Origin of the sequence: Salmonella sp. 32100201201700099SM (genome assembly GCF_017572645.1) — a bacterium.
GTDB classification, from domain to species: Bacteria; Pseudomonadota; Gammaproteobacteria; order Enterobacterales; family Enterobacteriaceae; genus Salmonella; species Salmonella enterica.
In genome coordinates this window covers 57,283-114,953 of sequence record NZ_JAGERQ010000007.1, presented here as the reverse complement: position 1 = coordinate 114,953, position 57,671 = coordinate 57,283, and the positions used below count along the sequence as shown (strand labels likewise).

Genomic DNA, 57,671 nt, shown 5'->3' with positions numbered 1-57,671 from the left:
GCTTCCTGTGGTCTACTTAGCCGCGCTGGTAGACTTTCTCACATCTGCGTTAGCCGCATATTTACCTGTTTGATTAAAGAATCGTTGTACAGGTCGTTTTTATCCCGATTCCCAGGGTTTGTTTGCATGAGATACATTAAATCGATGACGCAGCAGAAACTTAGTTTCTTGCTTGCGCTCTATATCGGTCTGTTTATGAATTGCGCCGTGTTTTACCGCCGTTTCGGCAGTTATGCACAAGAATTTACCATTTGGAAAGGCCTCTCCGCAGTTGTCGAACTGGGCGCCACGGTGCTGGTCACTTTCTTCTTACTTCGTCTTCTTTCACTGTTTGGCCGACGCGTCTGGCGTGTGTTGGCCACGCTGGTGGTGCTGTTTTCCGCTGGCGCCAGTTATTACATGACCTTCCTGAACGTGGTGATTGGCTACGGCATTATTGCGTCTGTTATGACCACCGATATCGATCTCTCGAAAGAGGTGGTGGGGCTGCACTTTGTATTGTGGTTGATTGCCGTGAGCGTGCTTCCGCTCATCTTTATCTGGAGTAACCACTGTCGCTACACGTTGTTGCGCCAGCTACGTACGCCGGGGCAGCGTTTTCGCAGCGCCGCTGTAGTGATACTCGCAGGTGTAATGGTGTGGGCGCCTATCCGCCTGCTGGATGTACAGCAGAAAAAGTTTGAACGGGCGACAGGCATCGACTTACCCAGCTATGGCGGCGTGGTGGCGAACTCCTACCTGCCCTCAAACTGGTTATCTGCGTTAGGGCTGTATGCCTGGGCGCAGGTAGATGAGTCGTCAGACAATAATTCGTTAATAAACCCGGCCAGGAAATTTACCTATGTTGCGCCGAAAGATGGGGATGACACCTACGTCGTTTTCATTATCGGTGAGACGACCCGTTGGGATCACATGGGGATTTTCGGCTACGAGCGTAATACCACGCCGAAGCTGGCGCAGGAAAAAAATCTGGCGGCATTCCGCGGCTATTCCTGCGATACCGCGACGAAGCTTTCTTTACGCTGTATGTTTGTACGGGAAGGTGGGGCGGATAATAACCCGCAGCGTACCTTAAAAGAGCAGAATGTTTTTGCCGTACTCAAACAGCTCGGATTCAGTTCCGATCTGTACGCCATGCAGAGCGAGATGTGGTTCTATAGCAATACCATGGCGGATAATATCTCTTACCGCGAGCAGATTGGCGCCGAGCCGCGTAACCGCGGTAAAACGGTGGATGACATGCTGTTGATTGATGAGATGCAGAACTCGCTTGCCCAGAATCCGGAGGGTAAGCATCTGATTATCCTGCATACCAAGGGATCGCATTTTAACTATACGCAGCGTTATCCGCGCAGCTACGCTCAATGGAAGCCCGAATGTATTGGGGTCGATAGCGGCTGCACGAAAGCGCAGATGATCAACTCTTACGATAACTCCGTGACCTATGTTGATCACTTTATTACCAGTGTGTTCGATCAGCTACGTGATAAAAAAGCGATTGTGTTCTACGCGGCTGACCACGGCGAGTCGATTAACGAACGCGAACATTTGCACGGTACGCCGCGCAATATGGCGCCGCCGGAGCAATTCCGTGTTCCGATGCTGGTATGGATGTCGGATAAATATCTTGCCAGTCCGCAACATGCGCAGATGTTCGCTCACCTGAAACAGCAGGCGGAGATCAAAGTGCCGCGTCGTCATGTGGAACTGTACGATACGATAATGGGCTGCCTGGGATATACATCGCCGAATGGCGGCATTAACCAGAACAACAACTGGTGCCATATTCCCGATGCGCAGAAAGTCGCCGCGAAGTAGGTTGTCTGCCGACTTTCTCGCCGATTGAATTGTATTTTGCGACTAAGGGATTGACGGGCGTGCGCCTGAGCAGTAAGATGCGCCCGCATTCGGTGATTGGCGCAGCCTGGTAGCGCACTTCGTTCGGGACGAAGGGGTCGGAGGTTCGAATCCTCTATCACCGACCAAATTCAGAAACCCTGCTCAATGAGCAGGGTTTCTTTGTATCTGAAGTCTGACGAGGATGAGAACCTCCGGGGGCAAGAGGTTCGACCCGAGCGAAGCGAGAGAACGTTGCGTCAGCAACGGCCCGCAGGGCGAGCCACGCAGTGGCGAGTCATCCTCTATCACCGGCAGGTTGACGCTCGCACCACCAGTTCAGGCATGATCCCGTCGCTGTGACTGACCTTCTTGCCCGCCAGCAAATCAAATAATAGTGTGATTGCCTGTTGCGCCACCTCATCAAGATGCATATTCACTGCCGTCAGCGGCGGCAGCGATTCGCGCGCGCGGGTGCCATCATAGCGGGTGACCACGCGCATCTGATCCGGGATAGCGACTGCCTGTTCCTGAAAAGCGCGTACCGCGCCGCTGGCAAAGGTGTCGATCAGCACCAGCACGCCGTCAACGTCGGGATGCGCCTGTAATAGCTGCTGCGCGGCCTGGTAGCCGGCATTTTCACCCTCGCTTTCATTGAGAGAGTAGACGACGGGGTCCTGGCGCCCTGCGCACCAGCGCTGGTAAGCCGCTTCGCTCTCCAGAACTGATGTTCGCCGTGTGTTACCGACAAATAACGCACATTTGCTGGCACCGGAGGCCTCCAGATGCGTTAGCAGAAGCTGTGCTGTTGCCGCCGAGTGCAGCTCAACCCACGGCACAGGCGTGTCGGTCCCCGGCGTGCGGCCAATGGTGACGCAGGGAATGCCCGCTTGCGCCAGCGCCTGGAGCTGCGGGTCGTTCTCCGCCGGTTCAATCAGGATCGCCGCGTCAAAGCTGACGGCATCCAGTGGATTTGCCCCCGGCGGCACCAGAATCAGCGCATGCTGTTTTTCCAGCGCCATCATCGCGGACGTTAACGCCACCTCCATCATAAATCCCAGTCGTGATGCGCCGGAGGCAATCGCCAGCGGCACCGAAGAGAGCAAAGCAATGGTATTGGTTTTGCCGGTTCGTAACTGGCGAGCGCGAATATTCGGCGTGTAGTTGAGCGCAACAATGGCCTCTTCAATACGCCGTCGCGTCTGCGGCTCGACAAAGCGGGTGTTGTGCAATGCATTGGATACCGTCCCTGGCGAGACGCCTGCATGGCGGGCAACATCAATCAACTTTGCGCGTTTTTTATTTTGAACAGCCATCTGCTTCCTGACCTGCGAAAATTTGCGCACAGGGTAGCATATTTACCAGACGGTAACGTTTGCTTTTTTTCAGTGAGGATCGTAAAAAACTCTTCATTAAAACGTTTTAATGGGGTATTTTGGCGCAAATTTATTCCTCAGGAGGCGATGTGGCACACTTAACTCAGGACTCGACTTTTACCCTTGGACGCCGTCCGGCGGGCCTTATCTACGCTGATAAGGCGAAGAGCTTTGGCGGCTATACGCTTTTTGCGCCGCAAACCGCCGAAGGGCGGGTTTACCTGGTGGACGAGCAGGGCGAAGTCGCGCATCAGTGGCAGCTTCCGGTTCGCGCCGGGCGTGATGCGGTGCTGCTGCCGAACGGTAATCTGGGTTATAACGGCAGCCACCGCACTTCAGCGAACCTCTATCCGGCGTGGGATCTCTGGCACGGCGGCGACTTCTACGAAGTGACGCCGGATAACGAAATCGTCTGGCACTATGAAGACATCTTCCATCACCATGATGCGCAATGGTTGGCGAACGGTAATCTGCTGTATACCGCCGCGTCGCCGTTACCTGCCGATATCGCCGCCCGTGTTACCGGCGGCGACCCGCGCCGCGATGCGCCGGACGGCGTGATTCAGAGCGACGTCGTCAAAGAGGTCAATCGCGACGGTGAAGTGGTCTGGGAATGGCGTGCCTGGGAGCATTTGAATCCGGAAGATTTCCCGATTCATGATATTTTCGACCGCCGCCACTGGCCGATGATTAACGGCCTGTCCGTCACCCGTAATGGCCTGGTACTGATGAGCCTGCGTACCACTTCCGGCGTCATTGCCGTGGATAAAGAGAGCGGGAAGGTTATCTGGCATGCAGGGCCGGAAGTGGTAGCGCAGCAGCACACGCCGGTTGAGATGGAGAACGGGTCGATTCTGGTTTTCGATAACGGCAACCTGCGTCCCGGCGTCACCTCGCCGCATTCCACGGTGCTGGAGTTCGATCCGCAGACCAAAGCGATTACCTGGCAGTATCGCGATATCTTCCCGCCGGCGTTTTTCTCGCCGTATATGGGGAGCGCGCAGCGGCTGGCGAACGGCAACACCTTTATCTGTGAATCGGCGTTTGGCCGCCTGTTTGAAGTTACCCCGGAAGGCGAAACGGTATGGGAATATATCATTCCGTTCTTTAATGAATATCCGGAGCACCTCAGTAAAGGCATTATTCCTGGAAAACAGAACAGCGCCTTCCGTGCGCATCGCTATGCCGCTGATGCCATTAGTTGGTTGAAATAATGCAGACCGCCAGCCCGCGCTGGCGGTTATTTTTTTGATGTTTTATGGGAGTTAATCATGCCGCAGCCTGGCCTTACTACGCCGGATAACGATGCATTACCCTGGCAAACCACCTTACTTTTGGCGCTTCAGCATGTGCTGGTCGTTGCCGCCACCCCCATTACCTCCGTCTTTCTGATCGCCAAAGCGCTCCACTTTACCGATACGGTGACCGCCTCGGTACTTAGCGCGACCTTTCTGATGTGCGGTCTGGGCGCTATTCTGCAAAGCCTGGGTGTGAAAGGGGTGGGCGCGCGTTTGCCGTTTATTATGGTACCGGGGGGCGCGCCGATTGCGATTTTCGTTGCGATCGCTTTACAGACCAATATCCAGACCGCGATTGGCGCCGTAATTCTGACCTCGCTGTTCTACTTTATCGCGTTGCCGATTTTCCGCCGCTGCCTGCACCATTTTCCCCCCTTTATCATTGGCATCATGCTGCTAATGGTGTCGATTAACCTTATTCGCCTGTACGGCGGGTTGATCATTGGCCAGCCAGGGAGCGCCGACTTCGCTCATCCAACCAGTATCATTTTATCGCTGGGGACTATCCTGATAACGCTGATTTTCGCGCTGGCGTTTAGCGGTATTTTGCGCCAGCTGGCGGTGATGTTCGGCCTTTTAGCGGGGACGCTGCTGGGAATGGCGCTGGGCAGCACCGATTTTAGCGGTGTTAGTCACGGGCCGCTGTTTAGTTTCCCACAGCTTTTGCCGTTCGGCTGGCCGATTTTTGATCTCTCCGCCTCGCTGCCTTTACTGATTTACGCGGTCATCTCTATGGCTGAAGCAACCGGGCAAACGATTGCGACCGCGGAAATAGTCAATTCCACGCAAAATGTGCAACAGGCGATTCCACGTACCATTCGTGGTGATGCGGTAATGTCGCTGCTGGGGGGGATTTTTGGCACCTCCTTAATTATCACCTCCGGCGAAAATATTGGGGTGGTACGCACCACTAACGTGAAATCGCGTTTCGTGACTGCGGCTGCCGGAGGATTGTTAATCCTGATTGCCATATTCGCGCCGCTGGTACGTCTGGCGACCTGTCTGCCAGGTTCGGTGGTGTGCGGTACGGCGGTGATTGTCTTCAGCATTATCGGGGTTATCGGCATTGATATGATTGCGCGTGAGCCACTGCATACGCCGGGTAAAACCTACGCGCTGGCGATGGGGCTGGCCATGGGAATGCTACCTATACTGGTACCCGGCCTGTATCAGAATTTCCCGGCGGGCGTACAGATGGTCTTTGGCAACGGCATGGCAGCGGGGACGTTGACGGCGATTCTGGTGAACTCGTTGTTTAACTGGAGCGAAAAGCGCACGCAGGCCAGGGCCAAAAGTTAGTTTTTGTGATCGCGGTAGGCCGCACGACGGCCTACTTATTTACAATTTTGTGACATATTCGATGGTGTTTTTCAATGTCCGGATCACTCTTCTTTGCACACGGCTTATGGATAACCTCAGCATTTTCGCCTGTGCGTTTTAGCGTTAGTGGTATTAATCGCTCAGATAATCAACATATCGAAAGAAATTTTTTCAATTAATGGCTAATTGTTAATCACTAACTGTTGCAAAATATTAAGTGAATAACTCTGCCTTTCTGCCTGTAGCACAAATTTCCCTGCTGAAAATACCCTTCTGAACTTTTTTTAATCTTTGTTTGTTAATTCTCACCGTTGTTGTAAAAGCTGGTTACCTGTATTGACGTTTTGACATTCTATTGACAGATTGTAGGGAATGAGGGGCATTTTATGGAGAATCCGCACTGCAACTCAGTCGATTATGCGAACGGAATCCCCACCTCTCACTACTGACCTGACCAGGTAAAAAACAAAAAAGGCCGGGCGGTAAAAGCCTTTGCAAAGGGCAAAACAACATACATCACAATTGGAGCAGAAGAATGAGTATTTCCTTGAAGAAGTCAGGGATGCTGAAGCTTGGTTTGAGCCTGGTGGCCATGACCGTTGCAGCAAGCGTGCAGGCCAAAACCCTGGTTTATTGTTCAGAAGGCTCGCCGGAAGGCTTTAACCCACAGCTCTTTACGTCTGGCACCACCTATGATGCCAGCTCCGTACCTATCTATAACCGTCTGGTTGAATTCAAAACCGGCACCACGGAAGTGATCCCGGGTCTTGCTGAGAAGTGGGATATCAGCGAAGACGGTAAAACCTATACGTTCCACCTACGTAAAGGGGTGAAATGGCAATCCAGCAAGGATTTCAAACCCACGCGCGAGCTGAACGCCGATGATGTCGTGTTCTCTTTTGACCGGCAGAAAAACGAGCAGAACCCGTACCATAAAGTGTCTGGCGACAGCTATGAATACTTTGAAGGCATGGGGCTGCCGGATCTGATTAGCGAAGTGAAGAAGGTAGACGATCACACGGTGCAGTTTGTGCTGACGCGTCCGGAAGCGCCGTTCCTTGCCGATTTAGCCATGGACTTCGCCTCTATTCTTTCCAAAGAATATGCTGACAACATGCTGAAAGCCGGTACGCCGGAAAAAGTGGATCTGAATCCGGTCGGCACTGGCCCATTCCAACTGGTGCAATATCAGAAAGATTCCCGCATTCTCTACAAAGCCTTTGACGGCTACTGGGGCACGAAGCCGAAAATTGACCGCCTGGTTTTCTCCATTACGCCTGACGCCTCTGTGCGTTACGCCAAACTGCAGAAGAACGAATGTCAGGTGATGCCGTATCCGAACCCGGCGGATATTGCGCGCATGAAAGAAGATAAAAACATCAACCTGATGGAGCAGGCCGGTCTGAACGTGGGTTATCTCTCCTATAACGTGCAGAAAAAACCGCTGGATGACGTCAAAGTTCGCCAGGCGTTGACCTATGCCGTGAATAAAGAGGCCATCATCAAAGCCGTTTATCAGGGCGCAGGCGTTGCGGCGAAAAACCTGATCCCGCCGACGATGTGGGGCTACAACGACGATATTAAAGACTACGGCTACGATCCGGAAAAAGCGAAGGCGCTGCTGAAAGAAGCCGGTCTGGAAAAAGGCTTCACCATCGATCTATGGGCGATGCCGGTACAGCGTCCCTATAACCCGAATGCGCGTCGTATGGCGGAAATGATCCAGGCGGACTGGGCGAAGATTGGCGTTCAGGCCAAAATTGTCACCTATGAATGGGGCGAATACCTCAAGCGCGCTAAAGATGGCGAGCACCAGACGGTGATGATGGGCTGGACCGGCGATAATGGCGATCCGGATAACTTCTTCGCCACGCTGTTCAGCTGCGATGCCGCCCAGCAAGGCTCCAACTATTCAAAATGGTGCTACAAGCCGTTTGAAGACCTGATTCAGCCTGCGCGTGCGACCGATGACCACAACAAGCGTATTGAGCTCTATAAACAGGCCCAGGTTGTGATGCATGACCAGGCGCCAGCGCTGATCATCGCTCACTCCACGGTTTATGAGCCAGTGCGTAAAGAAGTTAAAGGCTATGTGGTTGATCCATTAGGCAAACATCACTTCGAAAACGTCTCTGTCGAATAATTAAAAGAGCGCTGCGCCCCGGTGTTGTGTAGGCCGGATAAGCGCAGCGCCATCCGGCGTAATGCTTTATCCGCGATGCAGTTTGCGTGGGATAAGATTTGTGAGCAATACAGACTCACGGTTCCAGGCCGTGGGTCATGAGAGAGAATTCGGGTTATGTTGCAGTTCATTCTCCGACGTTTGGGACTCGTCATCCCCACGTTTATCGGTATTACCCTTCTCACCTTTGCCTTTGTCCACATGATCCCCGGCGATCCGGTGATGATCATGGCGGGTGAGCGAGGTATTTCCCCTGAGCGTCATGCTCAACTGCTGGCTGAACTCGGTCTTGATAAACCGATGTGGCAGCAGTACCTCCATTATATCTGGGGGGTGATGCATGGCGATTTAGGCATCTCGCTGAAAAGCCGAATCCCTGTATGGGACGAGTTTGTGCCTCGCTTTAAAGCGACGCTGGAACTTGGCGTCTGCGCCATGATTTTTGCCGTCGCCGTGGGGATTCCGGTGGGCGTGCTGGCCGCAGTGAAGCGCGGTTCTATCTTCGATCACACTGCCGTTGGCCTGGCGCTGACCGGTTACTCTATGCCTATTTTCTGGTGGGGCATGATGCTGATCATGCTGGTCTCCGTCCACTGGAACCTGACGCCGGTTTCCGGGCGCGTGAGCGATATGGTGTTCCTTGATGATACCAATCCGTTGACTGGCTTTATGCTGATCGACACCGCTATCTGGGGCGAAGAGGGTAACTTTATTGATGCGCTGGCGCATATGATCCTGCCTGCGATGGTGCTCGGCACAATCCCGCTGGCCGTCATTGTGCGTATGACCCGTTCGTCGATGCTGGAAGTGCTGGGGGAGGATTATATCCGTACCGCACGCGCCAAAGGGTTGACCAGGATGCGCGTCATTATCGTCCATGCTCTGCGTAACGCCATGCTGCCAGTCGTCACCGTGATCGGCCTGCAGGTGGGTACGCTGTTGGCGGGCGCGATTCTGACAGAAACTATCTTCTCGTGGCCCGGTCTGGGGCGCTGGCTGATCGATGCGCTGCAACGCCGCGATTATCCGGTAGTGCAGGGCGGCGTGTTACTGGTAGCGACGATGATTATTCTCGTCAACCTGCTGGTAGACCTGCTGTACGGCGTGGTGAACCCGCGTATTCGGCATAAGAAGTAAGGGGCCATCATGTCACAGGTTACTGAAAATAATGTTAATGCCGCACCGGCGCCCATGACGCCATTGCGGGAGTTCTGGCACTATTTCAAACGCAATAAAGGCGCGGTCGTCGGGCTGGCGTATGTTCTCATCGTGATCCTGATTGCGGTGTTTGCCAACTTTATTGCGCCGTACAACCCGGCAGAGCAGTTCCGCGATGCGCTGCTGGCGCCGCCGGTCTGGCAGGAAGGCGGCAGTTGGGCGCATATTCTGGGAACGGATGATGTTGGTCGCGATGTCCTCTCGCGCCTGATGTATGGCGCGCGTTTGTCGCTGCTGGTCGGCTGTCTGGTGGTCGTCCTGTCGCTGGTAATGGGGATTATTCTCGGCCTGGTCGCGGGCTACTTCGGCGGTCTGGTCGATAACATCATCATGCGCGTGGTCGATATTATGCTGGCCCTGCCGAGCCTGCTGCTGGCGCTGGTGCTGGTGGCGATCTTCGGCCCCTCCATCGGCAACGCTGCGCTGGCGTTGACGTTTGTGGCGCTGCCGCACTATGTCCGCTTAACCCGCGCGGCGGTTCTGGTAGAGGTGAACCGCGATTATGTGACTGCCTCCCGCGTGGCGGGCGCAGGCGCGATGCGTCAGATGTTCGTCAATATTTTCCCGAACTGCCTTGCGCCGCTGATCGTTCAGGCATCGCTCGGTTTCTCTAACGCCATTCTCGATATGGCCGCCCTCGGCTTTCTTGGCATGGGCGCGCAGCCGCCAACGCCGGAATGGGGCACCATGCTCTCTGACGTGTTGCAGTTCGCGCAAAGCGCCTGGTGGGTCGTGACCTTCCCGGGGCTGGCGATTCTGCTGACGGTACTGGCATTTAACCTGATGGGTGACGGTCTGCGTGACGCGCTCGATCCCAAACTGAAGCAGTAAGAGGTTCGAGATGGCGTTATTAAATGTAGATCAATTATCGGTGCACTTCGGCGACGAAGGGACACCGTTCAAAGCCGTCGACCGCATTAGCTACAGCGTGAAGCAGGGTGAGGTGGTCGGTATTGTCGGCGAGTCTGGTTCCGGCAAATCCGTCAGCTCGCTGGCGATTATGGGGCTTATCGATTACCCAGGCCGCGTGATGGCGGAAAACCTGCTCTTTAACGGACAGGATCTGAAGCGCATTTCCGAGAAGGAACGTCGCAACCTGGTGGGCGCTGAAGTGGCGATGATTTTCCAGGACCCGATGACCAGCCTCAATCCTTGCTATACCGTTGGCTTTCAGATTATGGAAGCCATCAAGGTACATCAGGGCGGGAACAAGAAAACTCGTCGTCAGCGAGCGATTGACCTGTTGAACCAGGTGGGTATTCCCGATCCGGCTTCTCGTCTGGATGTCTATCCGCACCAGCTTTCTGGCGGCATGAGTCAGCGCGTGATGATTGCGATGGCCATAGCCTGTCGACCAAAGCTGTTAATTGCTGATGAGCCGACCACGGCGCTGGATGTGACCATTCAGGCGCAAATTATTGAGCTGCTGCTGGAGTTGCAGCAAAAAGAGAACATGGCGCTGGTGCTGATTACCCATGACCTGGCGCTGGTGGCGGAAGCGGCGCACAAAATTATCGTCATGTACGCCGGGCAGGTCGTCGAAACCGGCGCTGCGCAGGATATTTTCCGCGCGCCGCGTCATCCCTACACCCAGGCACTGCTACGCGCGTTACCAGAGTTTGCTCAGGACAAAGCGCGTCTGGCGTCGCTGCCGGGTGTGGTGCCGGGGAAATATGACCGACCGACGGGTTGTCTGCTTAACCCGCGCTGCCCCTACGCCACGGACAGATGTCGTGCGGAAGAACCTGCTCTCAACCAACTGGACGATGGACGTCAGTCAAAATGTCATTACCCACTCGATGATGCCGGGAGGCCCACACTATGAGTACGCATGAGGCCACCTTGCAACAGCCGCTGTTGCGGGCTATCGACCTGAAAAAACACTATCCGGTGAAGAAGGGGATCTTTTCTCCGGAACGGCTGGTAAAAGCGCTGGACGGCGTGTCGTTTAATCTCGAACGCGGTAAAACGCTGGCCGTAGTGGGGGAGTCCGGTTGTGGAAAATCCACACTGGGTCGCCTGCTGACGATGATTGAAACGCCAACCGGCGGCGAGCTTTATTACCAGGGGCAGGATCTGCTCAAACACGATCCGCACGCGCAGAAACTGCGGCGGCAGAAAATTCAGATTGTGTTTCAGAACCCCTACGGTTCCCTGAACCCACGCAAGAAAGTGGGGCAAATTCTGGAAGAGCCGTTGCTGATCAATACCAGCCTGAGTAAAGCGCAGCGTCGTGAAAAAGCGCTGGCGATGATGGCGAAGGTGGGGCTGAAAACCGAGCACTACGACCGCTATCCGCATATGTTCTCCGGCGGCCAGCGTCAGCGTATCGCTATCGCCCGTGGTCTGATGCTTGATCCGGACGTAGTGATTGCCGACGAACCGGTCTCCGCGCTCGACGTGTCGGTGCGCGCCCAGGTGCTGAACCTGATGATGGATTTGCAACAGGATATGGGGCTGTCTTATGTCTTTATCTCGCACGACCTGTCGGTGGTGGAACACATCGCCGATGAAGTGATGGTCATGTACTTAGGCCGCTGCGTGGAGAAAGGGACCAAAGAGCAGATTTTTAACAATCCACGTCATCCCTATACCCAGGCGTTGCTCTCCGCCACGCCGCGGCTGAATCCGGACGATCGCCGTGAGCGGATTAAGCTGACCGGCGAGTTGCCGAGTCCGCTGAACCCGCCGCCGGGCTGCGCCTTCAACGCCCGCTGCCGCCGTCGCTTCGGACCCTGCACGCAGTTACAGCCGCAGCTTAAAGAGTACGACGGCCAGTTGGTGGCCTGCTTTGCCGTCGATCAGGATGAAAACCCGCAGAAACCGTTGAGTTAATTGCGTTTTATGCCGGATGGCGGCTGCGCCTTATCAAGCCTACACCGTACCTGTAGGCCTGGTAAGCGTAGCGCCACCGGGCATGGCTCTCCGGTACGACTTAGAGCCTATCCCATTAGGGCTATTTTACTTGCCATTTTGGTCCTGGGCAGCGCTCGCCAAAACGCGTTAGCGTTTTGAACGCCGCTAGCGGCGGCCCGAAGGGCGAGCGTAGCGAGTCAAACCTCACGTACTACGTGTACGCTCCGGTTTTTGCGCGCTGTCCGTGTCCAAACTGGCTGCGCCAATAACGCCTGGTGGGATAGGCTCTTATTCAATCAATTTTAATAACGGCGACAGGCACAACAATATTCCATATAACAGAATAAGCCAGGTTTTCAGGCCGCGTAATTTTTCCAGTTGCGCTACTTTATAAATCAGGAAAAAGGGAATAATACACGCGACAATGCCATAAAGCGGACTGCCTAACTGGAAAAAGACCAATACTGAGACGCGAAACGAAACCCAAATAACCAGAGTAACCACGATAAAGACACAGATTCCAGATGTCAGTAACAGTGGGTTGATGTTTTTGACATCCATAATGCGACTCAACACATTCAGTACAATACCTTTAAGCGCTTCATGAAAACCTAAATAAATACCAAAGAACGCGGTAAGTACGGCAAAAATATTGAGAATGGTAGAGGTAATGTGGATGATATGGCCAGGGATTACCTGAGCTGCCAGTGCAAGAGCGGAAATATTCTGCTCGAACGCTGATACCGCCTCTTCATGGCTAATCGAAAAGGTAAACGAGAACGAGAAAAAGAGAATAATGGCAATCAGCGTAATATAGCTAATGCGATGCGTGCGAATCGCCATCCGGGTGGCCAGCACACGGTCAGGTTCGCGCTTACGATAAGCGATATTCATTGGGTTTAGCACCTGAATGAAGACCGCAGAAAAGAAGCAAAATGGGATAGTGAGCAGTACGTCGCGAAAGAAAACCGATGCGGCGGGAAAGGCGGAAATATTATCAAGATTCCAGTGTGGGATCATCGCAAAACCGAATATCAGGATGATCCCGACTTTTACCACCACCATCGGGCCGGAAATTTTAAATAATAACTTTTCCCCGCCGGAGGCAATCACCACCAACACGGCGAAAATCGCGACTTTATAGATAATAGACTGCGAAAGATCGGCCTCAGTAAGGCCGAAGGTTTTGATATAGGAGGCGCTATCAAACACCACCGACAGGGAGTAAATAAACACCCCGTGGATAATCATAAGAAAATAGATTACACCGAGAAAAACGCCCCAGTTTTTGCCAAGATAGTGACTGATAATATCCGTATAATCGTCACAGGTTTCGCTTTCAGATAACGTTTTTAGATAAATATCCTGCACAATATAGGTAGCGGGATAGGCGATGATAAAAGCGGTAATAAATACCCAGATCCCCTTGAGACCGATTTGCACTGGCATTAAGACGGTACCGGCGCCGATCGCCATACCGATACACAAGAGCACCCAGCCAAAATCATATTTTGTAAACGGTAATCTCGTTGAAAGCGGTGTGGTCGTAGCGTTACTGTTATTTAATGGTAATGTGTCGTCCTGCATAGAGCCCCCTGCCCAAAATATACGCAGCTCTCTCATAAAGAATGCTGCCTATAACCAGGCTATAGTGCCTTGATATCCGATGCGGCAAACCGGTGACAGCGGTTCGCCGAGCAATCGTCAGAATGCTGCTTTTCTGCTGGCGCGTTCAAGGTCATGAATAATATCGTCGGGATCTTCAGGTCCCGCTGAAAGACGGATAAGTTCGTCGGTAATACCTGCTTTTAGCCATTCCTCTGGCGCAACAGGCGAATATGTCATAGACGCAGGATGCTGAACGAGGGTTTCGGTATCACCGGGACTGGCCGCGAGGAGGCATAATTTACAGAATTGAGCGGCTGACTGCCAGCCTCAGAAATGCTGAATGTTAAAAGTAATCGTCTGCGAAGCGTCACGCAGATTGCACGTTAGCGCCGTGCCGGGACGGGGATTTTGCCGTAATATCAGCAGCAAGCCGGGTTTACCCGGTGAGGCGCAATGTTGCGGGGGTTTGATCCCCGGCGGCATAGGTTGCTGGATAGAGAAAACCCCCGCACGTTGACTGGTATAAACCTGGCAACCTGACGGGGGCTAACTTGAACCTCAACACATCAAGGATAGCCGCGAACGGTTGCCATTGCAACAAGGCGGCTATATGACGCTTACGCAGTTGGGCGTGGCCTTCTGGCACGATCTGGCAGCGCCGATCATTGCTGGCATTATCGCCAGTGTGATCGTCAACTGGCTACATGACAGGAAGTAACGCGTTTTGAGCGTCTGTCCGCCGTAATGGCAACATGCGCCCGAACCAGGCCGCAGGGGAAACCTTGCGGCCTTTTTCGGTTTACTGCGGGTAAGGCACCCAGTCGCCGCCATTCAGACGAACGTAGGGCTTACCCTGGTACTGAATCACCACCGCATTAGCGTTTTCTGAAACCGGCGCGGTTTGCGGCAGATTGCTGGTCAGCTTGTTCCAGTTCACACTGTCTTCGGTAAAGAGCTTACCGTCCACGGCGCGTACGACCAGTTCGGAAATCGCCAGGTAGCTGCTCGGCTGGTTAATATCAATCGGCGCGCCCTCATGCGGGGCTTTCATGCCAAAAAATTTCACGCCCGCCGGGACGTTAGTGATGGAGGGGCTGGGAATATCGCGCAGGCCTGAGATCTGCATTCTGTCGCCCTTCAGCGCGCCGCCGTGCTCCGGTACGACCACCACCATCACCTTACGCCCGGATTTCTCCAGTTCGGTAAAGAAGGCGTCCAGTTCATCGAACAGTTTCTGCGCGCGGATTTTATAATCCACCGTTTTGCTGACGCCGGGGAAGTGGTTGCCATCGTGCAGCGGCAGCAGGTTAAAGAAAGTCGCGGAGCGGGAATTGGCTTCACGTTCTTCCCCTGTCAACCAGCGGTTCAGGACCGCCAGATCGTCATATACCGGCGAGCCGTCGAATGACAGAAGGGCGGTTGGCAGGCCGGACTGGTTCATCAGTTCGCTCTGCATACCGCCGTTTTCGCGAACTTCTTTCAGGAAGCCGCCAAATTCACCGTTATGATCCATCATCAGATGCTGAGTAAAGCCCAGTTTCGCCAGATTATCAAACAGATAACATTCGTTATTGGCTGGTTGATAAAGTCGGGTATGCGAAGGTTGACCACAGCTGGCGCGCAGCAGACGAATGGCCGCCGGGCCGCTGTAAGACGTACCGGAATTAAAGTGTTTAAACAAAATGTCAAAGTGCGACCATAGCGGATGTGACATCAGGCCTGCCGCTTCGACATCCGACCAGGAGAGCGAACAAATATTGATGACCAATAAGTCGAACGGCTGCGCATCAGGCGGAAGTTGCGCCGGGAACGTCGTTTTCCGCTTTTCTTCCGCGGCATAGAAGGTGTTCAACCAGGCGTTCAGATTCGCGGTCGTCGGCGGCGCGGTTTGTGCAGGCATATCGCCGATGACCGGCTTATCGCCCGCTGTCGCGACGGTAGCGGCCGCGTTACCGCCAGTTGTCGTCACCGTATCGGTTGGCTGGCCTGCCGGCCACAGCGTAAAAACCGGGCCGGTTAATGTCAGTACATTCAGCCAGACCATGATGGCGACCACAAACACCGTGACCCGAATCCACTGTGATAAAAATAGCCAGGCAACCAGCAGTACGAAGATGGCGCCGATCATTTGCCAGTTAATAAAACGGGCGATCAGATCGAGCAGATAACCGGAGCTGAATTCCGCCACCTGCGTCCCCTGGCTCATAATGCTTTGCGGGCCGGGCAGCCAGGTATCATGCCAGAACAGCGCGAAGCCGACGGGAATGGCAATCCAGTGGCGCAACCGGTGAAGGAGATACTTTGGTATTGGCATGAGCAGAAACGCCATGAATACCAGATTCAGTAAAGGATGAAAATTCAGATAGCCTGCCCACAGCAGGCCAAACTTGACCAGAAAATAGAAGTTCCAGCCGGAAAGACCGCGCCAGTATTGCCAGAGCGGAGAAGGCATTGATGGAGTTTGAGTATGCTGAGTCATTTTTTGTCTGCCTTGACTTTCGTAGCGCGGCGCAGAGTTCCGGCTGGTTTTACATAACGAGGTTTGGCAAATAGCAGCCGGGTCGTATCACTGATACGGCGTAGCGAATGGCGTGCCAGATACCCCAGCAGAAAGAAAATCAGCGCGCAAAAAAGAATAATTTGCACGATATCGCTGATGGTCATCATGATGCACGCTCCGCGGTGTCGTCGAGCAATCGCAGGGGTTCAGGAATACGACGCCAGATGCGGCCATCGTGTTCGGCATTTATTACCGGGTCGGCGCGTTTTGCCAGCGGTAGCGGCGTTCCCCACAGTTCCGGCGACAATAAGCGCATCTGCACCAGCTCGGCGCTGATTTGTTTATCTTCGAACCAGACCATACGATTAGAGAAAATATCGCCCGTCGGCAAAGGGAAAATATGGTTTAACGCGGTATCCAGATCGTTGACCCGGCAAAATGATAAAAACAGCACCAGACGGTTGCCGCCGATGGTCATAATATCGCCGGTTCGGTTTGGCCGACATAATGTTAACGCCTGTTCAACCCGAATGCCCGGCACCGGGCGCAGTGCGACCAGAACGCCTTTCCCGTCGGCGGGGAGCAGGGTGTTGCTCATCATCGTATGGATGGAATCGCAGAAGGTATCCCACGGCTGAAAACCGCGCAGTTTCAACGGCTGCGTCATCGACAGTAGCGTGGTGATGTCTTCCGGTACGTAACGGCTGAACTGCTGCCCCTGCACGCTTTCAATAAGCGTCAGACAGCGTGAAAGCGGGGCGTTCCAGGGAATGATCATATTCGCGCCGCAGCCCAGCAGCAGGCGCTCATCGGTGGCGCGCAAACTGGCGATATTTTCGCGCACGACAATTTTCAGCGCGCTTCCCCGCTGGCGTCGCAAAGTATGAATGCGACGAGCAAGCGGCTCGATTTGGTTGTTCTGTGTAAGCGAAAAAATAATTGTCGCGGCCTGCGCCGTGCGCGCGTCGTTGAATAGCGCTTCGTTATTGTCGAAAAGCGTCCAGTGTTCCGAGAGCGGCGGCGCGCCTTCAAGGACGGCGACGTGGCTAAGAATGCGTTTTTCGTCGCTACGCGGCTGAATTGCCGTCTCCTCCTGATGGGATAGCGTCCAGCGTTCGTCCTGCTGACATAGCAATAACTGCTGTCGGGCGCTGACGCCTTTTTCGTTACACCAGAAGGCAATATCGAACAAATGTTGGTCGCCCTGAAAACGTAAACTGGCGAGGCCGAAAAGTGAGCGATACTCGCCCATCAACAACGAGGACTGTTTATCACTATTATTACAAGGGTTAATAACCAACAATGAACAGTGATGAAAACGAGTCCATTTATTCATTTTTTCCAGCCATTTATGCAGGCTTTCTGACGTTATATTCCGCCACGTGTTATTTGCACAAATAAGAATGAAAAAGTAATGCGTCGGGTTAACAGAACAAAGCAAATCGTGGGGCAAAGAGTATAGCCCTTTTTCTGAATCCGGCATGGTAAATAAGCGGATTTTCTCCGGACCGTGAGATTCATCTAATTTGATTACTTTGCCAGGATCGCCTTCCATGCCGATGACGGCGACATTTGCATTCTCCGTTTGTGACGCAATCGTTTGATTCACCAGGCTGATGGCATCTTGCTGGCGATCGGCGTTAACCCACCAGACGCCGCCGGTTGGCATATGGCGCAGTTCATCCCATAATGATGAGATGCCGAGAGAAAATACGGGGTCCACAGTGTCCCTCATGTCACTATTTTAACTGTTTATCAGTTTACTAGCGAAAGCACAGAAATAAACCTAACATTGAAATTAAAACGCATCAGATTTAGCATGTGAATCAATTTTTCCGGCAGGATGCCCTGTAACTCTGCGCTTTGCATTTTTACACATTATAAATGATGTCACGGAAAGATGAAAAATGCGCGTTCTCCCGTATTGACGACGGGGCGTAATGCTGCCAGTGAGAAATATTTAAAAAGGAGCAACCAGAATGTATAACAATGAACCTGGCGCTCAGTCCGATCCAACGTTGGGCTACACTTTTCAAAATGATTTTCTGGCATTAAGCCAGGCGTTTTCACTACCCGAAATAGATTACACCGATATTTCCCAACGCGAACAGTTGGCGGCGGCGATTAAAAGATGGCCACTCCTGGCTGAATTTGCGCAACCACATTCATTAAGGAAGCCATGAATGGCGATTCTGGGACTGCAGGGCGTGCGCGGCGGGGTGGGAACCACATCTCTCACCGCAGCACTCGCCTGGGCGTTACAAATCTTAGGGGAAAATGTCCTGGTGATTGACGCCAGCCCCGATAACCTGCTGCGCATGTCGTTTAACGTCGACTTCGTCCATCAGGGCGGTTGGGCGCGATCGTTGCTGGACGGCCAGGACTGGCGCGATGCCGGATTACGTTATACCTCGCAGCTTGATCTACTGCCGTTTGGACAGCTCACCGAGCAAGAGCGGGAAAATCCGCAGGCCTGGCAGGAGACGCTGGGAGAGATCGGATCGGCTATCCAGGCGTTGAAAGCGAGCGGGCGTTATAGCTGGATTTTACTGGACTTGCCCTACGGCGCGTCACCGCTGACACGGCAACTGGTGAGCCTCTGCGACCATACGCTGGCGATAGCCCAGGTTGACGCTAACTGCCATATTCGCCTTCATCAGCAGGCGTTGCCTGCCGGAGCGCATATTCTGATCAATGACTTACGCATTGGCAGCCAGTTACAGGACGACCTGTACCAGGTTTGGCTGCAAAGCCAGCGCCGGTTGCTGCCTATTGTGATCCATCGCGATGAAGCGATGGCGGAGTGCATGGCGTCGAAACAACCGTTAGGCGAATATCGCAGCGATTCGTTAGCCGCCGAAGAGGTGTTAACGCTGGCGAACTGGTGCCTGCTGCATGATGCGGGCGACAAAACGTCCGCCGGGAGCCCGCGATGAGCGCCCTTTCCCGGTGGCTGCTTATCCCGCCGGTTAGCGCGCGTTTGAACGAGCGCTATCAGGGTTACCGCCGCCACGGCGCGTCGCCGTTTAGCGCAGCGCTCGGCTGCATGTGGATGATTCTGGCGTGGATAGTGTTTCCGCTTGAGCATCCGCGCTGGCAGCGTATTCGCGACGGGCATAAAGCGCTTTATCCGCATATTAACGCCGCCTGCCCGCGCCCGCTGGACCCGGCCCGTTACCTCATTCAGACCCTCTGGCTGGTGATGATCTCGTCGGCTAAAGAACGTCATGAACCGCGCTGGCGGTCATTTGCGCGCCTGAAGGACGTTCGTGGACGTTACCATCAATGGATGGATACCTTACCGGAACGGGTGCGCCAAAAGACAACGCATCTGGAAAAGGAAAAAGAGCTGGGACATCTTAGCAACGGCGCCCGGCGTTTTATTCTGGGCGTTATCGTGACCTTTTCACTGATACTGGCGCTGATCTGTATTACGCAGCCATTTAACCCGCTATCGCAATTTATCTTTCTGCTGTTGCTGTGGGGCGTTGCGCTGTTGGTACGACGTATGCCGGGACGCTTTTCCGCGCTGATGCTCATCGTGCTGTCGTTAACGGTCTCCTGTCGTTATATCTGGTGGCGCTATACCTCGACGCTAAATTGGGACGACCCGGTCAGTCTGGTGTGCGGGCTGATTCTGCTGTTTGCGGAAACCTACGCCTGGATTGTGCTGGTGCTGGGGTACTTCCAGGTGGTGTAGCCGTTAAATCGTCAACCGGTGCCGTTGCCGAAAGAAATGTCGCAGTGGCCGACGGTGGATATTTTTGTACCGACCTATAACGAAGACCTTAATGTGGTCAAAAATACCATTTACGCTTCGCTTGGCATTGACTGGCCGAAGGACAAGCTGAATATCTGGATCCTTGATGACGGCGGGCGCGAATCATTTCGTCAGTTTGCCCGGCATGTTGGCGTGCATTACATTGCCCGCGCCACGCATGAACACGCCAAAGCCGGCAACATCAACAATGCGCTAAAACACGCGAAAGGCGAGTTTGTGGCGATCTTCGATTGCGACCATGTGCCGACGCGCTCGTTTCTGCAAATGACAATGGGCTGGTTCCTGAAAGAAAAACAGCTGGCGATGATGCAGACGCCGCATCATTTCTTCTCCCCGGACCCGTTTGAGCGCAACCTGGGACGTTTTCGTAAAACGCCTAACGAAGGCACGCTGTTTTACGGACTGGTGCAGGATGGTAACGATATGTGGGACGCCACTTTCTTTTGCGGATCGTGCGCGGTGATTCGCCGTAAGCCGCTGGATGAGATTGGCGGTATCGCCGTTGAGACGGTGACGGAAGATGCGCATACTTCGCTCCGGCTGCACCGGCGAGGTTATACCTCAGCGTATATGCGCATTCCGCAGGCGGCGGGGCTGGCGACGGAAAGCCTGTCGGCGCATATCGGGCAGCGTATTCGTTGGGCGCGGGGCATGGTGCAAATTTTCCGCCTCGATAACCCTCTGTTTGGTAAAGGCTTAAAACTGGCGCAGCGGCTGTGCTACCTCAACGCGATGTTCCATTTCTTGTCCGGCATTCCGCGCCTGATCTTTCTGACCGCGCCGCTGGCTTTTCTGCTGCTGCACGCCTATATCATTTATGCGCCTGCGTTGATGATTGCGCTATTTGTGATACCGCACATGGTCCACGCCAGCCTGACTAACTCGAAGATTCAGGGCAAGTATCGTCACTCTTTCTGGAGTGAAATCTATGAAACGGTACTGGCATGGTATATCGCACCGCCGACTCTGGTCGCGTTGATCAATCCGCACAAAGGGAAATTTAACGTCACGGCGAAAGGCGGGCTGGTGGAAGAGAAGTACGTCGACTGGGTAATCTCGCGTCCGTATATCTTCCTTGTCTTGCTTAACCTGCTCGGCGTGGCGGCGGGCGTATGGCGATACTATTACGGGCCGGAAAATGAAACGCTGACCGTCATCGTTAGCCTGGTGTGGGTCTTCTACAACCTGGTCATTCTCGGCGGCGCGGTTGCGGTTTCGGTAGAGAGTAAACAGGTCAGGCGCGCGCATCGGGTCGAGATTGCCATGCCGGGGGCCATCGCCCGCGAAGATGGACATTTGTTCTCCTGTACCGTACATGACTTCTCCGACGGCGGGTTAGGCATCAAGATCAACGGTCAGGCGCAGGTGCTGGAAGGGCAGAAAGTGAATCTGTTGCTTAAACGCGGGCAGCAGGAATATGTCTTTCCAACGCAGGTGGTGCGCGTAACGGGCAATGAGGTCGGGCTGCAACTGATGCCGCTCACCACCAAACAACATATTGATTTTGTGCAGTGTACCTTCGCGCGCGCCGATACGTGGGCGCTTTGGCAAGATAGCTTCCCGGAAGATAAACCGCTGGAAAGCTTGCTGGATATTCTGAAGCTGGGCTTCCGCGGATATCGCCACCTCGCGGAATTCGCGCCGCCTTCAGTAAAAGTAATTTTCCGATCGTTGACGGCGTTAATTGCCTGGATTGTATCGTTTATTCCGCGTCGCCCGGAGCGGCAAGCGGCGATACAGCCGTCGGATCGGGTTATGGCTCAGGCTCAACAATGATGATAATGCGATGAAAAGAAAATTGTCCTGGATGTGTGCGGCGGTAATAGGATTAAGCGCGTTTCCTGCTTTCATGACGGCGGCGGCGCCTGCGATGCCGCCATTGATCAATGCTGAACCCACCGAGCCTGCGCAGTCGCTCGTAACTGAGGCGCCCGTCGTGGCGCAGACCGCGCCTTCGCGCGAGGTCAAGCTGACCTTTGCGCAAATCGCGCCGCCGCCGGGCAGTATGGCGCTGCGTGGCGTTAACCCTAACGGCGGCATTGAATTTGGTATGCGCAGCGATGAAGTGGCGTCGAAAGCGGTGTTGAATCTGGAATATACGCCCTCGCCGTCGCTCCTGCCGGTTCAGTCGCAGCTCAAGGTTTATCTCAATGATGAACTGATGGGCGTACTGCCGGTGACAAAAGAGCAGTTGGGGAAAAAGACGCTGGCGCAGGTACCTATCAATCCGCTATTTATCACCGACTTTAACCGGGTGCGGCTGGAGTTTGTCGGCCACTATCGCGACGTGTGTGAAAACCCGGCCAGCAGTACTCTGTGGTTAGACATCGGGCGAAATAGCGCCCTGGATCTGACCTATAACATGCTGGCGGTGAATAACGATCTGTCCCACTTCCCGGTGCCGTTTTTCGATCCGCGGGATAACCGTCCGGTGACGTTGCCGATAGTGTTTGCTGACATGCCGGATCTGGCGCAGCAGCAGGCGGCTTCTATTGTCGCGTCCTGGTTTGGCTCGCGGGCGGACTGGCGCGGTCAGCGCTTCCCGGTGTTGTATAATCACCTGCCGGATCGCAATGCGATCGTGTTCGCCACCAACGATCGACGCCCAGATTTCCTGCGCGATCATCCTGCGGTTAACGCGCCGGTTATCGAGATGATGAACCATCCGGATAATCCGTATGTGAAGTTGCTGGTCGTGTTTGGTCGAGATGATAAAGACCTGTTGCAGGCGGCAAAAGGTATCGCGCAAGGGAATATTCTCTTCCGTGGTTCCAGCGTGGTGGTCAACGATGTAAAACCGCTGCTGGCGCGCAAACCGTATGATGCGCCGAACTGGGTGCGTACCGATCGCCCGGTCACTTTTGGCGAGCTGAAAACCTATGAAGAGCAGCTCCAGTCGAGTGGGCTGGAGCCGGCACCCATCAACGTTTCTTTGAATCTGCCGCCGGACCTCTATTTGCTGCGTAGCAACGGTATTGATATGGATCTCAACTACCGTTATACCTCGCCGCCGACCAAAGACAGTTCGCGGCTGGATATCAGTCTGAATAACCAGTTCCTGCAAGCCTTTAGCCTTAACAGCACGCAGGAAACTAATCGACTCCTGTTGCGCCTGCCGGTACTTCAGGGACTGCTGGATGGTAAAACGGATGTGTCTATTCCGGCGCTCAAACTGGGGGCGATGAACCAACTACGTTTTGACTTCCGCTACATGAATCCGATGCCGGGCGGGTCGGTGGACAACTGTATTACCTTCCAGCCGGTACCGAATCATGTGGTGATAGGGGATGACTCCACTATCGATTTTTCGAAATATTACCACTTTATCGCGATGCCGGATTTACGCGCGTTCGCCAATGCGGGTTTCCCGTTCAGCCGGATGGCCGACCTGTCTGACACGCTGGCGGTGATGCCGAAGACCCCAACCGAAGCGCAAATGGAAACGCTGCTGAATACGGTCGGCGCCATTGGCGGGCAGACCGGTTTCCCGGCAATTAATCTGACAATCACCGATGATAGCGCTCAGATAGCCGACAAAGACGCCGATCTGCTGATTATTGGCGCTATTCCGGGCAAGCTAAAAGACGATAAGCGTATCGATCTGTTGGTGCAGGCGACACAAAGCTGGGTAAAAACCCCGATGCGGCAGACCGCTTTCCCGTCGATTATGCCGGATGAGGCCGATCGCGCGGCGGATGCGCAGTCCACCGTCACCGCCAGCGGCCCGATGGCGGCGGTGGTGGGCTTCCAGTCGCCGTTTAATGATCAGCGCAGCGTGATTGCTCTGCTGGCTGACAGCCCGCGCGGCTACCAGCTACTGAACGACGCCGTGAACGACAGCGGTAAACGTGCCGCGATGTTTGGTTCCGTGGCGGTGATCCGCGAGTCCGGCGTTCACAGTCTGCGCGTTGGCGATATCTATTACGTCGGACATCTGCCGTGGTTTGAGCGGCTGTGGTATGCGCTGGCGAATCACCCGGTGCTGCTGGCGGTACTGGCGGCCCTCAGTGTGGTATTACTGGCGTGGGTATTGTGGCGTCTGCTACGTATTCTCAGTCGCCGTCGTCTCGACCCTGACCATGAGTAACGCATGATGACTATGCTGCGCGGATGGATAACGATGATCGTCATGCTGACGACAATAAATGCGCAGGCGGCCTGTAGCTGGCCTGCGTGGGAACAGTTCAAGAAAGATTACATTAGCCAGCAGGGACGCGTTATCGATCCGGGCGATGCGCGAAAAATTACCACCTCCGAAGGGCAAAGCTACGCCATGTTCTTTGCCCTGGCAGCGAACGATCGACCGGCGTTCGCGCAACTGTTTAACTGGACGCAAAACAATCTGGCGCAGGGATCGCTGCGTGAACATCTGCCCGCCTGGCTGTGGGGGCAAAAAGATCCCGACACCTGGTCGGTGCTGGACAGCAACTCCGCGTCCGACGGCGATATCTGGATGGCATGGTCGCTGCTGGAAGCCGGTCGTCTGTGGAAAGAGACGCGTTATACCGAGGTGGGCACGGCGTTGCTAAAACGCATCGCTCGCGAAGAGGTCGTGAATGTGCCGGGGCTGGGCTCAATGCTGCTACCTGGCAAAATCGGCTTTGCCGAGGCGAATAGCTGGCGTTTTAACCCAAGCTATCTGCCGCCGCAGTTGGCGCAATACTTTAGCCGTTTTGGCGCGCCGTGGTCGACGCTACGGGAAACCAATTTGCGGCTTTTGCTGGAAACCGCGCCGAAAGGTTTCTCGCCGGACTGGGTGCGTTATGAAAGCAAGCAAGGCTGGCAGTTGAAAGCGGAAAAGACGCTGATCAGTAGCTACGATGCGATTCGCGTCTATTTATGGGCGGGAATGATGCATGATGGCGATCCGCAAAAAGCGCGTTTACTGGCGCGATTTAAACCGATGGCGACGTTAACGATGAAAAACGGCGTTCCACCGGAGAAAGTGGATGTCGTCAGCGGGAACGCGCAAGGGACGGGGCCGGTCGGGTTTTCCGCCGCCTTACTGCCTTTCCTGCAAAATCGCGACGCCCAGGCCGTGCAGCGACAGCGGGTCACAGACCATTTTCCTGGCAGCGATGCCTATTACAACTATGTGCTGACTCTCTTTGGCCAAGGCTGGGATCAGCACCGTTTTCGCTTCACCGTCAAAGGTGAATTATTACCTGACTGGGGCCAGGAATGCGTAAGTTCACGTTAAGTCTCATGCACGCTTTTTTGCCGGCTGGCGGTCGAAACGCCTTACCTGGCAAAAGGGGCGTTTCTCGGGCATTGTTGGGTTTATCGCTTGGTATGGCGCTAACACCGCTTGCCGGCGCAGCGACCTCCGCGCAGCGACAGTTGCTGGAGCAGGTTCGGCTGGGCGAGGCCACGCACCGTGAGGACTTAGTCCGTCAGTCGCTCTATCGCCTGGAGCTGATCGACCCCAATGATCCACAGGTTATCGCTGCCCGTTTCCGCTATCTGTTGCGCCAGGGGGACAGCGACGGGGCGCAGAAGCTACTTGACCGGCTGGCGCAACTGGCGCCGGAGTCGACGGCGTATCAATCTTCCCGCACCGCGATGCTGCTCTCCACGCCACAAGGACGCCAGTCTTTGCAGGAGGCGCGTTTACTGGCGACGACCGGTCATACTGAACAAGCGATCGCCAGCTACGACAAGCTGTTTAAAGGTTATCCGCCGGAGGGCGAACTGGCGGTCGAATACTGGACGACCGTGGCGAAATTGCCCGCCCGCCGTCACGAAGCGATTAACCAGCTACAGAAAATCAATGCCGTCAGTCCGGGTAATAACGCTCTGCAAAATGCGCTGGCGCAACTGTTGTTCGCCAGCGGGCGGCGCGATGAGGGATTCGCGGTGCTAAAACAGATGGCGAAATCCAGTACGGGACGCAGCGCGGCCTCCGCCATCTGGTACCAGCAGATAAAAGATCTCCCGGTTAGCGACGCCAGCGTAAAAGCGTTGCAAGTCTATCTGACGCAGTTTAGCGAAGGCGATAGCGTGTCTGCCGCCCGCGCCCAGCTTAGCGAGCAGCAAAAACAGTTAGCCGATCCGGCGTTCCGCGCGCGCTCGCAGGGCATCGCGGCGGTTAATGCCGGAGAAGGCGGTAAGGCCATTGCGCAATTGCAGCAGGCGGTGAGCGCCCGGCAGGACGACAGCGAGGCGGTCGGCGCGCTGGGGCAGGCATACTCACAGCGTGGCGATCGCGCCCGCGCCGTCGCGCAGTTTGAAAAGGCGCTGGCGATGGCGCCGCACAGCAGCAGCCGCGATAAGTGGGAGAGTCTGCTGAAGGTCAATCGCTACTGGCTGTTAATTCAGCAGGGCGACGCGGCCTTAAAAGCGAATAATCTGGCCCAGGCGGAGCGTTTCTATCAGCAGGCGCGAGCGGTGGATAACACCGACAGCTACGCGGTGCTGGGGCTGGGGGATGTGGCGATGGCGCGCAAAGATAATGCCGCCGCCGAACGTTATTATCAGCAGACGCTGCGTATGGATAGCGGTAATACCAATGCTGTACGCGGGCTGGCGAATCTTTATCGCCAGCAGTCGCCGCAAAAAGCCGCCGCGTTTATCGCTTCTCTTTCCGCCAGCCAGCGGCGCAGTATCGACGATATCGAACGCAGTCTGGAAAATGACCGTCTGGCGCAGCAGGCGGAAACGCTGGAAAGCGAGGGCAAATGGGCGCAGGCCGCAGAACTGCACCGTCGTCGGCTGGCATTAGATCCGGGGAGCGTGTGGGTGACGTACCGACTGTCACGCGATCTGTGGCAGGCCGGGCAGCACGCCCAGGCCGATGCGCAAATGCGCTCTCTGGCGCAGCAGAAGCCAAACGATCCGGAACAGGTCTATGCTTATGGGCTTTATCTTTCCGGCAGCGATCGGGACCGGGCGGCGCTGGCGCATCTCAATACCCTACCGACCAGCCAGTGGAACAGCAATATTCAGGAACTGGCGGGCCGATTGCAAAGTAACCAGGTGCTGGAAAGCGCTAACCGTTTGCGTGATAGCGGCAAAGAACGCGAAGCGGAAGCGTTGTTACGTCAGCAGCCGCCCTCTACGCGCATTGCGTTAACGTTGGCGGACTGGGCGCAGCAGCGTGGCGATAATGCGGCGGCCCGCGCCGCTTATGACGCCGTTCTGGCGCGGGAACCGGGTAATGTCGATGCCATGCTGGGGCGGTTGGAAATCGACATCGCACAGGGCGATAACGCCGCGGCGCGCGCTCAACTGGCGGCGCTGCCTGCGTCGCAAATCACCTCTATTAACATGCAGCGCCGCGTCGCGCTGGCGCAGCTCCAGCTTGGCGATATTACGGCGGCGGCGCGGACCTTTAACCGCATTACGCCGCAGGCAAAAGCACAGCCGCCATCAATGGAAAGCGCGATGGTATTGCGTGACGCCGCCGCTTTTCAGGCGCAAACGGGCGAGCCGCAGCGGGCGCTGGAGACCTACAAAGAGGCAATGGTCGCCGCGGCGATTACGCCGGTTCTTCCCCAGGATAACGATACCTTTACCCGCCTGACGCGCAATGATGAAAAAGATGACTGGCTAAAACGCGGCGTGCGTAGCGATGCGGCGGAGTTGTACCGTCAGCAGGATCTCAATGTCACGTTGGCGCACGATTATTGGGGGTCGAGCGGGACTGGCGGCTACTCCGATCTGAAGGCGCATACCACGATGCTTCAGGTGGATGCGCCCTGGTCGGACGGACGGGCGTTCTTTCGTACTGATATGGTGAATATGGATGTTGGCCGCTTCTCTACGGATGCGGATGGAAAATACGATAATAACTGGGGTACCTGTACGCTGGAGAAATGCAGCGGACATCGTAGCCAGGCCGATACGGGCGCGAGCGTGGCGGTCGGCTGGCAGAATGAGACCTGGCGCTGGGATATCGGCACGACGCCGATGGGCTTTAATGTCGTTGATGTGGTCGGCGGCGTCAGCTATAGCGACGATATCGGGCCGTTGGGTTATACCCTGAACGCGCATCGTCGCCCGATCTCCAGCTCGCTGCTGGCGTTTGGCGGGCAAAAGGACGCCAGCAGCAATACCGGCACCAAATGGGGCGGCGTGCGGGCCAACGGCGGCGGCGTCAGTCTCAGCTATGATAAAGGCGAAGCAAACGGTGTCTGGGCGTCGCTCAGCGGCGACCAGTTGAGCGGTAAAAATGTAGAAGATAACTGGCGCGTGCGCTGGATGACCGGTTATTACTATAAGGTGATTAACGAGAATAACCGCCGCGTTACCGTCGGGCTGAATAACATGATCTGGCATTACGACAAAGATTTGAGCGGTTATTCGCTGGGTCAGGGCGGTTATTATAGCCCGCAGGAATACCTGTCGTTTGCGGTGCCGGTGATGTGGCGGCAGCGTACGGAAAACTGGTCGTGGGAGCTAGGCGGCTCGGTATCCTGGTCGCACTCCCGCACCCGTACCATGCCGCGTTATCCGCTGATGAATTTGATTCCGGCGGATTATCAGGAGGATGCGCGTGACCAGACCAACGGCGGAGGCAGCAGCCAGGGATTTGGCTATACCGCGCGGGCGCTCATTGAACGCCGGGTTACTGCCAACTGGTTTGTGGGTACGGCTGTCGATATTCAGCAGGCGAAAGATTATACCCCCAGTCATCTGCTGCTGTATGTCCGTTATTCCGCGGCAGGCTGGCAGGGGGATATGGATTTACCGCCGCAGCCTCTGGTGCCTTACGCTGACTGGTAATCATTGCGTCAGGCCTACGTATTGACAGGCGTCGTAGGCCTGAGAAGCGCAGCGCCATCAGACGCTATCATTAACCGTTATTCAGAAAAGTCCTTTTCAGATACAGCCTCTCTTAATGCCGCTGCAATCGGGTATACTCAGGCGGCAGTCCGGGATATCCAGGGAGAGTCAATTTGCGCGTCAGCCGCTCGTTAACAATTAAACAGATGGCAATGGTTGCGGCCGTTGTCATGGTGTTTGTTTTTGTCTTTTGCACCGTTTTGTTGTTCCATCTGGTACAGCAGAACCGCTACAACACGGCTACGCAACTGGAAAGCATCGCGCGATCTGTTCGGGAACCTCTTTCTTCCGCGATTTTAAAAGCGGATCTCCCCGGCGCGGAAACCATTCTGGAAAGTATTAAACCTGCGGGCGTGGTGAGTCGCGCCGATGTGGTATTGCCGAATCAGTTCCAGGCGTTGCGTAAGCGCTTCATTCCTGAACGCCCCGTCCCGGTTATGGTGACGCGTCTCTTCGAACTGCCGGTACAAATTTCTTTGCCGGTTTATTCGCTGGAGCGTCCCGCCAATCCGCAACCGCTGGCCTACCTTGTATTGCAGGCGGATTCGTACCGTATGTACAAGTTCGTCATGAGCGCGCTCTCTACGTTAGTGACCATTTACTTACTTTTATCGCTGATCCTGACGGTGGCCATCGCCTGGTGCGTAAACCGCCTGATTGTGCATCCGCTGCGCAAAATCGCCCGCGAGCTGAACGACATTCCGCAGCAGGAGCTGATCGGACATCAGCTGGCGTTGCCGCGTCTGCATCAGGATGATGAAATTGGGATGCTGGTGCGCAGCTATAACCTCAACCAGCAGCTTATGCAGCGTCAACGCGAGGAGCAAACGGACAACGCGATGCGTTTTCCGGTTTCCGAGCTGCCCAATAAAGCCTTTTTAATGGCGCTGCTGGAACAGGTTATCACCCGCCAACAGACCACTGCGCTTATCATCGTGACGTGCGAAACGTTGCGTGACACGGCAGGCGTGCTGCAAGAAACGCAGCGGGAGATTCTATTACTGACGCTGGTTGAGAAGCTGAAGTCGGTGCTGGCGCCGCGCATGGTGCTTACGCAGGTCAGCGGCTATGACTTTGCCATTATCGCCCACGGCGTCAAAGAGCCGTGGCACGCCATCACATTAGGTCAGCAAATACTCACTATCATTAATGAACGACTGCCCATCCAGGGTATTCAACTGCGCCCAAGCTGCAGTATTGGCATTGCAATGTATTATGGCGATCTGACCGCCGAAGCGCTCTATGGTCGCGCCGTCTCCGCCGCGTTTACCGCGCGCCGAAAAGGTAAAAATCAGATCCAGTTCTTTGACCCGGCGCAGATGGAGGCCGCTCAACAGCGCCTTACCGAAGAGAGCGATATCCTTACCGCGCTGGATAACCATCAGTTTGCCATTTGGCTGCAGCCGCAGGTCGAGATGCGCAGCGGCAACGTATTAAGCGCCGAAGCCTTGTTACGTATGCAGCAGCCGGACGGTAGCTGGGAATTGCCGGAGGGGCTGATTGAGCGCATTGAATCCTGCGGCCTGATGGTCACGGTGGGCCATTGGGTGCTGGAAGAGTCCTGCCGCCAGCTTGCCGCCTGGCAGGAGCGCGGCGTGACATTGCCGCTCTCCGTCAATCTTTCCGCGTTACAGCTCATGCACCCTGGCATGGTGTCGGATCTGCTGGAATTGTTAAATCGCTATCGTATTCAACCGGGTACGCTGATTCTTGAGGTCACTGAAAGCCGCCGTATCGACGATCCGCACGCTGCCGTCGCTATCTTACGTCCGTTACGTAATGCTGGCGTGCGTATCGCACTGGATGATTTTGGCATGGGTTACGCGGGGCTGCGCCAGTTACAGCATATGAAGTCGCTACCGGTCGATATCCTTAAAATTGATAAAATGTTTGTCGATGGGTTACCAGATGATCACAGTATGGTGACGGCGATTATCCTGATGGCCCGCAGTCTTAATTTACAATTGATTGCCGAGGGCGTGGAGAACGAGGCGCAACGCGCGTGGCTGGAACAGGCTGGAGTCAACGTCGCGCAAGGCTTCCTGTTTGCTCGGCCCGTTCCCGCGGATATCTTTGAAGAACGGTATCTGTCGCACGAAAATCCTGATTACAAAAGTTAAAAAAGGTCGCGCTTGTGCGAGCCAGCTCAAACTTTTTAACATTTTTGTTTCAATTATGATCCTGGCGCATTTCTGTCATGTTGTGTGGGTGTTATTTTAAGGCCGCAGGTTACTCATAACCTTACAAGACCTGTGGTTTTTACTTCAAGGACACCCTATGAAAACCTCTCTGTTCAAAAGTCTTTATTTTCAGGTCCTGACAGCAATCGCCATTGGTATTCTCCTTGGCCATTACTATCCTGAACTGGGCGCACAAATGAAACCGCTTGGCGACGCGTTCGTTAAGCTCATTAAGATGATCATCGCTCCTGTCATTTTCTGTACTGTCGTGACGGGCATCGCAGGCATGGAAAGCATGAAAGCGGTGGGGCGTACCGGCGCGGTCGCGCTGCTTTACTTTGAAATTGTCAGTACGATTGCGCTGATTATCGGTCTTATCATCGTCAACGTTGTGCAACCTGGCGCCGGGATGAACGTCGATCCGGCAACGCTGGATGCGCAGGCGGTGGCCGTTTATGCCGCACAAGCCAAGGAGCAGGGCATTATTGCCTTCCTGATGGATGTCATACCGGGCAGCGTGATCGGCGCGTTTGCCAGCGGCAACATTCTGCAGGTCTTACTGTTTGCGGTGTTGTTTGGTTTTGCGCTGCACCGTTTGGGCAGCAAAGGCCAGCTCATTTTCAATGTGATTGAGAGTTTTTCGCAGGTCATTTTCGGCATCATCAATATGATCATGCGCCTGGCGCCGATTGGCGCATTCGGCGCGATGGCCTTCACCATCGGTAAATACGGCGTCGGTTCTCTGGTGCAACTGGGGCAGCTCATTATCTGCTTCTATATCACCTGTATTCTCTTCGTGGTGGTGGTGCTGGGGACGATTGCACGGGTAACGGGCTTTAGCATTTTTAAATTTATTCGCTATATCCGGGAAGAATTACTCATTGTGCTCGGTACCTCCTCTTCCGAGTCAGCGTTGCCGCGTATGCTCGATAAGATGGAAAAACTGGGGTGCCGTAAATCGGTGGTGGGGCTGGTGATCCCGACGGGGTATTCGTTCAACCTTGATGGCACCTCTATCTACCTGACGATGGCGGCGGTGTTTATCGCCCAGGCGACCAACAGCCATATGGATATCTTCCACCAGATAACGCTGCTGGTCGTGTTGCTGCTCTCGTCAAAAGGTGTCGCGGGCGTGACCGGAAGCGGCTTTATCGTGCTGGCGGCCACTATCTCCGCCGTGGGACATTTACCGGTTGCGGGACTGGCGTTAATCCTCGGTATCGACCGCTTTATGTCCGAAGCGCGCGCGCTGACTAACCTGGTGGGTAACGGCGTGGCGACGGTGGTGGTTGCCAAATGGGTGAAAGAGTTAGATCACCAAAAGCTGGACGATGTGCTTAATAATCGTGCGCCGGATGGCAAAACGCACGAAATTTCCTCCTACTCTCGCCACTTATGCCCGTAGTCCCTTCCAGGACTGCGGGTGTTTGCGCATAATTGACCCCTGCGCCCAAAGCATACAGCATGATGCTTAGGGATTATTTCACTTCTTCCGTGACATTTTTAGGTTCTCGCGGTCTAACACGAAGTGTTTTTACGTCATATTCAGGCATCCCTGCCGGGGCTGTCTTTTTATTACCAGGATTGTTGATCAGGGGTTCACATGCAGGGCACAAAAATTCGACTCTTAGCGGGCAGTCTGTTGATGTTGGCCTCTGCCGGCTATGTGCAGGCAGATGCGCTCCAGCCCGATCCGGCATGGCAACAGGGGACGCTGGCTAATGGGTTACAGTGGCAAGTGTTGGCTACGCCTCAGCGCCCCAGCGATCGTATTGAAGTTCGTCTACAGGTTAATACCGGTTCGCTCACCGAAAGTACGCAACAGAGCGGGTTTAGCCATGCGATTCCCCGTATCGCGCTAACGCAAAGCGGTGGTCTGGATGCCGCACAGGCACGTTCTTTATGGCAGCAAGGGTTTGATCCGAAACGTCCCATGCCGCCCGTTATTGTTTCTTATGATTCCACGCTCTATAACCTCAGTTTACCCAATAACCGTAACGATCTGCTGAAAGAAGCGCTGACCTATCTGGCTAACGTCTCCGGTAAATTAACCATTACGCCAGAGACGGTGAATCATGCGTTAAGCAGCGAAGATATGGTTGCGACGTGGCCAGCAGATACTAAAGAGGGCTGGTGGCGTTATCGGCTGAAAGGGTCGGCGTTATTGGGGCACGATCCCGCGGAACCGTTAAAGCAGCCGGTAGACGCAGCCAAAATTCAGGCTTTCTATGAAAAATGGTACACCCCGGATGCCATGACGCTGATTGTTGTCGGCAACATTGATGCGCGCTCCGTCGCCGAGCAGATCAATAAAACGTTCGGTACGCTGAAAGGTAAACGCGAAACGCCCGCCCCGGTGCCGACGCTTTCGCCGCTGCGGGCGGAATCAGTGAGCATTATGACCGATGCGGTGCGCCAGGATCGTCTCTCCATTATGTGGGATACGCCGTGGCAACCGATTCGCGAATCGGCGGCGCTGTTGCGCTACTGGCAGGCGGATCTGGCGCGCGAAGCGCTGTTCTGGCATATCCAGCAAGAGCTTACTAAAAATAACGCGAAAGATATTGGTCTGGGGTTTGACTGCCGGGTTCTGTTCCTGCGCGCGCAGTGCGCCATCAACATTGAATCACCTAATGATAAGCTCAATACCAATTTGAGCCTGGTGGCGAATGAACTGGCGAAAGTACGCGATAAAGGTTTGTCGGAAGAGGAGTTTACTGCGCTGGTGGCGCAGAAAAATCTCGAATTGCAAAAGCTGTTCGCGACCTACGCGCGTACCGATACTGACATTTTGACTGGACAGCGTATGCGCTCGCTGCAGAATCAAGTGGTGGATATCGCGCCGGAGCAGTATCAGAAGCTGCGTCAGAATTTCCTCAACAGCCTGACCGTCGATATGCTCAATCAGAATCTACGTCAGCAGCTATCGCAGGAGATGGCATTAATTTTGCTGCAACCGCAAGGCGAGCCGGAATTTAATATGAAGGCGTTAAAGGCGACGTGGGATGAAATCATGGTCCCGACAACTGCCGCCGCTGTTGAAGCCGATGAGGCGCATCCGGAAGTGACGGAGACACCGGCGGCACAGTAAGCTGCCGCCTGCCGGCCCGGTAAGCGCAGCGCCACCGGGCAAGAGCGAATGACTTACTGCGGCATCGCGTCGTGCGGAATAATGGCCCCACGGTACTGAATCACCGTGCTGGCCGTCAGGTGTCCGCGCTTCGCGGCATCCGTCGCGCTGCCGCCCGTTAAACGAACGGCCAGATAACCGGCGCTGAAGGAGTCGCCTGCGGCAGTGGTGTCTATCACTTTCTCTTTCGGCAGTTTTACTGCCGGAACGTCAATGAGCGCCTCGCCCTGAATCGAGACCAGGCAAGAGTCCGCCCCGCGTTTTACCACCACTTCCTGTACGCCTGCCGCATGGGTGCGGGCAATGACCTCTTCCACCGGTTGCTTACCCCATAGCGCGTCTTCATCATCCAGTGTCAGGAAGGCGATATCAGTACAGTCCAGCATCTTTTGATAGACCTGCTGCGTTTCTTCGCGACTTGTCCATAAACGCGGGCGATAGTTATTATCAAAAATGACTTTCCCGCCGTTGGCCCGACATTCACGCAATAAAGACAGCAGCTTAACACGGCTGGTTGGGCTTAAAATCGCGAGGCTAATGCCGCTCAGGTAGAGATAATCGAAGGTCGCCAGCGCCTCGCAGATAGCCGCTGACTGTTCGCTCTCCAGCCAGAATTTCGCTGCCGCTTCGTTACGCCAGTAGTAGAAGGTACGCTCGCCAGTGTCATCGGTTTCGATGTAATAGAGGCCTGGCAGGCGATTTTCCATCCGCTGCGTTAGCGAGGTATCCACATTTTCATGCTGCCACGCCTCCAGCATCTGTTGGCTGAAACTGTCGGTACCCAGCGCCGTCACATAGTGAACGGCCAGAGCGGCAGAATCGACCTGACGGGCAATATAAACGGAGGTATTCAGCGTGTCGCCGCCGAAGCCGCGCTGAACATCAGCGCCTTTCTGCGACAGCTCAATCATGCATTCGCCAATCACGGCAATCTTTTTAGACATAGTCGTGAACCTGATCTGTAAAAATTAGCGTTAGTGTGCGCTGTGGATGTTTAGTGGTCAATAATATTAAAACATCGGTCCATTATTTTTTTGAGCAAGTGCGTATTTTTGACAAGTTTCGGGGGCTGTTTTTATTTTGCCAGGGACCGAGGGTAAAGTTCTCTGCCTGAACGCCGATAACCTTTGACGAGTCCGGACAGTCACACTCCCATTAACAGGACAACTGAGATGATAAAGCAGGTTATCCAGCAGCTACGCGTTCCTGATGCAGGTATAGAGAATTTGCAGGAACGGCGCTATTGGCTGCAATGCGAGCGTGCCTATACTTACCAGCCGATATACCAGACGGATGGCCGTCTGATGGCGGTTGAACTTCTCACTGTCGTCACCCATCCTGATAACCCTTCCAGACGTATTGCCCCGGATCGTTATTTCGCGGAGTTAGCGGTTCGACACCGCATTGACGTAGTGAAAGAACAACTTCATCAGCTTGAACAAAAAGCGGATTTTTTCACTCGCCATCACTTATTGGCATCAGTCAATGTCGACGGCCCTACGCTGATTGCCATGCGACGACAGCCGGACATTCTGGCAGCGATGGAGCGTTTACCCTGGCTGCGTTTCGAATTGGTGGAACATATTCGTTTGCCGAAAGACTCCTCTTTCGCCTCGATGTGTGAGTTCGGCCCGCTGTGGCTGGATGATTTTGGTACTGGTATGGCCAATTTTTCAGCGCTGAGCGAAGTGCGTTATGACTACATTAAAGTGGCGCGAGAGCTGTTCGTCATGCTGCGCCAGTCCGCGGAGGGGCGCAACCTGTTCATTCTGCTGCTGCAACTGATGAACCGCTACTGCCGCGGCGTTATTGTCGAGGGCGTGGAGACGCTGGAAGAGTGGCGTGATGTGCAGCGTTCGCCCGCCTTTGCCGCCCAGGGCTATTTTCTTTCTCGACCCGTGCCGCTGATATCGCTCGAAGAGGTGATTCTGACCCTGTAACGCCAGACTGTTCCCGTAATTCGTGGTATTACGAGGTGCGGTCATCCTCCTTTTTTGTCTGGCTGAACTATCTTTAGGACAGGCAAGGGAAGAAGTGAGGAAATAACACATGACTAAAGCAGGCAAAATAACCGCCGCCATCACAGGGACTTTCTTGTTGTTGATCGCCATAGTGATTTTGTTGATCGCAACATTTGACTGGAACCGCCTCAAACCGACCATCAACAGAAAGTCTCTACCGAATTGAACCGGCCTTTCGCTATTCGCGGCGATTTAGGCGTGGTGTGGGAACGCCAAAAACAGGAAACCGGCTGGCGAAGCTGGGTACCGTGGCCGCATGTTCACGCGGAAGACGTCATTCTTGGCAATCCGCCGGATATTCCGGAAGTCACGATGGTGCATCTGCCACGCGTTGAGGCGACGCTTGCCCCGCTGGCGCTCCTGACCAAAACCGTCTGGCTGCCGTGGATCAAACTAGTGAAACCCGACGCGCGTCTTATTCGTCTGTCCGAGAAAACCAATAACTGGACCTTTAACCTCGCGCAAGACAAGAATACGGACCCCAATGCTAAACCTTCCGCCTGGTCCTTCCGGCTGGATAATATTCTCTTCGACCAGGGGCGAATCGCGATCGATGATAAGGTCAGCAAAGCGGATATCACTATTCTGATCGATCCGTTAGGCAAACCGTTGCCGTTCAGCGAAGTGACGGGAACGAAAGGCAAAGCAGACAAATCCACCGTGGGCGACTATGTCTTCGGCCTGAAGGCGCAGGGGCGTTATAACGGGGAACCGTTGACCGGTACGGGGAAAATAGGCGGTATGCTGGCGCTACGCAGCGAAAGTACGCCTTTTCCTGTGCAGGCCGATTTCCGCTCTGGCAATACGCGGGTGGCTTTTAGCGGCGTGGTGAACGAGCCGATGAAAATGGGCGGCGTCGATCTGCGGCTTAAATTCTCTGGCGATTCACTGGGCGATTTATATGATTTAACCGGCGTGCTGCTGCCGGATACGCCGCCGTTTGAGACCGATGGGCGATTGGTAGCGAAAATTGACGCCGAAAAGTCATCGGTATTTGATTATCGCGGTTTTAACGGGCGCATTGGCGACAGTGATATCCACGGCTCCCTCACTTATACCACCGGTAAACCGCGCCCTAAACTGGAAGGTGATGTCGAATCGCGCCAGTTACGCTTGGCCGATCTTGGGCCGCTGATTGGCGTGGATTCCGGGAAAGACGCTGAGCAGTCGAAACGGTCTGAACAGCGCAAAGGCGAGAAGAATGTTCAGCCAGCGGATAAAGTGTTGCCTTACGATCGCTTTGAAACCGACAAATGGGATGTTATGGACGCCGATGTCCGGTTTAAAGGCCGGCGTATTGAGCATGGCGGCAGTCTACCGATTAGCGATCTTTCGACCCATATCATCCTGAAAAACGCCGACTTACGTCTACAGCCGCTGAAGTTTGGTCTGGCAGGCGGCAGTATTGTCTCCAACATCCATCTGGAAGGGGATAAAAAGCCGATGCAGGGGCAGGCGGATATACAGGCGCGTCGGCTGAAGCTTAAAGAACTGATGCCGGATGTGGAGCTGATGCAGAAAACGCTGGGCGAGCTGAACGGCGATGCGGATATTCGCGGCACGGGCAACTCGGTTGCCGCGCTGCTTGGCAACAGTAACGGCAATCTCAAATTATTGATGAATGATGGATTGATTAGCCGCAACCTGATGGAAATCGTGGGGCTGAACGTCGGCAACTATATTGTCGGGCAGATTTTTGGCGATGACGAAGTGCGGGTTAACTGCGCGGCGGCGAATCTCAATATTGCGAACGGCGTGGCGCGACCGCAAATTTTTGCTTTTGATACAGAAAATGCGTTGATTAACGTGACCGGTACGGCGAGCTTCGCCTCTGAACAGCTCGATTTAACCATTGATCCGGAAAGTAAGGGGATTCGTATTATTACGCTGCGATCGCCGCTGTACGTGCGTGGGACATTTAAAAATCCGCAGGCGGGCGTCAAGCCCGGCCGCTGATTGCGCGCGGCGCGGTTGCGGCAGCGCTGGCGACGTTGGTAACGCCCGCCGCCGCGCTATTGGCGCTCATTTCGCCCTCTGAGGGCGAAGCCAATCAGTGCCGGACGATTTTAACGCAGATGAAGCAGTAATGTGAAACGTAGCGCCGGATGACGCCATCCGGCGCCCTATTACAACGCCTGATGACGCGTCTCATGGGTTAACAGCAGTGCAATCAGCGTCAGCGCCGCCATTGACGCCAGGTAAACCCCTACCGCCGCCAGCCCGTAGTGGCTTTGCAGCCATGCGGCAATATACGGCGCGACGGAAGCGCCCAGAATCGATGACACATTGTAGGAAAACGATGCGCCGGTATAGCGTACTTCCGCCGGAAATAGCTCCGGCAGCAGCGCTCCCATTGGGCCGAAGGTCAGCCCCATCAGGCTCAGACCTAACAACAGGAACACGAAGACCAGCGCTGGATTGCCTGAACCCAGCAGCGGGGTAAAGGCGAACAACGCGAAGAGAATGATGAGCGTGGTAATGATGACCATGCTTTTCCGACGGCCAAATGCGTCCGCCAGCAGGCCGGCGACGGGCACCATCACGCCGAAACCAATCACCGCCATCATCAGCATCCACAGTATTTCATTGCGCGGCAAGCCAAGCCCCACCGGCGCGGCGGCAGTGCTGTAAGTCATGGAATAGACGGTCATGATATAGAACAGCGTGTAGGTCGCCAGCATGATAAACGTGCCGAGAATGGTTACGCGGACATGCTTCGTCAGCAACGTGCCCAGCGGTATTTTTACCTGCTTTTTCGCTGCGGCGACTTTCGCAAACACCGGCGTTTCATGCAGCGACACGCGCGCATACAGGCCGATAATCACCAGTACCGCCGAGAAGATAAACGGCACGCGCCAGCCCCAGCTCATAAATTGCTCGTCGGTCAGCAGCCAGGAGAGCAACAGGAAGGTGCCATTGGCAAAAAAGAAGCCGATCGGCGCGCCCAACTGCGGGAAGGAGCCATACAGCGCGCGTTTGCGCGGCGGCGCATTCTCCGTCGCTAATAACGCTGCGCCGCCCCATTCGCCGCCCAGCCCCAGTCCCTGTCCGAAACGCGCCAGCGCCAGCAGCAGCGGCGCGAAAATACCTATCGTCGCGTAGCCCGGTAATAGACCGATAATGACCGTGGAGATCCCCATCGTCAGCAGCGAAGCCACCAGCGTGACTTTGCGGCCTACCCGGTCGCCGAAGTGACCGAATAGCGCAGAGCCGATCGGACGCGCCACAAACGCGATAGCGAAGGTGGCGAGCGATTGTAGCGTTGCCGCAGTGGGATCGCCCTGGGGGAAGAAGATAAGGGGGAACACGATCACCGCTGCGGTGGCGTAAATATAGAAGTCGAAGAACTCAATCGCGGTGCCGATAAGCGAGGCAATAACGACTTTATTGCGTGAGTTTACCGGAACATGTTCCTGTTCATGGTCGAGTGTTGTGGCGGTTGCTTGCATACTATTTTCTTATTTTTAGCGAACGAATAGCCATATTACGCACAGCAAAAGTTATATTTCAATGTGTAACAAAAGCCAAAAATGGTCAAAAAAAGCGCAAAAAGGGGATAATGTTTAAGCCAGCCATTTTGCGTCTATGAAATGCTTCACATAATTTTAGAATTAGTGGATAAAACTGGTTTCAGGTTAAATAAAAGTTAATTACTGGATTTATATGCTGAAACAATGAGATGAGGCGGAAGGACGTGCCTGATTGTACCGCCGGGTACGCTTTGCATGCCCGGCCTGGGTCCACACAGCAGTAGGCCGAATGACGACGCCGTGCGTGCCATTCGGCAGCAAGCCGCAGACTAGCGTTGCGTTTTACCCGGCATTCGCGGGTCGTCCTTATATTCGGCGGTGGCTATCCAGGCCGCGCAGAATAACGTCAGGCGGGCAAAAAAGTAGAAGAATGCCATCAGACCGAGTACGGAGCCAAACGCCGCGCCGGAAGGCGATTTCACCAGTGACGGCAGCGTATAGGTCATAATGATTTTAATCACCTCAAAACCGATAGCGGCAATAAATGTCCCGCGAATCAACGCTTTTTTACGGGGACGATGGCGGGGCAGTCGCCAGAAAATCCAGAAGAAAAGCAGATAGTTGGCAAAAATAGAGATGGCCAGACCGATCAAATGCCAGGCCGGTTTTAACCATTCGATGCTGTCGAGGTACAAGGCGGAGATGATCATCTGCTGGGCGGAACCGGCAATGGAAGTAATGGACAGCGTAATGATTAAAGCGATTAATAATCCAATCAGCGAGATAAAATCGCGCAGATATTTGAGCCAGATTTTCTCCTGATCCTGCGGCTTGCGCTCCCAGACGTCCCGTGACTGGGCGCGAATCGCTTCCCGCAGGTTGCCCATCCAGTTAACGCCGGAATAGAGCGCGATACCCAGTCCGACCAGCCCTACCGTGGTACGCTGTTGAACCGCCGTATTAATCGTATTTTTAAGCGTGGACGCCAGCGTAGGATCGCTCACATTCATCAATATCTTGCTGAAAATATCTTCCAGTAGATTAGGGTGCGAGGCGAGGATAAAACCTGCCGCGGCAAAGGACACCATCATTATCGGGATCATCGACAGAAACGAAAAGTAGGTGATAGCCGCGCCAAACTGATTACCCAGTCGATCGTTAAAACGTTCGGTCGCGCGAATGAGGTGGGCCACCATTGGTTGACGCTGAATTTTTTGCATCAGGGTGGTGACGGAATGCAACGCCTGATTTGCCTTTTCGTTTTTTTCCGGGGCGTCATGCGGCTGCGTTTCTATTTTTTGTATCGGGTCGTGCTCCAGTTCCTGAATAGGGCGTTTTACGTCATTTTCCTGCGTCATCAGGTCGGTAGTCCTTCATCATTAATAGAATATGTCAGTATAGCTTCTCCCCGGTGGATGCTGAAAATGCGGCTACTCTGCGGCCTCTTTAATGGTTTCAGTCAGCCATACCATAAACAGGTGTACCCGGCGGGAAAGATTACGGCGATGGGGATAATGCAGCGTCACCGGCAGTGGAGCGGCGCGATATTGCGGTAAAATTTCAATGAGCGTTCCGGCGCGTAACGCCTCCCGTACAGCAATGCGCGGCGTCTGAATGATCCCTAATCCTGCCAGACAGGCCGTATGCCAGGTCTCCGTACTGTTTACCGTTAGCATTCCGCCGGTTTTTACCCACTGCATACCGTGGGGAGTTTCAAAGGCAAAACCCGGTGAAGAAACTCCCGGGGTCAATGAATAATGCACCACCGCATGTGAGGCGAGGTCGTCAAGGTTTTCTGGATACCCAAAGCGCGCCAGGTATTGTGGGCTGGCGCAGTTCACCATCCTCAAGCCCGCCAAGCGGGCGCGTCAGTATCCCTGGCGCATGTAGCGGCTCTGTGCGCACCACGCAGTCGAAATCTTCCCGTAGTAAATCGACCTGTCGATCGCTACTACAAAGTTCCAGCGCAATGCCGGGATACTGATGCAAAAAAGTGGGCAGGCGCGGCATGATGAGGCTGTTTGCGAGACCTGGCGGGATATCTACCCGTATTTTGCCGCTGATACTGGCGGGATCAGGCTGGAAAAGACCCTCCAGTTCATCCAGGTTACTCAACAGATCTTTTGCCCGTTCGTAGTAAACCATCCCGTCCTGAGTAAGCTGTACCCGCCGGGTGGTGCGGTGGAGCAGGCGGATGCCCAGTTGATGTTCTAACGCTTGTATTTGCCGTGAGACGCTGCCTTTGGGAAGGCCGATATCTTCTGCTGCACGGGAAAAACTTTCCCGTTCCGCCACGCGTACAAACAATTTCATTGCATATATTTTATCCATCATCAGGCTCTATTATTGTTTTTATTGAAACAGTGACGCTGAAGCGGCTGGTTTTATTGATTTTCTAGCATCTAATAAGCCCTTTCGCAATCATTGCTCGCGTGACGAATACGTCTGATCACGTTGCGCGGCGGATTTATCGCCTTCCGGCCAGGCTTTTTAGCGCCAAAAAGCCGATAAACGGGACGAGAGCGGTAAAACACGCTGATAGCCGCGGGTGTAGTGGGAGAGAGAAATGCATGTACATACACGGTATTGTCATTGACCCATCGTCGCGGTTTTCAGGCGGATTGGCTATTTTTTAACAAAATGTGCTACTTTATTTTTTGTAACACATCAGGCGAAAAGCAGATATTTCCTTTGTGACGCGCCAGGCGTACTCTTCATTAAATTAATATTCAAATTAGCCTTGTCTGTTTGTACTAATAAGATATTCCTTACTTTAAAACGTTAATGTTAGCGAATTCTGTAATCCCGATGTTGAAGCTGTAAATATTCATAACCTTTCTCTTCCTCAACCAATGACTATCGGTAAAATGGCCTATACCAAATGGCGACTTCTTATTTTACCCTACGGGTAATACCCTTCCTCATCTTGAGACTATTATCTTACCCAGGTGGAGAAAAGTAATGCAGGTAATCATGTTTGACAGGCAGTCAATATTTATTCATGGAATGAAAATCAGTTTGCAGCAGCACATTCCAGGAATAAGTATCCAGAGTGTCGGTCAGGCAGAAGAACTCTGGCAAAAAATAGAAAGCGCGCCGGATGCGCTGGTCATGCTGGATAGCGGCCTGGATGCTGAATTTTGCCGCGAGGTGTTACAAAGAACCGCGCAGCAATTTCCGGAGGTGAAGATTATTATCACGGCGATGGATGGCAGTCAAAAGTGGCTGCATGAAGTCATGCAATTTAACGTTCAGGCCGTGGTGCCACGCGATTCTGATGCCGAAACCTTTGTCCTTGCGCTCAATACTGTCGCTCGCGGGATGATGTTTTTACCGGGGGATTGGTTAAATTCAACGGAGCTGGAGTCCCGTGATATAAAAGCGTTAAGCGCCCGCCAGCGGGAAATTTTACAGATGCTTGCCGCAGGAGAATCAAATAAACAAATTGGGCGGGCGTTAAATATTAGTACCAGGACGGTTAAAGCGCATCTGGAGTCGCTTTACCGGCGGCTGGATGTAAAAAATCGTACCCAGGCCGCCATGATGTTAAATGAATCGAATTAACGACGTTAAATTCGCAGTCCGCTTATTTCTGGCTGTGAAATATCACCCGTATTGATTAATGATAAAAAACGCTGATGTCCGATGCTGAACATCAGCGCAATAAGCGTTTCGCGTTGAAACCGATCGTTAAGTTCCGGCAAACAATTCTGTAGCAGTATATCGCAGCTATTGAGGTCATCCAGCAAGAATGCCTCCGCCTGGTCGGGCGTAATGAACGTCAGCGTCTCATCCGGCGTCAACATATGCCCGTAACCAATCACCCAGTTACCCTGCCGATCGCGATACTTTTCCAGCGACAGACCCTGCCACTGTTTAATAAACGCGATGCAGGCGGAGCTAAAGCGAGATGAAATGTGCGGCATGGCATCTTTCTCATAAAAAGCGCGATTATAAAGTGTGCTGCACGCGTGGCTAGCGGTCAGACGGCCAAACGCAGGCAGGGAAAAGGTCTATGCCGTTCAGCGTCACGCCGCGTTGACAGAATGAAAAACTGATGTTTTCGGTTAGTAACCGATCTTCTTATAAATTTGCAATCATTAAGATTAAGTCACTGAAATGTGGCTAAATCTGTTATATCTATGAAAAAACATAATTAAAAGAAAACGAAGATCTCGTCGCGGGATCGTCTTTTTAGGGAAGATAATGACGAATAGCGCTTCGCAGGCGACACGCGCGCCTTTTGAACATAGCCTGGGGATTATCCGCCAGGCATCAATAGAAATCCTGCTGCTGCTGGGTATTCATACCACAGAGGGAAAAGAGCCCCGGTGGTTCATGGAACAACTTGAGCAGGCGCGTCTTAACCTGGGCGGTTGGGGCGCGGTGGCGAAAAAATTGCGGATAAATGACGCGCAGTTGAGCCAGTTTATGCTGCAACTGCGTCATCTTCAGCAGCATGTTCCCCAGTATGACAGCGGGCAAGAGGTGAGCGAAAATCAACTCCTTGCCGCGTTGCGTTTTGTCACCTCGCTGGAACATCTACGTCAGCAGCAGCCGCTACTGACGTATCAAACTGAGCTGGAAGACCCCGACCAGGAGGCGCATCTTGAGGCGCAGCGTCAGCTTCGGGCGATAGAACTGACGTTAAAAGCGCTTATTGCGCGCGCATGGCCGGATCGGGCGTCGCTGAATCACTACCTCAAGCAACATTTTGGCCCGGACCGTTTGCGCCAGTGGTTAAAACAGGGAGAAGATCAACATGCGCTGGAAGGCATGTTGTTCAGCGAACTGGCGCTTATGGTGGTTGATAAAAAATTGTTTGCCCGTCATTACGTCAGAATTTTTAATGACGCCTCAGCGTTAACGCTGTTCGCCGAGTCGCGCACCACTCTGCGTATGTTTCTGGATGATTGCCGCCTCGCGCGAAACGAGGTTATCGCCAGGCAGCCGCTCACCTCAGCGCAGCTTATGCTGCTAAACGTTCAGTATCAGCAAATCGTTCGGCCCATCCAGCGCGCCTATGCCGAAAAACGTACCCGCGTGAATCCCGCTTCGTTTCTGCTGGCGGATGAACGTGAATTGCGCCAGTTCTGGGAAACCGCGCGGCTTAAAGATCGGCAGGCCGGGGGAGATAAGCATGAGATTAGCGAGAGCATAGAACCACCGCGTAAGCGGCCTCCGCGTACGCCTGAAGAGTGTGAGCAACTTATTTCCGGCGCTTTGTGGGGCGCGGTTGGCGTCATGACGCTGGCGATACTGGCGGGCGCGTTCTGGCTATTTAGTTCGTTGTCGCCAGGCTCCGATAACGGGCAAGCTCCCGCAATGGCGCAGGATGAACCGCCGCGCGAGGCGCCTTCCGCGCGGGAAACGCTCAATCATATGGGGATTACCTGGGATGCGTTTACCATGCGGGCGGCGATAGAGCGCAATGATACGCGGGTGACGGCGCTGTTCCTCCAGGGCGGAATGAACTGGCAGCTCGCGTGGACGGAGCAGGCGTTTGCGGCAGGACATACCGAGGTGCTGCAACTGTTGTTGCGTTATCCCGCGCTGATGGATGAGGTCAAACCCTGCCGACGATTTATCACAACGTTAAGTCATGACATGTCGAGCGGCGCGCCGCTGACCGCGATGCATAAAACCTATTTGCAAACGTTTTGCACCGTTCCGGCTGTTGTGACGCGCCAGCAGTACGATACGGAGCAGGCCCGGCTGCGCGCTCAGGCCCGGCCCAGCGCAGACAATAAAAAATGGCTGAAAATTCAGTCAGCCATTTATGATGCGATTCACTGAGCCCGGAGCAGGTTAAGGCTCTCCGTAAAGGCCAATCAGGCGGCGCACCACGCCATTGGTCCAGCCGAACCCATCCTGTAGCGGATACTCGCCCCCGCCGCCTTCGCGGGGCGTACCGCCGGAAATATGGTATTTCTCGATCAGTTTATGGTGCTCCTGATAAAAATGGTTCACCGTTTTTAACCAGTTATGGGCGATTTCATCGCCCTGCATATCGTCGCCATACCGTTTGAAGCCCTGAATCGCCATCCATTGCAGCGGCGCCCAGCCGTTCGGTTTATCCCACTGTTCGCCGGTTTCGTATTCGGTCGCCATAATCCCGCCGGGCGTTAACAGACGGCTGCGTACTACATTTGCCAGACGGTCGGCCTGCTCATGGTTCGCCATACCGACATACAGCGGCACGATACTGGCGGCGGAAAAGAGCGCCATTTCTTCGCGTCGCCAGTCATAGTCCCGATAACAGCCGTTTTCATCATCCCACAAATAATGGTTCACGGCGGCGCGTCGATCGCTGGCTTTCTGGCGAAATAGCGCCTCGGTGTCACGTTCGCCTTTCAGCGCTGAAATATTGGCGATAGCGCTCTCCAGTTTATACAGAAAAGCGTTCAAATCGATAGGGATAAACTGAGTTGTACGTATGCTGGCAAGCCGGCCCGCATCGCGTAGCCAGCGTGAAGAATAGTCCCAGCCGGACGCCGCCCCGGCGCGCAAATCCCGGTAGACTTCATTGGGCGGACGACCGGAATGTTTTGCGGTTTCGACATCTTCCAGCCAGGACTCGTCGCGCGGCGTGTCGCGATCGTCCCAGTAGCGGTTCAGCAGGGAACCGTCCGGCATCCGCACAACGTGGCGATAAGCCTGGTTGAGCGCCAGCGATTCGGCGCCGTCCATCCAGAAGGCGTATTCCATTTTGAGATGGTCGAGATAACGCCGCGCGCCGCGCACGCCATCTTCTTCGAACAGTTCAACCATCAGGGCGAAAACCGGCGGCTGCGAGCGGCTCAGATAATAGGTGCGGTTGCCGTTGGGAATATGACCATAGTTTTCAATCATCCAGGCGAAATTATCCGCCATACATTTAAGTAAGTCTTCGCGCCCGCTTTCCGCCAGACCCAGCATGGTAAAATAAGAGTCCCAATAATAGGTTTCGCTAAAACGGCCTCCCGGCACGATATAGGATTGCGGCAGCGCCAGCAGCGAAGACCACGGAATATGATCCTGCGGTTCGCGCGTCAGTATCGGCCAAAGCTGGTCAATATGTTCTTTGAGCGAGTTTTCGGGGTTAGAGACATACTCGCTGGATAAGGTTTCCGGTAGCCAGAAATGGTTCTCGACGAAGCGGCGTAAGTCAAAATCACGGTGGCGTCTGACCTTACGGTAGCGGATCAGGATATCAAGCGGGTCCATCTTCGGCGCGCAGTCCGGGAACGTTTTACTGTCTGGAAACAGTTTTGTTGACTGTACATGCTCGAACAGTTCGAGATACCGATCGGCAGGGGTCAGGGCGTCAGAGGCGGGAAGCCCCTCGATCATCTCCGGCTCCGGTTCCGCCTCGATCATTTCATCCAGCTTTAACTCGCACGGGTCTGTTTCATAAAGCAGATCGACATCAATAGTCAGATCTTCAGAAGGCGTGGGGTTTAATTTCTGGTTGAGCATAATGACAAGGACCTCCGGCTTGCGTCGTAAAAGATACGGGTGTTGCCCGGCTGTCTATTAAGCGTAGACATTCGCTTCGATACCTGAGTGGCAAAGTGTGCGGTAGATCACATTTTGCAATTTATCTCTCAAAAAAAACACTTCATAACTTACTGAATAGTATTGCGAAAATCCTATTTTCATGACGCCTCCCTCAGACCTAAAATCAGAACATTCGTTTCATAGTGGTATCACTACGTCACCACATGGCGTGGATTCACAAACAAAGGTAACGTAAATAGTTATAATACAAGCTATGGCACCATGATAATACAAATGGATACAAATGATCGAGCAACCCGACAGTAAAAGTGCCAAACCGCTTTATAAGCAGCTTGAAGACGCCTTAAAAGAGGCTATTGCGCGTGGAGAGTATAAACCAGGCCAGCAGATCCCGACGGAAAATGAACTGAGCGTGCGCTGGCAGGTGAGCAGGGTCACGGTCCGTAAGGCGCTGGATGCGCTGACGCGTGAAAATTTGCTGACCCGTGTCTCCGGCAAAGGCACCTTTGTTTCTGGTGAGAAATTTCAGCGTAGCATGACCGGCATCATGAGTTTCAGCGAGTTATGCCAGTCCCAGGGACGTCGCCCGGGGTCACGCACCATCAAATCCGTTTTTGAATCGGTAGACGATGAGACAAAAGCGTTACTGAATATGAACGATGGCGAAAAAGCGGTCGTCATTGAACGTATCCGCTATGCCGACGATGTGGCGGTATCGCTGGAAACCGTACATCTTCCCCCACGTTTTGCGTTTTTGCTGGACGAAGATCTTAATAATCACTCTTTGTATGAATGCTTACGCGAGAAATACCATTTATGGTTTACCCACTCCCGTAAGATGATCGAACTGGTTTATGCCAGCTTTGAAGTCGCCCATTATCTTGGCGTCAACGAGGGTTATCCGCTGATCCTGATAAAAAGTGAAATGATTGATAACAAAGGAGAACTCTCCTGCGTTTCGCAACAGTTGATTGTCGGCGATAAAATACGGTTTACCGTATGATGTCAGCATTACGCTAACGAAGAGCAGGCTGAATCGGGATCCAGATCGCGGATCCCGATTTTTTTTGGTTTCCATCTTGATCAAATGTCTTTAAATATCATATAAAAATAATAATACATTATGAGTCATTTATGGCGAATCCTCGCCTGTATCATTGATGGAACCAGAGGAAAGCATGATGGGTATGAAAGAGACAGTTAGCAATATTGTGACCAGCCAGGCAGAGAAAGGAGGCGTTAAACACGTCTATTACGTGGCGTGCGGCGGTTCTTATGCGGCGTTCTATCCGGCGAAAGCATTTTTAGAAAAAGAAGCGAAAGCGTTGACTGTCGGTCTGTATAACAGCGGAGAATTTATTAACAACCCGCCGGTAGCGCTGGGAGAAAATGCCGTTGTGGTTGTCGCCTCCCACAAAGGTAATACGCCAGAGACAATTAAAGCGGCTGAAATCGCCCGTCAGCACGGCGCGCCGGTCATTGGTTTAACCTGGATAATGGATTCACCGTTGGTGGCGCATTGCGACTATGTGGAAACGTACACGTTTGGCGACGGTAAAGATATTGCCGGAGAGAAAACGATGAAAGGCCTGCTGAGTGCGGTCGAACTGCTCCAGCAGACGGAAGGGTATGCGCACTACGACGATTTTCAGGATGGCGTCAGCAAAATCAACCGTATCGTCTGGCGCGCTTGCGAGCAGGTAGCGGAGCGTGCGCAGGCGTTCGCGCAGGAATATAAAGACGATAAAGTCATTTACACCGTCGCCAGCGGCGCGGGCTATGGCGCAGCCTACCTACAGAGCATCTGTATCTTTATGGAAATGCAATGGATACATTCCGCCTGTATTCATAGCGGTGAGTTTTTCCACGGGCCCTTTGAAATTACCGATGCGAATACGCCTTTCTTCTTCCAGTTTTCCGAGGGCAATACGCGGGCGGTGGATGAACGCGCGTTAAACTTCCTGAAAAAATATGGCCAGCGATATTATCCTGAAACTTTCACAGAAGGTGAATGCGTTATTGGCGCGGGATGATGTTGACGGTGTGGTCATTACTCATGGCACTGACACGCTCGATGAAACCGCCTACTTTCTTAATTTGACCGTGAAAAGCGACAAACCGGTGGTGTTTACCGCTGCAATGCGGCCCGCGTCGGCAATCAGCGCCGATGGCGCAAGGACAGCCAGGGCTGGTGTCTGACTCGCTCAACCCGGCGAAGGCGCGGGTGTTACTGATGACGGCATTAACTCAGACGCGTAATCCGGAACTGATCCAGAGTTATTTCAGTACGTATTAATCATGAAGGCCTGTGCGCCCACCCTCGAAGATGGGCGCACAAGATATTAACGCATGGTCACAAACTCTTCCGATGCGGTCGGGTGAATAGCGACGGTATTATCGAAGTCTTTCTTGGTAGCGCCCATCTTCAGCGCCACTGCGAAGCCCTGCAACATTTCATCCATGCCGAAGCCGATACCGTGGATACCCACAATTTTTTCTTCCGGCCCGACGCAGACCAGCTTCATACGGCACGGCTGGCGGTGCGTCGTCACCGCGGTATACATAGCGGTAAACGATGATTTATAGACTTTCACCTGCTCGTCGCCGTACTGCTCGCGCGCCTGCGGCTCGCTTAACCCGACAGTGCCGATAGGCGGATGGCTAAAGACCACGGTCGGGATGTTGCTGTAGTCCAGATGCTCGTCCGGCTTGTTGTTAAACAGGCGCTCGGAGAGACGGCGACCGGCGGCGACGGCGACTGGCGTTAGTTCTATCGCGCCAGTATTGTCGCCAACGGCGTAAATGCCTTCTACGTTCGTGTTCTGCCATTTATCAACGATGATGTAACCTTTTTCATTGGTTTTCACGCCCGCTGCCGCCAGATTAATATTGTCGGTCGACGGTTCGCGACCAATGGCCCAGATCAGGCAATCAACGGTTTCACTGCGGCCATCTTCCAGTTCCAGAGTCAGACTGCCGTCGGCGTTTTTCACCACCGCTTTCGGCACGGCGTGAGTATGCAGTTGCGGGCCTTCGGCGTTCATCACCTCAACCAGCGTTTCGCTAATCATCGGGTCAAAACTGCGCAGCGGCGCATGTTTACGGACAAACAGATGCGTTTTCGCCCCCAGCGCGTTGATAACGCCAGCCAGTTCAACGGCGATATAACCTGCGCCTACCACCGCGACGCGCTCCGGCAAGGCAGATAGCGCAAAGAAACCGTCGGAATCAATGCCGTATTCCACGCCTGGAATGCTCGGATGGCTCGGACGGCCGCCGGTAGCGATCAAAATATGGTCGGCGGTGATGGTTTCGCCGTTCACTTCAATGGTTTTGGCATCGACAAAGCGGGCAAAGCCTTTAATCACATCCACGTTATTTTTGCCCAGCACGTTGTCGTATGAAGTATGGATGCGGTCAATATACGCGGTACGGCTGGCAATCAGCTTGCTCCAGTCGAACTGATTAATCGTGGTGTCAAAACCGTAGTCCGGGCCATACAGATGAATCGCTTCACGAATCTGCGCGGCATGCCACATCACTTTCTTCGGCACGCAGCCCACGTTAACACAGGTGCCGCCCAGCTCTTTGGCTTCGATGAGCGCGCATTTCTGGCCGTACATAGCGGCGCGGTTAATCGAGGCGATACCGCCGCTGCCGCCGCCGATAGCGATGTAATCATAGTGTTTGGTCATGACCGCTCCTTTATGTTCGTTGTCGGACGGATAGATTCTGCGCTACCCGCCAAAATATTCGCGATTGTATACCTGAAGGTGAAAGGTTCCACCGATGGCTGTGATTACTCCGGCACGATCCAGCTTACCGAAGTGTGTCCGTGACCGTTTGGCGCCAACCTACTGTGCAGCCACGGTAGCACGTTGTTCATCTGCTGCTCCAGTTTCCACGGCGGGTTAACCACGATCATACTGGACGCCGTCATCCCGCGCTGATCGCTGTCCGGGCGGATCGCCAGCTCAATTTGCAGGATTTTACGGATGCCGGTGGCCTCCAGCTCATGAATCATGCGCTTAATTTGCTGGCGGAGTACCACCGGATACCATAGCGCGTATGTACCGGTGGCGAAACGTTTATAACCCTCGCTGATGCCGCTGACTACCGCCTGGTAATCGGTTTTCATTTCATAAGGCGGGTCAATGAGAATCAGACCGCGGCGGGAAACCGGCGGCAATTTGGCTTTCAGTTGCTGATAGCCGTCAGCGCGTTCCACGCGGGCGCGGTTGTCTTTTTGAAACTCCGCGCGCAACAGTGGGAAGTCGCTGGGATGCAATTCCGTGAGTTGCAGACTGTCCTGCTCACGCAGCAACTGGCGGGCGATTAACGGGGAGCCCGGATAGTAGCGTAACTGCCCGCTGCGGTTGAAATGTTTTACGACGCTAATATACGGTTCCAGTTCGGCGGGCAGATCGTCCTGCTGCCAGATACGGGCGATGCCTTCCAGATACTCTCCGGTACGTTCAGCATGTTCGCTGCCCAACTGATAACGCCCCGCGCCCGCGTGCGTGTCCAGATAGAGAAACGGTTTTTCTTTCTCTTTTAGCGACTCGATGATCAGGCTCTGAACGGTATGTTTAAGGACGTCGGCGTGGTTGCCAGCGTGAAAGCTGTGACGATAACTGAGCATGGATGCAGATATTCCGGGAAGTAAACAAGTTAGCCGATAGTTTACCGCAGATCCGTAGAGATTACCGCTCTTGCGCTTTTATCGCCGTTGGCCAGGAGGAAAAACAAGTAGGCTGTGGCGTCAGAGCGTAAATAACGTCAACGAAGTGATGCAGGCGTCTGGATTGGCCTGTTTCACGGTCTTAAGGAAGGTGGCAAAATTTCGATTGAATAGGGTGTAGTTATGAAGGAAGCGCGTCTGTTTTCTTTGCCCTTCCGCTGTTATCCAGTCGACTGACCAGACTGAACGACCACTGACTCTCGTTGTTCCCGGTTTCGCCTCAATAATGCTGGTGAGTGGTATCGCGGTGGTGATACCGTCCGCGACCTCATAGAGGTACTGCATGTCAAAGTAGTAATCCGCGTTATAGCCGCGAGAACTGCCAAATTTTCGCAGCATCAGCGAAGAAGATGAAATTAATTTACGGCCATCTTGCAGATGCTTACTCCGACGGAAAATTTTTCGCCCAGGGAAAATAAAGAAAACAATAAATATCAGTACAATAACCTGTAATAACGTGGTCATATACAATCCTTGTATTCCAGAAACGAAAAAGTTGAGAATATTATACATGGGCAGTTTGCGCAAAAATGACAGCGATTGATGTCACGGCCCTGTTTTCAGAAAAACACCCATGAAAAGCCTATCTGAATTTAACGCTAATCATGCCGCGACGCGTCCACCGACTTACCCCTGTCGGGTCTTATTCTGAAATCGTTTTTATTATGATGATAGTGCTGGTTTTACCTTGTTTATTTGATTAAAACGATAGCGCTAATAATAGAAAAGAAAGGATTCATTGATGTTCCATTATGGAAAATGTGTCGTTCGCACGTTGTTTTTATTACTGGTTTGCTGTTCGCTGTCGGGCTGTCTTTCATTTGGGCTGATACTTGCCACCGATAAAGATGGCAATCGTCATCAGTCTACCTGGAAATCGGATACCGTTACCGCGCTTTCCTTAGGTAAAGATAGCAACGGGAAAACGGGCTGGGTGTTTGTTGGCGAACATTTTGACTACCTGTTGACCCAGGGCGGCGATAATGTGGTGGCGCTGTTAAAAGATGCGACTATTCGCCGGGATAAAATGCGAGTAAAGGATGGTGTTAAATTCCTGATTGATACAGATAAGAAGGAGTTTACGGGTGAAGTCAATGTGACTTACGCCTGGGTGGACGAGAAAGATAAACTGGCGGCGGTAGGCTACGGGTTTATTTGTGCAGACGGCGCGGTAAATTGCACGCTATCCGTCATGGACCTGAAAGGGACTATCCATCAGAAAAATAAAGAGCAGAGCGTTACGCAGCAGCTATCGTTCTATCATCCTTTCACCGTTGAGTTCTATCAGTATCAGCGCAGTATGTCCGGGGCAAAATTTGGCAGAGTGTTGCTGCCGGTAACTTTGGCGCTGGATATTGTCACTATGCCGCTACAGCTACTGATCTTCAGTCGTTAAAATTGGATTCAGCAGCAATGCCTACGTTCGGATGCTGGCGTTGCTGCACGGGTGAAATGAGCGCCCACCATCATTGAAATTCCCCCAACTATCCCCCATTCTAGATCCATAGCGAAAGCGCGATAGAGCGCTTCATTTCTTTTTTAGACCAGGACTGCGCATATGACCAATCCATTACTAACGTCTTTTTCACTGCCGCCTTTTTCTGCAATTAAACCGGAGCATGTGGTGCCTGCGGTCACCAAAGCGTTGGCCGATTGCCGGGCGGCGGTAGAAGGCGTTGTGGCGCATGGCGCGCCGTATAGCTGGGAAAACCTCTGCCAGCCGTTGGCGGAAGCCGACGATGTTCTGGGGCGTATTTTCTCGCCAATTAGCCACTTAAACTCGGTGAAAAATAGCCCGGAGCTGCGTGAAGCCTACGAACAGACGTTACCGCTGCTGTCGGAATACAGCACCTGGGTTGGGCAACATGAAGGACTGTACAACGCGTACCGCGACCTGCGCGATGGCGATCATTACGCCACTCTGAATACCGCGCAGAAGAAAGCGGTTGATAACGCGCTGCGTGATTTTGAACTGTCCGGCATCGGCCTGCCGAAAGAGAAACAGCAGCGTTACGGTGAAATTGCCACCCGCCTGTCTGAGCTGGGCAACCAGTACAGCAATAATGTGCTCGATGCCACCATGGGCTGGACGAAGCTCATCACCGACGAAGCCGAGCTGGCGGGAATGCCGGAAAGCGCGCTCGCCGCCGCTAAAGCCCTGGCGGAAGCCAAAGAGCAGGAAGGTTACCTGCTGACTCTGGATATCCCGAGCTATCTGCCAGTGATGACCTACTGCGACAACCAGGCGTTGCGTGAAGAGATGTATCGCGCCTATTCCACTCGTGCCTCCGACCAGGGGCCGAACGCCGGTAAGTGGGATAACAGCCCGGTGATGGAAGAAATTCTTGCGCTGCGCCATGAACTGGCGCAACTGCTGGGCTTCGAAAATTATGCCCATGAGTCACTGGCCACCAAGATGGCGGAAAATCCGCAGCAGGTGCTCGATTTCTTAACCGATCTGGCGAAACGCGCCCGTCCGCAGGGGGAAAAAGAGCTGGCCCAGCTGCGCGCCTTCGCCAAAGCCGAATTTGGCGTTGAGGAACTGCAACCATGGGATATCGCGTACTACAGTGAAAAGCAAAAACAGCACCTGTACAGCATCAGCGATGAGCAGCTACGCCCGTACTTCCCGGAAAACAAAGCCGTGAACGGCCTGTTTGAAGTGGTGAAACGTATTTACGGCATCACCGCCAAAGAGCGTACTGATGTTGATGTCTGGCACCCGGAGGTGCGTTTCTTCGAACTGTATGACGAAAATAACGAGCTGCGCGGCAGCTTCTACCTTGACCTGTACGCGCGCGAACACAAACGCGGCGGGGCGTGGATGGACGACTGTGTCGGCCAGATGCGTAAAGCGGATGGCACATTGCAAAAGCCGGTCGCTTATCTGACCTGTAATTTCAACCGTCCGGTGAACGGTAAACCCGCTCTGTTTACCCATGACGAAGTGATCACCCTGTTCCACGAGTTTGGTCATGGCCTGCATCATATGCTGACCCGCATTGAGACCGCCGGGGTCTCCGGTATCAGCGGCGTGCCGTGGGATGCGGTCGAACTGCCAAGTCAGTTTATGGAAAACTGGTGCTGGGAGCCAGAAGCGCTGGCGTTTATCTCCGGCCACTATGAGACCGGCGAACCGCTGCCGAAGGAACTGCTGGATAAAATGCTGGCGGCGAAAAACTATCAGGCGGCGCTGTTTATTCTGCGTCAGCTGGAGTTCGGTCTGTTTGATTTCCGTCTGCATGCGGAATTTAACCCGCAGCAAGGAGCGAAAATTCTTGAGACGCTCTTTGAAATTAAAAAACAGGTCGCCGTGGTGCCGTCACCGACATGGGGCCGTTTCCCACATGCGTTCAGCCATATCTTTGCTGGCGGCTATGCGGCAGGCTACTACAGCTATCTGTGGGCCGACGTACTGGCGGCGGACGCTTATTCCCGCTTTGAGGAGGAAGGCATTTTCAACCGTGAGACCGGTCAGTCGTTCCTTGATAACATCCTGACTCGCGGTGGTTCTGAAGAGCCGATGGAACTCTTTAAACGCTTCCGTGGCCGTGAACCACAGCTGGACGCGATGCTGGAGCATTACGGGATTAAAGGCTGATTTTACGTGCAAATCTGCTTAATGGATGAAACGGGCGCCACAGACGGCGCCTTATCTGTTCTGGCTGCCCGCTGGGGACTGGAGCATGACGAAGACAACCCGATGGCGCTGGTATTGACGCCGCAACATCTGGAGCTGCGCAAGCGCGACGAACCGAAGCTCGGCGGCATTTTTGTCGATTTTGTCGGCGGCGCGATGGCGCACCGGCGCAAGTTCGGCGGCGGGCGCGGCGAAGCGGTGGCGAAAGCCGTCGGTATCAAAGGCGATTACCTGCCGGATGTGGTTGATGCCACGGCCGGACTGGGGCGCGATGCGTTTGTGCTGGCGTCCGTCGGTTGCCGCGTGCGGATGCTGGAGCGTAATCCGGTGGTCGCCGCGTTGCTCGACGACGGCCTGACGCGCGGCTACGCCGATGCGGACATTGGCGGCTGGCTTCAGGAGCGTTTGCAGTTGATTCATGCTTCCAGCCTGACGGCGTTAACCGATATCACGCCGCGCCCGCAGGTGGTCTACCTCGATCCGATGTTTCCTCACCGGCAGAAAAGCGCGCTGGTGAAGAAAGAGATGCGGGTGTTTCAGTCGCTGGTGGGGCCGGATCTCGACGCCGACGGACTGCTGGAACCGGCGCGTCAGTTGGCGACCAAACGCGTGGTGGTCAAACGTCCCGATTATGCGCCGCCGCTGGCGGATGTCGCGACGCCCAACGCCATCGTCACCAAAGGGCATCGGTTTGATATTTATGCCGGAACCCCTCTGACGGAGTAACGGATTGCCCGATGGCGCTACGCTTATCGGGCCTACGATTCTCAATTATTTGTAGGCCGGATAAGGCGTAAGCCGCATCCGGCACTGAGTATTACTGTTCGGTACCTTGCGTATTAATCATTCGGTTTAACCACGGCACCATAATGGCCATCACCACGGTGACCGCCAGCGTTACCAGACCAATTTTGCTAAAGACGCCGGTATAAATGGGCAGCGTCTGTAACGGATCGGTGATGTTTTCCGGTACGGCAGTGAAGGTCGCCACATAACCGCCGAGCAGGAAGGCGGCGGCCTGGGTCAGGAACCACATTCCCAGAATAAAGCCCATCAGATGCTGCGGCACCAGAGCGGCGACCATTGCCAGTCCCAGCGCGCTAATCAGCAACTCGCCCAGACTCTGGAACAGATACACTAGCACGATAAACCACGGCGACGTCAATCCTTGCGCATCGGCAAACCACATCCCGGCGGCGGCGGCGGTCAGAAAACCCAGCGCGCAGAGGAACATGCCGAGCGTAAACTTCATCGGCATAGTCAGATCTTTGCCTTTGCTACCCAGTCGGGTGTAAATCGCTGCCAGTACCGGACTGGCGACGACCACCCAGAATGGGTTCAGCGCCTGAAAACTCACCGGGTTAATGGCGAATCCAAGAATTTCATGATGCACGTTATTAATCGCAAAGAAGTTCAGTGAGGTAGGCATCTGCGCATACAGAATGTAAAACAGCACGGCTTCAATCATCAGAATAAACGCCACGAACATTTTATTGCGGCCGGTTTTATCCAGACGAAACGCTTCGCGAAAGAAGAAAATAGTGACGACGATAGAAAGGACGATGAGCACCAGATTGGCAATCTTAACGTTGTGCATCAGCCAGGCGCAGAGGAAAATCATGACGACGGTGCCGAGTAGTACCAGCAGCAAATTGCGAAAACGTAGCGGTTTATGATCCGGTTCAGAACCGATATTTTTCACCATGCCACGGCAGGCGAAGTACACCAGAAGCGCAACAATTAAACCAGCGCCGCACAGATTATAGGTCACCACATAGCCAAATTTATCGGCAATCACCGGCGCCAGCGATAGCGATAACAAAGAACCGATGTTAATCGACATATAAAACAGGGTGAAAGCGCCATCCAGCCGGGGATCTTTAGGCTGATAGCATTTAGAGAGCAGGCTGGCGGGATTGGCTTTAAATAACCCGTTGCCCACGGCAATCGTACCCAGTGCGATAAAAATCAGATCGGGATTTAATAGCGACATACCAGTCATAAAATAGCCAATCGCCAGCACAATCGCGCCCAGGACCAGGGTGCGTTTAGTCCCTAACAGATGGTCGCCAACATAGCCGCCGATGGAGATCAGGCCATAAACCAGCGCCGCAAAAGCGCCAAAAGTAATAAAGGCCTGTTCCTGAGAAAAACCCAATTGTTTAACGAAAAAGACCGCCAGGATGCCCTGGACGCCGTAATAGCCAAATCGTTCCCATAATTCTACAAA

39 protein-coding genes, 1 tRNA gene, 1 other RNA gene and 5 pseudogenes (1 of these 46 running past the window's edge) are annotated in these 57,671 nt (G+C 54.0%); 30 read left to right on the top strand and 16 right to left on the bottom strand.

The window, feature by feature from the left end:
• Positions 1-126: 126 nt before the first annotated feature.
• From eptB to J4685_RS13095, 3 genes are all read left to right on the top strand, one after another.
• Positions 127-1,818, top strand: a complete 1,692-nt coding sequence (gene eptB / locus J4685_RS13105) for a kdo(2)-lipid A phosphoethanolamine 7''-transferase (RefSeq protein WP_001269251.1) — start codon at positions 127-129, stop codon at positions 1,816-1,818.
• A gap of 90 nt (positions 1,819-1,908) precedes the next feature.
• Positions 1,909-1,985 (top strand) — tRNA-Pro (locus J4685_RS13100).
• A 35-nt stretch (positions 1,986-2,020) separates the two neighbouring features.
• Positions 2,021-2,154, top strand: a non-coding RNA gene (locus J4685_RS13095) — RtT sRNA.
• Here the strand turns inward: J4685_RS13095 and J4685_RS13090 are convergent.
• Positions 2,145-3,152 carry a substrate-binding domain-containing protein gene (locus J4685_RS13090; RefSeq protein ID WP_000290709.1) on the bottom strand — a complete coding sequence of 336 codons (1,008 nt, stop codon included), beginning with the start codon at positions 3,150-3,152 and terminating at the stop codon, positions 2,145-2,147. The genes J4685_RS13095 and J4685_RS13090 overlap by 10 nt on opposite strands.
• A 149-nt stretch (positions 3,153-3,301) precedes the next feature.
• Here J4685_RS13090 and J4685_RS13085 point away from each other — a divergent pair, with 149 nt between their 5' ends.
• From J4685_RS13085 to dppF, 7 genes are all read left to right on the top strand, one after another.
• Positions 3,302-4,426 carry an aryl-sulfate sulfotransferase gene (locus J4685_RS13085; protein WP_000940814.1) on the top strand — a complete coding sequence of 375 codons (1,125 nt, stop codon included), beginning with the start codon at positions 3,302-3,304 and terminating at the stop codon, positions 4,424-4,426.
• A gap of 57 nt (positions 4,427-4,483) precedes the next feature.
• Positions 4,484-5,809 (top strand): uracil-xanthine permease family protein, encoded by a 1,326-nt coding sequence (locus J4685_RS13080; RefSeq protein WP_001136078.1) that lies wholly within the window; start codon positions 4,484-4,486, stop codon positions 5,807-5,809.
• A gap of 556 nt (positions 5,810-6,365) precedes the next feature.
• Positions 6,366-7,973, top strand: a complete 1,608-nt coding sequence (gene dppA, locus J4685_RS13075) for a dipeptide ABC transporter periplasmic-binding protein DppA (protein ID WP_000028044.1) — start codon at positions 6,366-6,368, stop codon at positions 7,971-7,973.
• Between the two features lie 156 nt (positions 7,974-8,129).
• Positions 8,130-9,149 carry a dipeptide ABC transporter permease DppB gene (dppB, locus tag J4685_RS13070; protein ID WP_000938843.1) on the top strand — a complete coding sequence of 340 codons (1,020 nt, stop codon included), beginning with the start codon at positions 8,130-8,132 and terminating at the stop codon, positions 9,147-9,149.
• A 9-nt stretch (positions 9,150-9,158) separates the two neighbouring features.
• Positions 9,159-10,061 carry a dipeptide ABC transporter permease DppC gene (gene dppC / locus J4685_RS13065; RefSeq protein ID WP_000084690.1) on the top strand — a complete coding sequence of 301 codons (903 nt, stop codon included), beginning with the start codon at positions 9,159-9,161 and terminating at the stop codon, positions 10,059-10,061.
• A gap of 10 nt (positions 10,062-10,071) precedes the next feature.
• Positions 10,072-11,055 (top strand): dipeptide ABC transporter ATP-binding protein, encoded by a 984-nt coding sequence (dppD, locus tag J4685_RS13060; RefSeq protein ID WP_001196509.1) that lies wholly within the window; start codon positions 10,072-10,074, stop codon positions 11,053-11,055.
• Positions 11,052-12,065, top strand: a complete 1,014-nt coding sequence (dppF, locus tag J4685_RS13055) for a dipeptide ABC transporter ATP-binding subunit DppF (protein WP_000103561.1) — start codon at positions 11,052-11,054, stop codon at positions 12,063-12,065. The genes dppD and dppF overlap by 4 nt, the downstream gene beginning before the upstream one ends.
• 309 nt (positions 12,066-12,374) lie before the next feature.
• Here the strand turns inward: dppF and J4685_RS13050 are convergent, their stop codons facing one another.
• Both J4685_RS13050 and J4685_RS13045 read right to left on the bottom strand, forming a co-directional pair.
• Positions 12,375-13,673 (bottom strand): aromatic amino acid transport family protein, encoded by a 1,299-nt coding sequence (locus J4685_RS13050; RefSeq protein WP_001150178.1) that lies wholly within the window; start codon positions 13,671-13,673, stop codon positions 12,375-12,377.
• Positions 13,674-13,790: 117 nt separating this feature from the next.
• Positions 13,791-14,011: pseudogene (locus J4685_RS13045) on the bottom strand (PLP-dependent transferase); the annotation flags it as partial.
• Positions 14,012-14,304: 293 nt separating this feature from the next.
• Between J4685_RS13045 and J4685_RS13040 the strand changes: the two are divergent.
• Positions 14,305-14,412 carry a type I toxin-antitoxin system toxin Ldr family protein gene (locus J4685_RS13040; RefSeq protein ID WP_016504975.1) on the top strand — a complete coding sequence of 36 codons (108 nt, stop codon included), beginning with the start codon at positions 14,305-14,307 and terminating at the stop codon, positions 14,410-14,412.
• An 81-nt stretch (positions 14,413-14,493) separates the two neighbouring features.
• Here J4685_RS13040 and bcsG read toward each other — a convergent pair whose 3' ends face one another.
• From bcsG to bcsE, 3 genes are read right to left on the bottom strand one after another with little or no spacing between them, the layout of a single operon-like run.
• Positions 14,494-16,173, bottom strand: a complete 1,680-nt coding sequence (gene bcsG, locus J4685_RS13035) for a cellulose biosynthesis protein BcsG (protein WP_000192008.1) — start codon at positions 16,171-16,173, stop codon at positions 14,494-14,496.
• A complete protein-coding gene (bcsF, locus tag J4685_RS13030; RefSeq protein WP_000988319.1) occupies positions 16,170-16,361 on the bottom strand; it encodes a cellulose biosynthesis protein BcsF in 192 nt (63 codons plus the stop codon). The genes bcsG and bcsF overlap by 4 nt, the downstream gene beginning before the upstream one ends.
• Positions 16,358-17,929: a cellulose biosynthesis c-di-GMP-binding protein BcsE gene (gene bcsE / locus J4685_RS13025; RefSeq protein WP_001205772.1), complete on the bottom strand. Its 1,572-nt coding sequence runs from the start codon at positions 17,927-17,929 to the stop codon at positions 16,358-16,360. Before bcsE ends, bcsF begins: the two co-directional genes overlap by 4 nt.
• Before the next feature lie 244 nt (positions 17,930-18,173).
• Between bcsE and bcsR the strand changes: the two genes are divergently transcribed.
• The 9 genes and pseudogenes from bcsR to J4685_RS12980 all read left to right on the top strand — a co-directional run bounded on the left by bcsR (position 18,174) and on the right by J4685_RS12980 (position 34,030).
• Positions 18,174-18,377, top strand: a complete 204-nt coding sequence (gene bcsR / locus J4685_RS13020; RefSeq protein ID WP_000282616.1) for a cellulose biosynthesis protein BcsR — start codon at positions 18,174-18,176, stop codon at positions 18,375-18,377.
• Positions 18,378-19,130, top strand: a complete 753-nt coding sequence (bcsQ, locus tag J4685_RS13015) for a cellulose biosynthesis protein BcsQ (protein ID WP_000996129.1) — start codon at positions 18,378-18,380, stop codon at positions 19,128-19,130. It abuts the gene before it with no gap.
• Positions 19,127-21,751: pseudogene (gene bcsA / locus J4685_RS13010) on the top strand (UDP-forming cellulose synthase catalytic subunit). The gene bcsQ and the pseudogene bcsA overlap by 4 nt, the downstream one beginning before the upstream one ends.
• 10 nt (positions 21,752-21,761) lie before the next feature.
• Positions 21,762-24,062: a cellulose biosynthesis cyclic di-GMP-binding regulatory protein BcsB gene (gene bcsB / locus J4685_RS13005; RefSeq protein WP_000823801.1), complete on the top strand. Its 2,301-nt coding sequence runs from the start codon at positions 21,762-21,764 to the stop codon at positions 24,060-24,062.
• 3 nt (positions 24,063-24,065) lie between these two features.
• Positions 24,066-25,175, top strand: coding sequence for a cellulose synthase complex periplasmic endoglucanase BcsZ (gene bcsZ / locus J4685_RS13000; RefSeq protein WP_000988808.1), 1,110 nt, complete (start codon positions 24,066-24,068; stop codon positions 25,173-25,175).
• Positions 25,157-28,699, top strand: a complete 3,543-nt coding sequence (gene bcsC / locus J4685_RS12995; RefSeq protein ID WP_001225214.1) for a cellulose synthase complex outer membrane protein BcsC — start codon at positions 25,157-25,159, stop codon at positions 28,697-28,699. Before bcsZ ends, bcsC begins: the two co-directional genes overlap by 19 nt.
• 173 nt (positions 28,700-28,872) lie before the next feature.
• On the top strand, positions 28,873-30,879 hold the full coding sequence (hmsP, locus tag J4685_RS12990; protein ID WP_001266354.1) for a biofilm formation regulator HmsP: 2,007 nt from the start codon (positions 28,873-28,875) through the stop codon (positions 30,877-30,879).
• Positions 30,880-31,036: 157 nt separating this feature from the next.
• On the top strand, positions 31,037-32,344 hold the full coding sequence (dctA, locus tag J4685_RS12985) for a C4-dicarboxylate transporter DctC (protein ID WP_000858230.1): 1,308 nt from the start codon (positions 31,037-31,039) through the stop codon (positions 32,342-32,344).
• 198 nt (positions 32,345-32,542) lie between these two features.
• The gene (locus J4685_RS12980) at positions 32,543-34,030 is read left to right on the top strand and encodes a M16 family metallopeptidase (RefSeq protein WP_001163182.1); all 1,488 of its coding nucleotides are present in this window, start codon (positions 32,543-32,545) and stop codon (positions 34,028-34,030) included.
• Between the two features lie 53 nt (positions 34,031-34,083).
• Here the strand turns inward: J4685_RS12980 and J4685_RS12975 are convergent, their stop codons facing one another.
• Positions 34,084-35,013, bottom strand: a complete 930-nt coding sequence (locus tag J4685_RS12975) for a sugar kinase (protein ID WP_000037577.1) — start codon at positions 35,011-35,013, stop codon at positions 34,084-34,086.
• 228 nt (positions 35,014-35,241) lie between these two features.
• Here J4685_RS12975 and pdeH point away from each other — a divergent pair, with 228 nt between their 5' ends.
• Together pdeH and J4685_RS12965 are read left to right on the top strand one after the other, a co-directional pair.
• Positions 35,242-36,009 (top strand): cyclic-guanylate-specific phosphodiesterase, encoded by a 768-nt coding sequence (pdeH, locus tag J4685_RS12970; protein WP_000595623.1) that lies wholly within the window; start codon positions 35,242-35,244, stop codon positions 36,007-36,009.
• Between the two features lie 109 nt (positions 36,010-36,118).
• Positions 36,119-38,177, top strand: a pseudogene (locus tag J4685_RS12965) (AsmA family protein).
• 39 nt (positions 38,178-38,216) lie between these two features.
• On the opposite strand, the gene J4685_RS12960 reads toward J4685_RS12965, so the two are convergent.
• The 3 genes and pseudogenes from J4685_RS12960 to J4685_RS12950 all read right to left on the bottom strand — a co-directional run bounded on the left by J4685_RS12960 (position 38,217) and on the right by J4685_RS12950 (position 41,891).
• Complete coding sequence (locus J4685_RS12960; RefSeq protein WP_001148979.1) at positions 38,217-39,539, bottom strand: MFS transporter; 1,323 nt, start codon at positions 39,537-39,539, stop codon at positions 38,217-38,219.
• Positions 39,540-39,889: 350 nt separating this feature from the next.
• Complete coding sequence (gene yhjD, locus J4685_RS12955; protein ID WP_000191231.1) at positions 39,890-40,918, bottom strand: inner membrane protein YhjD; 1,029 nt, start codon at positions 40,916-40,918, stop codon at positions 39,890-39,892.
• Positions 40,919-40,990: 72 nt separating this feature from the next.
• Positions 40,991-41,891: pseudogene (locus tag J4685_RS12950) on the bottom strand (LysR family transcriptional regulator).
• Between the two features lie 630 nt (positions 41,892-42,521).
• Between J4685_RS12950 and J4685_RS12945 the strand changes: the two are divergent.
• Positions 42,522-43,124 (top strand): response regulator transcription factor, encoded by a 603-nt coding sequence (locus tag J4685_RS12945; RefSeq protein WP_001196085.1) that lies wholly within the window; start codon positions 42,522-42,524, stop codon positions 43,122-43,124.
• Positions 43,125-43,129: 5 nt separating this feature from the next.
• Here the strand turns inward: J4685_RS12945 and J4685_RS12940 are convergent, their stop codons facing one another.
• A complete protein-coding gene (locus tag J4685_RS12940) occupies positions 43,130-43,486 on the bottom strand; it encodes a glycoside hydrolase family protein (RefSeq protein ID WP_001120249.1) in 357 nt (118 codons plus the stop codon).
• 280 nt (positions 43,487-43,766) lie between these two features.
• Between J4685_RS12940 and J4685_RS12935 the strand changes: the two genes are divergently transcribed.
• The gene (locus J4685_RS12935; RefSeq protein WP_000185002.1) at positions 43,767-45,356 is read left to right on the top strand and encodes an STY4199 family HEPN domain-containing protein; all 1,590 of its coding nucleotides are present in this window, start codon (positions 43,767-43,769) and stop codon (positions 45,354-45,356) included.
• A gap of 12 nt (positions 45,357-45,368) precedes the next feature.
• Here J4685_RS12935 and J4685_RS12930 read toward each other — a convergent pair whose 3' ends face one another.
• Positions 45,369-47,018, bottom strand: coding sequence for an alpha,alpha-trehalase (locus J4685_RS12930; RefSeq protein ID WP_000934258.1), 1,650 nt, complete (start codon positions 47,016-47,018; stop codon positions 45,369-45,371).
• 325 nt (positions 47,019-47,343) lie between these two features.
• Between J4685_RS12930 and J4685_RS12925 the strand changes: the two genes are divergently transcribed.
• The 3 genes and pseudogenes from J4685_RS12925 to J4685_RS12915 form a co-directional block, all read left to right on the top strand.
• Complete coding sequence (locus J4685_RS12925) at positions 47,344-48,063, top strand: GntR family transcriptional regulator (RefSeq protein WP_000572570.1); 720 nt, start codon at positions 47,344-47,346, stop codon at positions 48,061-48,063.
• Between the two features lie 175 nt (positions 48,064-48,238).
• A complete protein-coding gene (locus J4685_RS12920) occupies positions 48,239-49,093 on the top strand; it encodes an SIS domain-containing protein (RefSeq protein WP_010989272.1) in 855 nt (284 codons plus the stop codon).
• Positions 49,026-49,356, top strand: a pseudogene (locus J4685_RS12915) (asparaginase domain-containing protein); the annotation flags it as partial. The gene J4685_RS12920 and the pseudogene J4685_RS12915, both read left to right, overlap by 68 nt.
• A 46-nt stretch (positions 49,357-49,402) precedes the next feature.
• Here J4685_RS12915 and gorA read toward each other — a convergent pair.
• The 3 genes from gorA to J4685_RS12900 all read right to left on the bottom strand — a co-directional run bounded on the left by gorA (position 49,403) and on the right by J4685_RS12900 (position 52,266).
• A complete protein-coding gene (gene gorA, locus J4685_RS12910) occupies positions 49,403-50,755 on the bottom strand; it encodes a glutathione-disulfide reductase (RefSeq protein ID WP_000160779.1) in 1,353 nt (450 codons plus the stop codon).
• A 104-nt stretch (positions 50,756-50,859) separates the two neighbouring features.
• Positions 50,860-51,702 (bottom strand): 23S rRNA (adenine(2030)-N(6))-methyltransferase RlmJ, encoded by an 843-nt coding sequence (locus tag J4685_RS12905; RefSeq protein ID WP_000954237.1) that lies wholly within the window; start codon positions 51,700-51,702, stop codon positions 50,860-50,862.
• Positions 51,703-51,822: 120 nt separating this feature from the next.
• Complete coding sequence (locus J4685_RS12900) at positions 51,823-52,266, bottom strand: hypothetical protein (protein WP_000209571.1); 444 nt, start codon at positions 52,264-52,266, stop codon at positions 51,823-51,825.
• Between the two features lie 277 nt (positions 52,267-52,543).
• On the opposite strand from J4685_RS12900, the gene J4685_RS12895 reads away from it, so the two are divergent.
• The 3 genes from J4685_RS12895 (at position 52,544) to rsmJ (ending at position 56,167) form a co-directional block, all read left to right on the top strand.
• The gene (locus J4685_RS12895) at positions 52,544-53,197 is read left to right on the top strand and encodes a lipoprotein (protein ID WP_000469191.1); all 654 of its coding nucleotides are present in this window, start codon (positions 52,544-52,546) and stop codon (positions 53,195-53,197) included.
• Between the two features lie 162 nt (positions 53,198-53,359).
• Positions 53,360-55,402: an oligopeptidase A gene (gene prlC, locus J4685_RS12890; RefSeq protein WP_000184174.1), complete on the top strand. Its 2,043-nt coding sequence runs from the start codon at positions 53,360-53,362 to the stop codon at positions 55,400-55,402.
• 6 nt (positions 55,403-55,408) lie between these two features.
• Positions 55,409-56,167 (top strand): 16S rRNA (guanine(1516)-N(2))-methyltransferase RsmJ, encoded by a 759-nt coding sequence (rsmJ, locus tag J4685_RS12885; RefSeq protein ID WP_001165127.1) that lies wholly within the window; start codon positions 55,409-55,411, stop codon positions 56,165-56,167.
• Positions 56,168-56,258: 91 nt separating this feature from the next.
• On the opposite strand, the gene dtpB is transcribed toward rsmJ, so the two are convergent.
• Positions 56,259-57,671, bottom strand: the 3' portion of a protein-coding gene (gene dtpB, locus J4685_RS12880) for a dipeptide/tripeptide permease DtpB (protein ID WP_001098283.1). 60 nt of this gene lie beyond the right edge of the window; only the last 1,413 of its 1,473 coding nucleotides appear in the window; its start codon lies off the right edge, out of view; the stop codon is at positions 56,259-56,261.

Coding starts and splice junctions, on each gene's coding strand:
- eptB (WP_001269251.1), top strand. CDS start 127: ATGAGATACATTAAATCGATGACGCAGCAGAAACTTAGTTTCTTGCTT.
- J4685_RS13090 (WP_000290709.1), bottom strand. CDS start 3,152: ATGGCTGTTCAAAATAAAAAACGCGCAAAGTTGATTGATGTTGCCCGC.
- J4685_RS13080 (WP_001136078.1), top strand. CDS start 4,484: ATGCCGCAGCCTGGCCTTACTACGCCGGATAACGATGCATTACCCTGG.
- dppA (WP_000028044.1), top strand. CDS start 6,366: ATGAGTATTTCCTTGAAGAAGTCAGGGATGCTGAAGCTTGGTTTGAGC.
- dppB (WP_000938843.1), top strand. CDS start 8,130: ATGTTGCAGTTCATTCTCCGACGTTTGGGACTCGTCATCCCCACGTTT.
- dppC (WP_000084690.1), top strand. CDS start 9,159: ATGTCACAGGTTACTGAAAATAATGTTAATGCCGCACCGGCGCCCATG.
- dppD (WP_001196509.1), top strand. CDS start 10,072: ATGGCGTTATTAAATGTAGATCAATTATCGGTGCACTTCGGCGACGAA.
- dppF (WP_000103561.1), top strand. CDS start 11,052: ATGAGTACGCATGAGGCCACCTTGCAACAGCCGCTGTTGCGGGCTATC.
- J4685_RS13050 (WP_001150178.1), bottom strand. CDS start 13,673: ATGCAGGACGACACATTACCATTAAATAACAGTAACGCTACGACCACA.
- J4685_RS13040 (WP_016504975.1), top strand. CDS start 14,305: ATGACGCTTACGCAGTTGGGCGTGGCCTTCTGGCACGATCTGGCAGCG.
- bcsG (WP_000192008.1), bottom strand. CDS start 16,173: ATGACTCAGCATACTCAAACTCCATCAATGCCTTCTCCGCTCTGGCAA.
- bcsF (WP_000988319.1), bottom strand. CDS start 16,361: ATGATGACCATCAGCGATATCGTGCAAATTATTCTTTTTTGCGCGCTG.
- bcsE (WP_001205772.1), bottom strand. CDS start 17,929: ATGAGGGACACTGTGGACCCCGTATTTTCTCTCGGCATCTCATCATTA.
- bcsR (WP_000282616.1), top strand. CDS start 18,174: ATGTATAACAATGAACCTGGCGCTCAGTCCGATCCAACGTTGGGCTAC.
- bcsQ (WP_000996129.1), top strand. CDS start 18,378: ATGGCGATTCTGGGACTGCAGGGCGTGCGCGGCGGGGTGGGAACCACA.
- bcsB (WP_000823801.1), top strand. CDS start 21,762: ATGAAAAGAAAATTGTCCTGGATGTGTGCGGCGGTAATAGGATTAAGC.
- bcsZ (WP_000988808.1), top strand. CDS start 24,066: ATGATGACTATGCTGCGCGGATGGATAACGATGATCGTCATGCTGACG.
- bcsC (WP_001225214.1), top strand. CDS start 25,157: ATGCGTAAGTTCACGTTAAGTCTCATGCACGCTTTTTTGCCGGCTGGC.
- dctA (WP_000858230.1), top strand. CDS start 31,037: ATGAAAACCTCTCTGTTCAAAAGTCTTTATTTTCAGGTCCTGACAGCA.
- J4685_RS12980 (WP_001163182.1), top strand. CDS start 32,543: ATGCAGGGCACAAAAATTCGACTCTTAGCGGGCAGTCTGTTGATGTTG.
- J4685_RS12975 (WP_000037577.1), bottom strand. CDS start 35,013: ATGTCTAAAAAGATTGCCGTGATTGGCGAATGCATGATTGAGCTGTCG.
- pdeH (WP_000595623.1), top strand. CDS start 35,242: ATGATAAAGCAGGTTATCCAGCAGCTACGCGTTCCTGATGCAGGTATA.
- J4685_RS12960 (WP_001148979.1), bottom strand. CDS start 39,539: ATGCAAGCAACCGCCACAACACTCGACCATGAACAGGAACATGTTCCG.
- yhjD (WP_000191231.1), bottom strand. CDS start 40,918: ATGACGCAGGAAAATGACGTAAAACGCCCTATTCAGGAACTGGAGCAC.
- J4685_RS12945 (WP_001196085.1), top strand. CDS start 42,522: ATGCAGGTAATCATGTTTGACAGGCAGTCAATATTTATTCATGGAATG.
- J4685_RS12940 (WP_001120249.1), bottom strand. CDS start 43,486: ATGCCGCACATTTCATCTCGCTTTAGCTCCGCCTGCATCGCGTTTATT.
- J4685_RS12935 (WP_000185002.1), top strand. CDS start 43,767: ATGACGAATAGCGCTTCGCAGGCGACACGCGCGCCTTTTGAACATAGC.
- J4685_RS12930 (WP_000934258.1), bottom strand. CDS start 47,018: ATGCTCAACCAGAAATTAAACCCCACGCCTTCTGAAGATCTGACTATT.
- J4685_RS12925 (WP_000572570.1), top strand. CDS start 47,344: ATGATCGAGCAACCCGACAGTAAAAGTGCCAAACCGCTTTATAAGCAG.
- J4685_RS12920 (WP_010989272.1), top strand. CDS start 48,239: ATGATGGGTATGAAAGAGACAGTTAGCAATATTGTGACCAGCCAGGCA.
- gorA (WP_000160779.1), bottom strand. CDS start 50,755: ATGACCAAACACTATGATTACATCGCTATCGGCGGCGGCAGCGGCGGT.
- J4685_RS12905 (WP_000954237.1), bottom strand. CDS start 51,702: ATGCTCAGTTATCGTCACAGCTTTCACGCTGGCAACCACGCCGACGTC.
- J4685_RS12900 (WP_000209571.1), bottom strand. CDS start 52,266: ATGACCACGTTATTACAGGTTATTGTACTGATATTTATTGTTTTCTTT.
- J4685_RS12895 (WP_000469191.1), top strand. CDS start 52,544: ATGTTCCATTATGGAAAATGTGTCGTTCGCACGTTGTTTTTATTACTG.
- prlC (WP_000184174.1), top strand. CDS start 53,360: ATGACCAATCCATTACTAACGTCTTTTTCACTGCCGCCTTTTTCTGCA.